This window comes from uncultured Thiohalocapsa sp. (assembly GCF_913062725.1).
Taxonomy (GTDB): Bacteria; Pseudomonadota; Gammaproteobacteria; order Chromatiales; family Chromatiaceae; genus Thiohalocapsa.
In genome coordinates, this window is the sequence record NZ_CAJXWY010000006.1 from 1 (window position 1) to 55818 (window position 55818).

The following is a 55818-nucleotide window of genomic DNA, read 5'->3' on the forward strand; positions in this document are numbered from 1 at the left end:
CCGCTAAGCTCGGCATCAAGAGCAAACGACTCAAGGCCGGTTGGAGTGAATCCTATCTTGAGGACCTGCTCTTTCAAGCGCCTAAGCAACCTGAGGAAAAAGCCGCATCAGAGACCCCGAATATTCGTGAAGCTTGATGCGATTGCCCTGCTGGCCGTGCCGAGATGGCAGGTTGTCGGGTAGGGATAGGTCATTACTGACCTATCCCCCCCTAAGAACCGTGCGTGCGACTTTCACCGCACACGGCTCAAGCCTTATGTAAGCCCTATTCATCATAGAGCCGGCAGTGCTTCGGTTGTTCACTGCCTTCACGATACGCGCCTGTAGCCGCCGACCTCTTTGTGGGCTTTGGCCCAATCAATGTCATGCCAGCCCACTTCAGGGTTAGGTGCTGCACCAGCGACTTGCGTCACCGTCATTTGCTTTGCTCCCATTGGGTGGTTCTACTGGTTATCTCGTGACCTAAGACCAGACGGAAGTGGGCACCCTTTCGGGTCGAGGATATGACCCCTATCCCGACCATTACAGTCGGGCATTTGCTTTCTCCGTCCTCCCATACCCGCATTCCCAACAGCTTCACTTGCGATTCACCTGCACTTGTCGGGCAGGAATACGGGCTTACCATGTTCCGCATAGATGACACGGAGGGGGGAAGATGCCAGCTATTGACCGGAATCCTTTGGTGACTTCGATAGAGGAGGATCGAGCCTCTGCTCTTGGATTCGTTGCCTTTTGGCTATGGCCTATCAGTATCTTTGGCCATTCATTCTTCACGGTCTTTATCGCTGATTCACATGTATTCATCTTTCCCTCCAAGCCTTGCTCCCTACCGCCTTGATACTGGCAGACTTGGCGTTACCTCACGGTTCGGCCTTGTGGATTTATTCACAGGTTGCGTTGTCCCGGCAGCTTCACACGGGTTCGTTACCAATCCCGCATGTGCCGATAGGCTACGGCTGGAAGTACAGCCGGATATGTCTAGCATATCAATCATTTATGCGACCTCATGCCGCACCAGCCTCGTGAACGGTTACGGAGGATCATCGTTCTTGATCCGCCGACAGATTCCAGCAACACTGCACATGTTCAGTGTTTGCGCAACCTGAGAGCTACGGTCAGCACTTGATCCATTCCTCCGGCATGAGTCCCTTGAAACCCCAGGACGTCTTGCCTACTCGCTTCTCGAAACCTGGTGCGATCACAACCTTATCAGGATGCTCTGCCAGCCAAGCCCCCCACCAACTGAAGGTGCTGTTGGCGATGATGAAGTGTTGGCATTGAGTAATGAGCCAGAGATCGGCGTAGGCATTTTCGTCGCCTTGGTTGTGGCGGACGGGGGTGATTCGGTCATCGGGCAGCTGAATGCGGTTGCGGGCGGCTTCAGGGCAGTCAGAAAACAGGAAGTAGTGCGCGTTGCTGACGTAAGCCTCCATGGTCTGGATCGCCCGCTGGTAGAAGTCGCCAGGGGCATTGTTGCCGAGAGCGTGAGAGGCACCGCTGGGCTCATCGAAAAACCGCACATGCACTGCCACTGCGGTACTGCTGCGGATGCGCTCGGCGGTAGCGAGGTTCGGCGCGTCGGTCGGTGGATGAATGCGCAGATCCTGCCGGATCTGCCGCTCCACATCCTTGAAATAACCCTCGCTCTGCCAGTAGCCCTCTAGATAGAGGCGGCCTGATTCAAGGCGGTATTGCAGCAGGCGTTCGTCGAAGTCGATGAACTCATAGGTGAGATAGCGCCGTTGCTCGAACGGCCGTCGCTGATTCCATCGACGCAGAAGGTAGCGGCGTGGACGCGAGAAAGGTTCGAGGCGGTCCTCAGGTGTTGCCTTGCGACAGGGGATGGCGAAGTGGTCAAGCTGGTAGTGGCGCTGGTATTGGGTGTCGTAGCGGAAGCCGCTGATATGGTCGATGACCAACTCCGCGTTGTTGGCCAGTGCGAGTCGGCGGGCTGCGGCGTAGCCGAAGAGTTGGTTGCCAAGGCCGCCGAAGATACGGACGATGACCTTTGGTTGTTGCTGAAGTGGCGGATTCAGGCGCATCATTTCCAGCGTCCTTTAGCGGCCAAGGCCCAGCATGTCGACGGGCGAAAAGTTTGTCCATGACTGCCGGCTAATCCGACCGAAAAAACAGTCATGCTGAGCGGTGTTTCAGAGCAACGAAATTTTGATACTGAAAATTTTCATAGCGCTGCTCATAACCCTCTGCGGCAGCCAATCGATTGGGATGAATCTTGTAAAGACGATAGCCCAACGGGATAAGTAGATCGAAAATGTCTTTCAACAGAATCCGAGCATCAATAAAAGTTCCTCCATATTCAAACTGAATTTTCTCAATCCTTCCCTGATCAAGCATCTGCAGTGCACCCTGCAGAACGCTCAGTTCATGGCCTTCAACATCGATTTTCAGTAAATCGACGCGCTCCAATCCTTGATCTTGGCAATAGAGATCCAAGGTTTCGAGATGCACAGATTCCGATATGGACTGTTGATTGGCGAGTCCCTCGCGCGAATATAATGAATTGTTCCCTGCGCAGTCGTCGAAGAGGTAGAGCGTTTTGGTCTCTTGGGCCGCGCTCAACCCAAACGGATTCAGCTTAACCTGTGCAGAATGGTTGGAAAGATTCTCCTGCAATCGCTCAAAGGACTTTAGGCTTGGTTCGAAGCAATGAACATTAACGGCAGGATTGATCCGCAACGCTAATGATGCCCAGTCACCGATATTTGCGCCTACATCTAAAACCGTAGCACAGCGTGGAAGGACTTCACTTAACCACCGAAATTCTCCGTTGGTTAGGATGTCACTATTATTTTCGCCATTAACATAATTGACATAACGTCGACAGAGACGGTATAAAAAACTGGAGTTCATTTACTATCTACCTGATCTTAAATTTGTAGACATGATGTTTTGACCTGCCCGTCCTCAACGCACGTGGGTTATGTTGAGGACGGACATCCACCGACACAGAGCCACATTGAGGGGGGCAGGTCATGCAAGAGTTTAACGCAGCAACGCATCGGATTGAGACGGCATCGTCGCCGGTGGCGTTATCGGCGGCGAGCGGGACAGGTGCGTCGAAGCCGTACGCGGCCTACATTGGCCTGGACGTGCACAAAGAGACGATTGCGGTGGCGGTGGCGGAGCCCGGGCGCGGGGAGCCGATCTACCGCGGGGAGATAGCCAATACACCGAAGAAGATCGAGAAACTGCTCGCGCAGCTGAGCGAGGCCTACGGTGGCGGGGTGCTGCTGTTCTGCTACGAGGCTGGGCCGTGCGGCTACGGACTCTACCGCCAGCTCATCGGCAGCGGTCACGACTGCCAGGTGGTCGCGCCCTCGCTGATCCCGAAGAAGGCGGGCGAGCGCATCAAGACCGACCGACGTGATGCGCTGAAGCTCGCGCGTCTGCTGCGCAGTGGCGATCTCACCGCGGTGTGGATCCCGGACCAGGAGCAGGAGCGCATGCGCGATCTCAGCCGCGCGCGCGATGATCTGAAGGCGCAAGAGCGCAAGGCACGCCAGCAGCTCAACGCCTTCCTGCTGCGCCACGGCCAGCACTGGCCCAAGGGCAAGAGCCGCTGGACGCCGGCGCATGAGCATTGGCTGGCCGGACTGAAGCTCGATGACCCTTGGCAGCAGGTGGTGCTGCAGACGTACATCGATGCCGAGCGGGCCGCCGGCGAGCGGGTCGCGCAGATTACCGATCAGCTCATGCGCGCGCTGCCCGAGTGGTCGCTGGCGCCGGTGGTTGACTCGCTGGTGGCACTGCGCGGCATCGACAAACTCGCCGCCATCGTGCTGTTGGCCGAACTCGGCGACATCAGTCGTTTCGACTCGCCCAAGCAGCTGATGGCCTTTCTCGGGCTGGTGCCCAGCGAGCACTCCTCGGGCGGGCGCCGACGCCAGGGGGCGATCACGCTCACCGGCAACAGCCATGCCCGGCGCATGCTGGTGGAGTCGGCCTGGAGCTACCGCTTCCCGGCACGCCAGACCAAACATCTCAAGGCCAAGGCGGTCCATGCCTCACCGGAGGCCAAACGCATCGCCTGGAAAGCCCAGGTGCGCCTGTGTGGGCGCTATCGCACCATGACACGGGCCGGCAAGAACACCAAACTGGTGTGCGTGGCCATCGCCCGCGAGCTGGCCGGTTTCCTCTGGGACATCGTGCGCCAGGAGATGCCGCGGCTCACGCCGGCGCAAACGCCAATGACGCGCGCCTGATGGGCGGCCTTGGACAGTTCCTCGCAGCGGTGGTGAAACCCGCTTGATCGGGCGATGAGACAGACCACAGACACATTGACTCAGGGCATCCGCGGCCGGTGTGGAGAACCCTTGTTCGGGCTATACCGGTGGTGCACGGGAGAATCCCTCCATGGGCATTCCATGCGCCGATCCCTGCTTCTAGAGAAAGGCCAGCTCCGCGACGTAGTGAAGTCCGGTGGTACCCAATCCACGTATATCAGCCCGGTTTTTGCTGAGTCTCCCCGCAGGTTGGAAGGGTTCGAAGGGCGGGTTGATAAATAAGAATGATTCGCATTACAATAAGTGCGACCTGATCCACCGGGGCCGGCACCTTCGCGCGTGTCTCCCGCCCCCAGCACGGAGCCTGCCTCATGCCCAGCATCGGTATCTTTTTCGCCTCCGAGACCGGCAACACCGCCGAGATCGCCCGGCTGATCCAACAGCGCCACCTACCCGCGGGCGCGGCCGAGGTGCGTGACCTGGAGGTCACGGACGCAGCCCAGATCGCCGCTTACGACCGCCTGATCTTTGGCACCTCCACCATGGGCTGCGGCGAGTATCCCGCCGCGCTGGAAGCCTTCCTGCCGGAGCTCGACGACATCGATTTTCGCGGCAAGACCGTCGCCTTGTTCGGGCTTGGCGACCAGTACGGTTATCCCGGCGAGTTTTGTGACGCCCTCGGGCTGCTGTACCAGGAGCTGCTTCGGCGCAGCGCCCATCTGGTCGGCTTCTGGCCGACGGCGGGCTACGCGTACGAGGCATCGCAGGCGGATCTCGGCGACGGCTCCTTCTGCGGGCTGGTCCTGGATGAGGACAACCAGCCCGAGCTGACGGGGCAGCGCCTGTCGGCCTGGATCGAAGAGATCCGCGGCGATCTGCTGCCGAACGGCCCGGCCGTGCCACTGCGGCAGCAGGCGCCGGGCCGGGCCGTCGCCGCCGGCAGAACCCGTGCCGCCTGAGGCCCCGAGCCGACACCATGACCCAACCGCGACTCTTCTGCTTCGGCCTGGGCTATACCGGGCTGCGCCTTGCCCGCGCGGCCCAAGCCAAGGGCTGGCGCGTGGCCGGGACCTGCCGCGATGCCTCCAAGGCGATCGCGCTGCGCTGCGAAGGCATTGACACCTATCTGTTCGACGGCCGCAGCCCCCTGAGCGACGCGGCCGAGGCGCTGGCCGGTACCACGCACCTGCTGTGCGCCGTGCCGCCCGATGCCGCGTCGGACCCCGTGCTGCGGCTGCACAGCAAGGACATCGCGGCCTTGAGCGCAACACTCACCTGGCTCGGGCTGTTGTCCACCACCGGCGTCTACGGCGACTGCGGCGGTGCCTGGATCGACGAGGCCCAGCCGCCGCGCCCGGCCACCGACGACAACCGCCGGCGCCTCGCCGCCGAGCGCGACTGGCTCGCGCTCGGTGTGCAGCTCGCGCGGCCCGTGAGCGTGCTGCGACTGCCCGGGATTTACGGGCCGCAGGGCCGCAGCCCCATCGATGCGCTCTTGGCCGGGCGGGCGCGGCGCATCGTCAAGCCGGGGCACGTCTTCAACCGCATTCACGTGGACGATCTGGTCGCGGTGCTGGCGGCGGCCATGGAGCGGGATTGCAGTGGCGACCGCAACGGCCCGCATCTGTACAACGTCTGCGACGACGAGCCCGCCCCGGCGGATGAGGTGTTGGTCTATGCCGCCAATCTCCTCGGCATGCAGCCGCCGCCGGCGGAGCCCTTCGACACCGCCGCACTCAGCGACTTCGCAAGACACTTCTACGCGGAGAGCCGCCGCATCCGCAATGATCGCATCAAGCAGGAGCTCGGAATCATGCTGCGCTACCCGAGCTATCGGGAGGGGCTGCACGCCATCGCCGGCGCAGCGGCAACAGCCCCCCGCGATACAGGACTGCGCGCCGGCGGCTGAGACCCGCAAGAAGGCGGGGGCGAAGGCGGCGATGCCGAAACGCTCGACCTGGCTCACTGCAAGAGCGCGTTGATCAGCGCGGCCCAGACCGGGTGCTCACCGCCGGCTGGCGTCGGCAGCGAGCCGAGCGCGGCGATGGCGCGGCCGTCGTCGTCGTACAAGCGCAGCTCCCGCAGCGCCGCCGGCTCATGGCCGCGCTGGATCACCCAGGCGCCATCCAGCAGCGTCATGTCCAGGCGCACGATCAGGTTGTCACCGCGGAGGTCGAGCCAACCCGTACCTCGGCGCACCGCGAAGGGCGCCGAGTCGACCCGGCGCACGCAAGCGTCGTTACCGGTGATGATCCGAATCGGCACGGCATGATCCGCCAGTGCCTCCAGCACGCAAGGCACCGAGTCCGGATCCACGCCGACGGCGCTGCCGCGCTCGCGCAGACGCCGCGGGTGCAGTGCCGGCAGACCGCTCAGCTCGGCCTGATCCATGAGCCCGACGCCGTCGCCGAGGTGGGCGCCGGGTGGCATGACAGCGGCATGTCCGGCGACAGTTCGGGGCGCGTGTAGTAGCGTCCGCCGCTGAGCCGACCGGGGCGCGCGTAGTAGCGTCCGCCGCTGAGCCGAGGGTCGCTGAAGGGCAGGGCGCAGGCGCCGGCCGCTGACGCCATGGGCGCCCAGCAGCGCGCGCAGCACAAAGCCTGTCGTGTCCTGGTGGGGCGCCAGACGCAGCGCAACCAGTGGGCGCCATTGTGCATCCTCGATCAAGAGCGATTCGCTCGGCGGTGCTGGGCCGGCGGAAAGCGGCCCAGCCGCGCGCAGCGCATCACAACGCTCCAGCAGCAGGCGCAGCGCAAAGCCGTCCCCCTGCACATGGGCGATCGCGTCCTCCACGCGCAGACCCGACAGCGTCTCGCGATGGGACAGGGTAAGCGCCGGCGACTCAGTTTCGATCCAGACCCGGCCCAGGCAGCCCAGATCCGACAGCAGCTCGGGCCAAGTGGTGGTCGCGGGCGCATCACGCGGCGCTGCGACTGACGGCGGGGTCGGCGTGAACGCGGCAGAATGGATGTCGGCGTACATCGAGCGGCTCCCGGAGTTGGTGTCAGTAACACACATATTGTGCGCTATAGGGCCTTGCCGCCTGAGTGACGGTGTCTCAGGACGGAGGGATGAGAACGCCCCGGAGGACGCGCGAGCGCCAGTGCGCAGCGCAGATTAGGCCGCAGCAGCGGCGGGGCACTGTGCTGCCAGGAGCCGCCAGTGCCATGTCAGGCGACAGAGGGCATTGAGCTCCTCGGCGGCGTCGCGCGGGGCTGGGCGCAAGGTCAGGCCCTCGCTCCAGCGCGCCACCTGCTGCGCGAGCCTTGGCGAGCGGTGGTGCAGGTAACGGCGAACCAGTGCTCGGATGCGCTGCTTCAAGGCCTGCGGCTGCTGAAATAATGCGAATGCTTCGCGTTTAGGTTACGGCGATCACCTTGGCCTGTCAAGCCCCGGTTTGGCCCCGAGGCTTGAACCTGGAAACGGTCGTTGAACAGCCCCTAGGGTGCGTCCCCCGGGTGTCCAGCAAGGCACAACGAGGCGGAATCGCCGACCTATTCCAACGAGTTGTAACGTAGCTGGGCGCCGCCCAGGGCGTGCCATGGGGGTCGTAGCGGCCCGCACCCGGGAGGTGACCTTGAAATCGGTACGAATTCTCGGATTGCGCAAGCACTTGTAGCTGCGACGAAGCGGTCAACTGCCGTTGCTGGTCACGCGTGTGGCCCTGTCGCAGGCTGGCGGGGGATTGGTGCCCCCGCCAACGGCGTCTCGAACGGCGGATGCGGGGGCTTCGAATGCCGTCAGGTGCTCATCGGCCCGGGCACGCCGTCCTCGACGATGAAGCTCGCGACGGTTGCGCAGGCCGCGTCGCGCTCGCGCACGCCGGCGACGCCGCGCAGGTCCGCGGTCAGGCGCTCCGGTGTCACCGTGAGCCGCAGGTAGCCGCGGTGCTCGCCGGTGGCGTAGTGGATGTGCGGGTTCTCGCGCAGCGTGGCCTGGATGCGGTCTTCCGCCGGCGGCTGGGAGGTGATGGAGGTGGCGACGAATTCGCTGGCGACGGCCGGCGCGCGCTCGTCTGCGAAGTCCTGCTTGAGGTCCGTGACCCAGAAGGAGTGCACGTCGCCGCCGAGCACCACGGGGTTGGCGCAGATACCTTGGGCGAATAGGTCCAGCAGGCGCTGCCGGGCGGCCGGATAGCCGTCCCAGCCATCGGAGAAGTATCGCGCGCCGTCGCCCTCGCGGCCGTCGGCATGGGCCATCAGGGTCTGCTGGCCGAGCAGGTTCCAGCGGGCGTCCGAGCCGTCCAAGCCGGCCGCGAGCCAACGCTCCTGACGGGCGCCGAGGAGCGTGGCTTCGGGGTTGAGCCGCTCGGCACAGTCGCCGGTGATGAGGTTGGAGCCGGCGCGGCCCGGCTTTGGACAGGGCTGGGGGCTGCGGTACTGGCGGTCGTCCAGCATGTGGACGCGGGCGAGCCGGCCATAATCCAGACGCGTGTGGATGCGCATGTGGGGGCCGAAGGGGACCATGCCCCGCGGCAGCGGCATATGCTCGTAGTAGGCCCGGTAGGCGGCGGCGCGGCGGGCGAGGAACCAGGCCGGCGTGTCCTCGTCCTGGGAGATGCCGTCCGCATAGTCGTTGTCCACTTCGTGGTCGTCCCAGACCACAAGCCAGGGGCAGCTGGCGTGCGCCGCCTGCAAATCCGGGTCCGACTTATACAGCGCATAGTGGCGGCGATAGTCGCCGAGCGTCACCGGCTCCGTCGCGCCCTGTGAGCGCACCGGATTCCTGCCCCAGGCTGACTCGTAGATGTAATCGCCCAGGTGCAGGAAGAGATCCAGCGCGTCCGCCGCCACGTGTCGGTAGGCGCTGTAGAAGCCCTGGGCGTAGTGCTGGCAGGAGCCCACACCGATACGCAGCCGATCCGCCGGCGCATCCTTGGTCGGCGTGGTGCGCGTGCGCCCCACCGGGCTGGTGGCGCCGCCGGCGTGGAAGCGGTACCAGTACTCCTGATCAGGCTCAAGCCCATAGGGCTCGACGTGTACCGAATGCGCCCACTGCGGCGTCGCATAGGCGGTGCCGGCGGCGGCGATGCGCCGAAAGCCTGGATCTTGCGCTAGCTCCCAGCGCACCGGCACGCTCGCGGGCGGCATGCCGCCGGCGGGGGCCAGGGGCTCCGGCGCGAGCCGGGTCCAGAGCACCATGCCGTTCGGCTGCGGATAGCCCGAGGCCACGCCGAGGCTGAAGGGGTCTCGCGGGAAGCTCGGCGCCGCGGTTACGGGTGCAGCGGCGAGGGCCGGGACGGCGCCCGCAACGGGGGCGCCGGCAAAGGGCAGGCTTGCGAGGGTGCGCAGCAGGTCGCGTCGGCTCCAGGCTTGGCTATGGCGCATCTTTCGGTCTCCGAGGCGTGGCGGTCAGGTCGCCCCAAGGTACAGAACCGGTATGTCCGCTTCATGTCGGCGACACTCTGATGGGCTCTGCCGCGAGCGCCGCAGCTGTGACGGGCGAGCTTAGGCCGGCTCAGGGCCGCCGACGCTACCGGAGGCGACCGCCGGGCTCGTGCCCGGGGTTGGTCACGCCCTGCGCAGGCAGGAGAGTCGAGGCGTCACCGCACGGGCGGATTAAGATTACCGTCCCCGTAATTGTCCCCGGTCATTGATGCGGCGTGAAGTTCAGTATCCTCTCCCAAGGTCTAAGTGGTTTGCTGAGCCGCGTCGGCCTGCGCTTGGTCGTCGACGATGACGCGGGCGGCCTGCTCCTGGGCAAGGTAGAGCCGCAGCCCGTCTTCTGTGGTGATGACGATGCGCGGTCCGGCGTCGTCGCAGTTGCTCTGGACGGCGTTGGCCGGCGCAATGTGCTCCAGCACGAGCGTGCTGCCGGTTTCGATGCCCAGGGCCGCCACCTGCGCGCGGGCGGCGTCACCGCCGAGGATGGCGGCGATGACGAAGGGATGGTTGCGGCGCGCGTTGGCGAACTGGATGTGGCGGCCGTCCAGCTCGCCCCACAGCTTGGCGGCGACGCTTTCGGTGAAGTACAGGCGTCGATGCGCATCCAGGCGCGCGGTGTAGCGCATGGGCGGGATCTTGCGTAGGAGCTGGATGCGGTCGTCTGCGTGCAGTCCCAGGGTCGCCAGCGCCTGCTCCAGCCCGGTGCCGCTGGTGAGCCCTTCGATGTGGCCCGCTTCCCCCGGCAGCATCTCGATGACCGGGGTCTTGTGGCCGTCATCGTGGTGCACCACCACCTTGGCGGCCATGCCGGCGGAGAGCGTCGCCTCGCCGGCGGGCCCCCGGACTCGAACCGGCTGCAGCGCGACCTCCTCGTCTTCGCGGCGGAGGAGGCAGCCGCGGTAGAGCCCCATGCGGCTCAGGCGCTGCTGGAGGGGTTGGTGCAACACCGCCGCGAGCCGCAGTGATCCGCCCACCGGTGCCTGATCAAGCGAAATCCGCATCGCGCACCTCCGCGGCGGCCGCCTCGGATTGGCGGTCGCGGGCATTGGGTTGTTGGCCAGCGCTGCGGGCGCTGGTGCTGGTCTGGCACGCGCCGGTGCTCGTTTCGGCGCCGCCGCTGGAACGCCCGCCGCCGGCGATGTCGCTGGGGCCGGATGATCCGGGCGGCTGCGTTGCGTCGGGCGCTGCCGCAGGTCCGCGTGCGGGCCGCGGCCGCCGGCCCCCGCCCAGCGCGGCGTAACCGAGGATACCCACGGTGCTGCCGTTGTGGATGGTGGCCGCCGCCACCGGCGGCAGGAGCCCGCTCACCGCGAGGCCCATGGTCGCGGTGTTGATGCCGAAGGCGGCGACGGCGCTGCGCTTGAGCACCACCTGGGTGCGCCTGGCGGTGGCGAAGGCGGTCACCAGTGCATCCAGTTCCGGGCGCAGCAGCACCACCTGCGCGGCCTCGCGGGCGAGATCCGCACCATTGGGCATACTGATGCCGACATCGGCGCTCACCAGCGCCGGGGCATCGTTGACGCCGTCGCCGAGGAAGGCCACGCGGCCGCCGGCGGCCTTGAGCGCATCGATGGCGCTGGCCTTGTCCTCCGGCTTCAGCTCCCAATGCACCGCGTCGATCATGGGCAGTGCGCGGGCGAGGGCACGGCCGGCGTCGCGGTGATCGCCGGTCAGCACCACGGTGCGGGCGATGCCGAGCGCCTTGACGGCGGCGAGTGCTGCGGGCGCCTCCGGGCGGATGCGGTCCCTGAGGGCGATGAGTCCCACCAGATCGCCGGCGCGGGCGACGAAGAGCACTGACTTGCCGGCGCCGTAGAGGGCACTGGCGATGACGTCCGCGGCGGTGCAGTCGATGCCCTCGTCGTCCTCCAGGAAGTGTCGGCTGCCCACCAGCACGCGGGCGTCGTCCACATAGGCCGAGACGCCGTGGGCGACGATGAAGTCCACCTGGCTGATCGGGGGCAGTGCCAGCGCCCGCGCGCTGGCCTCGGCCACCACGGCGCGCGCCACCGGGTGGTCGTAATGCTCTTCGGCGCCGGCGGCGAGCGCCAGCAGGGCGTCTTCGCAGAGGTCGCCGACGGGGATCAGGTCCGACACCTGCATCTCACCCGTGGTCAGGGTGCCGGTCTTGTCCAGCACCAGGGTGTCCACCCGGTCCAGGTTCTCAAGGGCCTGCGCGCCCTTGAAGAGGACGCCTGCGCGGCTGGCGGCGTAGAGGCTGCTGCGCACCGCGACGGGGCTGGAGAGCTTGATGGCGCAGGAATAATCCACCGTTAGCACGGAGGCGGCCCGGGCCAGATCACGGGTCCATGCAAACACGCCGAGGCCGGTGGCGAAGGTCAGGGGCACCAGCTTGTCGGCGAGCCTGGCGCTGCGGGTCTCGCCGGCGGAGCGGCTGCGCAGGGCCGTTTCCAAAAACCGGTTGATGCGTGCCATGGAGGTTTCCGCGCCCACTTGCTGCGCCTGGATGCGGATGTGCCCCTCGTGGATGACAGAGCCCGAGAGCACCGGGCTGCCGACGCTCACCGGCACCGGCAGCGATTCGCCGGTGAGGCTGGCCTGGTCCACCGCCGCCTCGCCGGCGCTGACACAGCCGTCCACCGGGATCAGCTCTCCCGGCCCGCATACCACGGTGTCGCCCAACTGCACCGCTTGCACAGGGATCTTGGTCTCGACGCCGTCGCGATGGACCCAGACCTGATCGGCCTGAGGGGTGAGCAGGCGCTGCAGCAGCGCGTTGGAGCGCTGCTCCGAGGTGGCCTCCACGTATTCGCCCCAATCCAGCAGGGCGCCGATGGCGTTGGCGGTGAAGAAGTCGCCGCGCAACAGCGACAACAGCTTGGCCGAGCCGTCCAGCACGTCCACCCGCACGCCTTCCTCAACCAGTGTGGCGGCGCCCTTGGCGATGATGGGCAGTGCCAGCGTCCAGCTCACCAACAGCCGCAGCGGCAGCGGCAGCAGCGGCGTCGCCAGGGCGAGGAGGGACGTGGTGACGGCACGGAAAGGGTCCGGGGGCTGCTCGCGCAACAGCCGGGGTTACGGGCCGGGCTGCATGTTGGATACGCGGGGTCAGTCCTCTCGCCGGACTTGGTTGACAAGCGACCATCGGGTACATAATCTACATGAGAAGCGTTCTTATTAATAGTCTGCTGCGGGGTCTCCGGGCTCGCAGCGCTTCCGAGGTCGAACCGCGAGCCGGGACATTCAGCACAGTCCTACTCACCGATGCCCTCAGCCGAACCCGCCGCCGCGCCGCAATCCCATCGGCGCACGCCGCGCCGGTCAGCCAACGGGATCGCCTGATGTCAACCAAGCCTGCGCCTGCGCGCAGAAGGAGATCCGAAATGTCTGACCTGAACACCATCGCGGCGGGTGACGCGTCCCTGTCCGGTATCGGCGGCCCTCACCGCAGGCCCGTTGGCCCCCCCACCATGAGCCCATCCGGCGAGGCGATGCTGGTGGCGCTGGAGACGCCGCCGGTGGATGCGCTGAAGACGCGCATCGCTGACATGGTGCGCAGCTATGTGACGCGGCGCTCGCCGCAGCTCGCGCGCCGCATCGCACACGCAAGCGGCGCGCTGGCGCTGCACCCGGCGCTGCGCAATGAGCCCGACCAGCGTATGGCCTTCTGCCGTTTGCATCGGCATTGGCATCTGCTCGCGGCCCAGTACCCGGCGACCGCCGGTGCCTGAGCCAATCATCCCAAGCCCCGCAAGAGCCGCCGGGGGCGCCCGCTTGGCGCCGCCCGGTCGCAGCCGCGACATCGAGCAGGAGACCAAGTCATGTGCGACACGGCGAGCATCGGGGCGCCGACCCTGAATGAGCGCGACCCGCTCCCGGCGACGGCCCAGCCCTCACCGACCTCGGCTCACCGCACGCCGGCCGCACTGGCGTCGGCGCGCAAGCCCACCGCTGGCCGGCTGCGGCTATGGGATCTGCCGCACAAGTATCACTGCCCGGTCATCGGCACCTGCCTGCACGTGGACGAGCTGCGCCGGCTGGCGAAGAAGTCCGGCTGCATGCCCACGCACGACCTCACCGACTTCGAGGTGCACGTGAGCTTCGTCGCGGCTGCCGAGAGCCGGAATCCTTTGTCTCAGGTCCTGCAGCGCACGCTGGAGCGTCGCTTTGCTGCAACGCTGAAGCGCTTCGCCCGCGTTCGAGCAGTGCCGGAGCTGGAGCGCCTCTGGGCCGACGCATTGGCCAACGGCGAGGTGCAGGGGGCCTTCTGGGCCGTGGTCTCCCATCCCCATGCGACGCCCGAGCTGCGCACCCGCGCCTATGAAGACGTGCACATGCTCTCGCACCAGATCGGCGCCGGGCTGAATGCGGACCTGAAGGCTCTGGCGGAAACCCGTGAGACCCTGGCGCGGCTGCGCCGGGAGAGCGCGGCGGCGGCGGCGCGTGCCGAGCGGGCGTTGGCCGAGCGCACATCGCGCTTGGCCGAGGCCGAGCAGCGGCTTGCGGCCCTGTCGGCCGTGGAGGCGGCGCTGGCGGCGGCCCGGGAGCGGCTCGCGGCGCTGGAGTCGGGGGCCGAGCTGAGCGCCCTACGCCAGCGCGTGGATGCTCAGGCGCAGGCGATCGCCGATTTGCGACGGCATGCGCGCGCGCAGGCGGTGCAGGTGGACAGCCTGGAACGCCAACTGGCGCATGCCGAGCAGCGGCAGGCCAAGACGGCGGCGACGCTCGCCGAGCGGGATGCGTCCCTGCGGGCGCTGGAGGCGCTGCTGCCGGAGGGCGGCGCCGTCGGCGTCTGCGACTGTGACGGCGACTGCGCCAACTGTACCGCGTTACCCGGCGCGGCGCCGAACACCATGGATCTGCGCGGCCGCCGCATCCTTTGCGTGGGCGGCCGCGGTTCCCTCAACGGGCACTACCGGCTGTTGGTGGAGCGCTGCAACGGCGAGCTCATGCGCCACGACGGCGGCCTGGAGGACAATCGCGCACGCCTGGAAGCGCTGCTCGCCAGCGCCGATGCGGTGATCTGCCCCCTGGATTGCGTCAGCCACGATGCGTCTTCGCGCACCAAGCGCTTCTGCAAGCGCCACGCGAAGCCCTGCGTGATGCTCAAGCGCTCAGGCGTCGGCGCCTTCGCGCTGGCACTGTCGCAGCTCACTGCCGCGGAGCACCGCCAGGGGAATACGCCGCGCGGCACACATCAGCTCACGCTTTGACGATCACCGCACACACAGCCGCAAGCGTGCGTGCGGGTTTCAGCGCGGTGTCTCGCCGAGCTGGAATTACAACGTGTCGGGATCGCGCCCGCGGCTGCGCGACGGGGGCGTCTCGATGGCGATGGCGCGCAGCAGCGCCCACCGTCGCCGCCGCGGGCTCAGCTGTTGAGGCGTGCGCAACAGTGCCCGTGCGAGGCCGAGGATCCAGGGAGGACGCTTGCGCCGGGGATCGGGCGCGATGTCGGGGCTCGCCCGATGTCCGGCGTTTCGCCGGTCTGCGCTGCGGTCTGCTCCATTTCGACCGGGATGGTTGGCGTCATTGTGCAGTGCCATGGTCTCTCCGCGCTTGCAGATGATGGTCCGATGGCCAACCGACGGGGTCGGCCACAGTGCAGGATGGTTGAGCCGGCGACGAGCGCTTCGGCTGAGGGCCGCCGGTCGTCGCGGCCGCTGCCGCGTATCGACGCGATCCGGCTTGGGAGTGCAGCCGCGAGCCGGGCCCGGGGGGCGGCGGTTGTCAGCCCAGCGTGGTTCAAACCAGGGCGCCCACCAATGTCCGGGCGGACTGCTCGACGGCTTTCTGCATCACGGCGCCGACCAGGGCCTTGCCGAAGGTCTCGCCGATCTGGCGCACATGTGCATTGTCGCGGCGCACGGGCGCCATGCAGCCGAGCTCTTCGAGCGTGGCGAATAGGGCGGCGCGCGAGAGGCACTCCGGGTCGTACTGCACAATCAGGCTCGCCGCGCGGGGCTTGATCTCGACGCTACGAATGCCGTCCATCGCCAGCAGCCGCGCCTGCGCCGCATCGGCGCGCGCGCCGTAGCACTGAAAGGCCCTGGAGCGGATACGGATGCGACCGGGAACATGGTGGATATACTGGCTCATGAACTGACACCCCGAACGTTGTTTCAAAGCGCGTGGCGAATACGAACAATTCGCATTGTATACCAACCAACTTCGGAAGCAAGCAGCGCGCGGCAGCTCCGTTGTCCCGGCGCGCCGACCGCCGGCCGCGGTCGCCGACCGGGCAACGGGACCACCGGCTCGCCAGCGGGAGAATCAATCATGACTGATCATCAATGGCTCCTCTTCGATCTGCCGGCGCTGCTCGCCAAGATCGAGCCCGGCAGTACGCGTTTTCAGGAAGTCCTGCGCACACCGTCGCTGAGCTGTTCCATCTACCACTTGCCCGTGGGCTCCACGGAGATGCAGAGCGCCCACGAGGAAGATGAGCTCTACCTGGTACTGGAGGGCCGGGCGCGGCTGCGGGTCGGCGACGAAGACCAACTGGTGCAGAAGGGCTCCATCATGTACGTGCACACCGCTTGCGATCATGCCTTCTTCGATATCGAAGAAGATCTCACCGTGCTCGCCTTCTTCGGCGCGCCGGTTCGGCACATGCAGCGCGGCGCCCGCATGCAGGCCGACCCCGACCTGCTCTGACGGTCACACCGGTCGCCGGCGCACCGGGCCTGCGCCCGGTCGTGCCCCGATCGCGGGCAAGCGGCCGCGCCTCGCCGTCGCACCCCAAGACCCGCCGCAGGCGATTGTTCGGCCCGCGTCGGTTGGAGCGCCCGCCGGGAAGTGCGTCGCAGCCGCTCGGTCTGGCGTCACGCCGGCCTCCCTGCTGTCGAGGCCTTCGCCAGCCGCCACCCGGCCCACTAACGCTTTCGCCGGACAATGACGGAGGCCGGGTATCAGTTGGCGGACGCCGAGCTGCGGGCGGCGCAGCCCCGTGGTTGTGCGATGCATGGGCCGCCGTCGGCCTTGTGGCTGGCCCGACGGCTTTGCTCCGCTCCGGCACTTCCCTGGCAAACCAAGTGTTTGCGGTCAGCTGTCCTGTGGCGAATGCCGACAGACGGGGTCGAAAACCCTGTGATTCCTATTATTGAATGCAAACCAGGGCTTCATAACCTTGCCCACGGAACATTAGAATGTTCCGATTCTTTACATTGCAGGCGGTGGCGCACATGCTGGGCTCAGCATGCCCACACCCTGCCATCGCGGGCAGACAGCCGACGCTCGGGGAGCGATCGCCGGCTGCCGCCACCCCGGCGCCGCTGTCAGCCGCGTGGCGTACTGGCCGACACACTGGCCCAAGCGCAGCACAGCACCGCCCGATCGCCCAAACCCACCGCAGCCCGGATGTCGCTATGAAAGACCCAGCCGTACACAAAGATCAAGCCAACGGCCACACGGAGGTCAAAGAGACCACCTGTTATATGTGTGCCTGCCGTTGCGGTATCCGGGTACACCTGCGCGACGGCCAGGTGCGCTACATCGAGGGCAACCCGAACCACCCGCTGAACGAGGGCGTGATCTGCGCCAAGGGCAGCTCCGGCATCATGAAGCAGGTGTCGCCGGCGCGCCTCACCAAGCCCCTGCGGCGCAAGCCCGGCGCCAAGCGTGGCGAGTCCGAGTTCGAGGAGATTTCCTGGGACGAGGCCATGGAGATGCTCGCCGAGCGTCTCGGCCGGCTGCGGGCGGAGGATCCGAAGAAGTTTGCGCTCTTCACCGGCCGCGATCAGATGCAGGCGCTGACCGGCATGTTCGCCAAGCAGTTCGGCACGCCGAACTACGCCGCCCACGGCGGTTTCTGCTCCGTGAATATGGCCACGGGCATGATCTACACCATCGGCGGGTCGTTCTGGGAGTTCGGCGGTCCGGACCTGGAACGGGCCAAGCTGTTCGTGATGATCGGCACCGCCGAGGACCACCACTCCAATCCGCTCAAGATCCAGATCAGCAAGTTCAAGCGCCGTGGCGGGCGCTTCGTCTCTATCAACCCCATCCGCACCGGCTACTCGGCCATCGCCGACGAGTGGGTGCCCATCAAGCCCGGCACCGACGGCGCCCTGTTCCTGGCGCTGATCCACGAGATCCTGAAGCTCGGCCTGTTCGACCGCGAGTTCCTGGTGCAGTACACCAACGCCCCGGAGCTGGTCATCGACGACCCGGGTCGCGACGACCATGGCATGTTCTACCGCGACCCGGATGCGGAGATCGTCGAGGGCTGCACCGACCCGCAGAACAAGCTCTGGTGGGATCGCAACAAAAACGGCCCGGTGCTGACCCACACCGAGGGCGGCGACCCGCGCCTCATGGGCAGTTATGTGCTGCCGGACGGCACGCCGGTGAAGCCGTCCTTCCAACTGCTGAAGGAGCGGGTGGAGCCCTATACGCCGGAGTGGGCCGAGAACATCACCGGCATCCCGGCGGACACCATCCGCCGCCTGGCGCATGAAATGGGTGTGACGGCGCGCGACCATAAGATCGAGCTGCCCATCCGCTGGACCGATTGCTGGGACAAGGAGCACGACACCGTCACCGGTAACCCGGTGGCCTTCCATTCCATGCGCGGGCTGGCGGCGCATTCCAACGGTTTCCAGACCATCCGGTCCTTAAGCATCCTGATGACGGTGCTCGGCACCATCGACCGCCCCGGTGGCTTCCGTCACCGGGCGCCCTTCCCGAAGCCCATCCCGCCCTGCCCGAAGCCGCCGAATCATCCGGACGCGGTGCAGCCCGAGGCGCCGCTGGAGGGCCTGCCGCTGGGCTGGCCGGCGAAGCCCGAGGATCTGTTCGTCGACGACGACGGCAAGCCGGTGCGCATCGACAAGGCCTTCAGCTGGGAGTACCCGCTGGCGGCCCACGGGCTGATGCACAACGTCATCACCAATGCCTGGCGCGGCGATCCCTATCCCATCGACACCCTGTTCCTGTTCATGGCCAACATGGCCTGGAACTCGTCGATGAACACCACCGCGGCACGGCACATGCTCACCGACACCGACGAGCACGGTGAGTACAAGATCCCCTTCCTGGTGGTGTGCGACACCTTTGCCTCCGAGACCGTCGCCTTCGCCGACCTGGTGCTGCCGGACACCACGTATCTGGAGCGCCACGACGTGCTCTCCATGCTGGACCGGCCCATCTCCGAGTTCGACGGGCCGGTGGACGCCGTGCGCCTGCCCGTGCTGCCGCCGAAGGGCGAATGCCGGCCCTTCCAGGACGTGCTCATCGAGCTCGGCGGGCGGCTCAAGCTGCCGGCCTTCACCAAGCAGGACGGCAGCCCGAAGTACCGCAACTACCCGGACTTCATCGTCAACTACGAAACCTCGCCCGGCTCCGGCATCGGCTTCCTCGCCGGCTGGCGTGGCCAGTTCGGCGAGAAATACCTCAAGGGCGAGCCCAATCCGCGGCAATGGGAGCAATACGCCGCCAACGGCTGCGTATTCCATCATGAGCTGCCGCGCAGCTATCAATACATGCGCAACTGGAACAAGGGCTACCTGCACTGGGCCCGGGCGCATGCCCTCACGCGCTGGGCGGAGCCCATTGTGCTGCACATCTACTCCGAGGTGCTGCAGCGCTTTCGCGCCGCGGCCCAGGGCAAGTGGCCCGGCCGCCAGCCGCCGGAGCACCTGCGCGAGCGCATCGAGACCTTCTTCGATCCGCTGCCCTTCCACTACGAGCCCCTGGAGGGGCAGATGGTGGACAAGACGCGCTTCCCGCTCACCGCGCTCACCCAGCGGCCCATGGCCATGTACCACAGCTGGGACAGCCAGAACGCCTGGCTGCGCCAGATCCACAGCCACAACTACCTCTTCGTCAATCCCAAGCTCGCCATCGCCCAGGGCATCGAAGACGGCGACTGGATCTGGGTGGAGTCCCACCTCGGGCGGGTGAAGTGCATGTGCCGCTACTCCGAGGCCGTGGAGCCCGGCACGGTCTGGACCTGGAACGCCATTGGCAAGGCCGCCGGCGCCTGGGCGCTGGACCCGAAGGCGGACGAATCCAAGAAGGGCTTCCTGCTCAACCATCTCATCGGCGAAGAACTCCCCAACGGCGGCGCCGGCAGCCACTTTTCGAACTCCGATCCCATCACCGGCCAAGCCGCCTGGTTCGACCTGCGGGTGCGCATCTACAAGGCCGAAGGCCCGAAGGAGGCGCAGGTCACCGAGCCCCAGTTCGCGCCCATGAAGACCCTGCCCGGCCAGACGGCGCGGCCGCGCACGCGCTGGCAGGCCTATGTGGCGGGTGTGTTTGGCAGGAAGTAGTTACCAGTGCGAAGTGTGCAAGCAGTGCGACGCGCAGGGGTGCCCAAGCGCCGGGTGCCCCGTCGCACGCGCGGCCGCTGCTGTGCGGTGTGATTTGCAGCCAAACGCGCGACGCGTGATGAGTAAAAGCCATAGGAAGCTCCATGACCCAACTCGCCCTAGTCATCGACCTTAACGTCTGCGTCGGCTGCCATGCCTGCGTGACCTCCTGCAAACAGTGGAACACCTCCGGCTGGGCCGGGCCCATGGTGGACGAGAATCCCTATGGCGCCGATCCCACCGGGACCTTCTTCAACCGGGTGCAGACCTTCGAGGTCGGCAGCTATCCCAACACCGAAACGGTGCACTTCCCGAAGTCCTGCCTGCATTGCGAGGAGCCCCCCTGCGTGCCGGTGTGTCCGACGGGCGCCAGCTACAAGCGCGAGGACAACGGCGTCGTGCTGGTTGACTACGACAAGTGCATCGGTTGCAAATACTGCTCCTGGGCCTGCCCCTATGGTGTGCGCGAGCTGGACGAACAGCAGCAGGTGATGAAAAAGTGCACCCTGTGCATCGATCGCATCACCGATCAATCCTTGCCGGAGAAGGAGCGCCAGCCCGCCTGCGTGCTGGCCTGCCCCACGAACGCCCGGCTCTTCGGCGATGTGCACGATCCGGATTCTGAGGTGTCGGTGGCCATCCGCGAGCGCGGCGGTTATGCGCTCATGCCGGAATGGGGCACGAAGCCCGCCAACCATTACCTGCCGCGGCAGAAGACGCGCATGCACATCAGCGAGGACGAGCTGCAGCGCGCCGACAACCCGCTCTCCAAGGAAGACATCACGGTCTACACCGGCGAAGAGACCCTGGACGACGTCACCTGGTAAGAAGCGCGCTTCGAGCCTGGCCACCCGTAACCCGACACGCGATATCCAAGACGATGCATCCCGCCTTCTCAGTCATCTTCCTCACGACGCTCATCGGCGCCGGTCAAGGGCTCTTCCTGGCGCTGTTCACCGGACAGCTGTATGCGAGTGTCCAGCTCATCGAGCCGCAGGGCGCCGACTTCTATACCGTCGGCAGTGTCCTGTCCCTCGCATTGCTCATCGCCGGTCTCGGCGCTTCGTTTTTTCACTTGGGGCGCCCCGAGCGCGCCTGGCGCGCGGCCTCCATGTGGCGCACCTCCTGGCTGTCGCGGGAGGTGATCGTGCTGCCCATGATGATGGGCGTGGTGTTCTTCTACGGGCTCTTCCACTACCTGGGGCTGACCCAGCCATGGTTCGTGGCGGGAGATGGCGCGCTGCCCATCGATGCCACCATGGTGCTCGGTCTGCTCGGCGTCATCGTGGCTTTCGCCCTCTTCGTCTGCACGGGCATGATCTACGCGAGCGTCAAGTTTCTGGAAGAATGGCACTCACCGTACACCATCGGCAACTTCACCTTCCTGGGCATGGCCTCCGGCTTCATGCTGGCGGCGGCTTACTCCGCCTATCTCGGTAATCACCTGGTGGGCTTCTACGGCACCTGGGCGGTGATCTTCACCGTGCTCGGGCTCGGCACGCGCATCGCATCGTTGATTCGCAATGCCACCCTGAAGCACAAGAGCACGTTGCAGACCGCCATCGGCGTGCGCCACCGCAAGATCGTGCAGAAATCCCAGGGCTTCACCGCCAGTTCCTTCAACACCCGGGAGTTCTTCCACCACCAAAGCCCGGATTTTCTGAATCTCGTGCGGCTGGTGTTTCTGGTGATGGTCTTTCCGGTGCCGCTGATGTTGATCGGCGTTTCCTATGTGCTGGAGTCGCCGACGCTGCCCATTGCGGCCTTCGTCATCCAGTACCTGGGTCTAGTGGCCGAGCGCTGGTATTTCTTCGCCGAGGCCAATCACCCGCAGAATCTCTACTATCAGAGTATCGCCTGAGCTGCTGCCGGCGCGTGTCGATGACACGAGCGCCCCAGCCTGCGAGCGCATCTGGCCAGGCAGGTCAACGGGGCGCGACGGCGACGCGAGACGCCATGCGGCGCTCGAAGCGCGGGGTCCGCCAGATGCCCCGGCGCGGCCGTGTCCATACGGCAACGAGCAACTCAAGTGTGAAGGTTGCTTGGATGACAACGATTGGGGCTGACGACTCTCGGGGCTGACGATACCGGACCCGGCACCCTTTGCCATTTGTGTCGTGACCCGCGGATCGCTGACGGCCCTCTCGCATCTTGACGAAGCTCCCCGCGGTCCCCGGGGCGAGGACCGCGGGGACGCTTGGGGTTCGACGCCAGGAGGTTCGACGCTTGGGGGGGCGACGCCAGGGGGGGCAACTCGAGGTCTGGCCCGCAACCGCCCGGTGTTGTCGTGATCCGGGCGGCGACCGGGTCAGTCGAGTCCGCACATGCCGCTGGCGCAGCCGCCGGCGCCACAGGCCGGCGCCGGGTCGAAGCCGCTGCCGAGGTTGCTGCTGCCGATGACGTTGCCGCCGGTGGCGAGGCGTTGCACCGGTGTGTCGGCGGGGGTGTCGCCGCAGTCCAGATGGGCGCGCTCGCAGACCTCGCCCCAGGTCTTGAGCTTCTCGCTCATGCGGTGATTGACCTCGACGATGCGACCGTTGACCTCGCAGCGGTAATCGTAAGTGGGCATAGCTCGCTCCTATATCGATGCTTTCTAATATGGCCACATTATAGCCACGTCGGCCGCCGCCGCAACGTGATCGGCGTGGTCAGGATCGGCGCCGTCGGCCGGGCTGTGCGTCCACCGGCAGGGTCAGTTGCGGCCGGCGGCCCACAGGTGCGCACGCAGGTGGATGCCGGGCGTGTAGCCGACGGCGCCGAAGCGGATATCGCCGTCGGCGTCCAGGACGAAGGTGGCGGGCACTGCCTTCACACCCCAGGCGCTCGCAATATCCCCATGAGGGTCGGGGATGGCGTCGAAGGCGAGATCACGCTCGCGCAGATAGCGGGCGATGCCGTCCCCGTCACCGGATTGCATGGCGACGGTAATGACCTGATAGTCACCGGCGAGGGCATCGATGCTGCCCGCCTCGAGCTTGCAGGTGGGGCACCATGTGGCCCAGAAATGCACCAGCACCGGCTCGCCGCGCAGGGCCGCCAGGCTCACCCGTGCGCCGCCGACGGTCTGGCCAGCGAGCGAGGGCGCCTGCCCCGATGCCAGCGGGCGTGATTGATACCATTGGAGGCCCAGAAAAATGACCAAGAAGATCAGCAGATTGGTGAGCAGGCTGCGCCAGCGCCGGCGTTTTGGCTTGCCCGTCGGCGCGCCGGCGGAGGCTTTGGCGTTAAACATCGGTGTTGCTCCCGTTCGCCGGCGGCCTGCGGCCCGCGCTGGTGGTGGCGCCGGCGGTGGCAGGTACCTGCCGGCGCTGTTGGGGGTGTTGGTCTGCACGGCGCCGGCGCATGCGGCCAACACCGGGGAGGACTTGTTCGATCTGGAAAATCTCAGCACCAAGATCACCGAGCAGCTGCCCTACATCGAGGTGCCCCACGGCGGCGAGACGATAACAGTGCTGCGCTACCAGGATCCAAGTCATCGCATCGAGCCACCCTACGACAAGACCAACCGGCCGTGCCCGCCCTTTTGCGTCCAACCGATGCAGCTCGGGCCGGGTATCGAGACCATCGGCGAGCTGGAAGTGCTGGCGTACATGCAGCGCATCGCCGATGGTGACCAGTCGGTGATGCTCATCGATTCCCGCACGGCGGACGAAGCCACGCGCGGCACCATTCCCGGCGCCGTCAACATTCCCTACGAGCAGTTGGATCCTGCCCTGGCGGCGCCGGCGAGCATCGCGGAGTTGCTGCAGCTGGAATTCGGTGCCGCCAGCGCCGATGGCATCTGGAGCTTCGATGGCGTCAAGACCCTGGTGTTCTTCTGCAATGGCGCCTGGTGCGGCCAGTCGCCGACCAACATCAAGGCCCTGATCGGCGTTGGTTACCCGGCGCACCGCCTGAAATGGTATCGCGGCGGTATGCAGGCCTGGGAGTCCCTTGGCCTCACCACGGTGCCGGCCGCAGACTGAGGTGGTGCGGCCCTGTGCCGGTTGCGGCCGGCACAGGGCTGGCTGTGGCTCAATCGCCGGGCAGCAGCGGCGTGGTCGCACCCTGCTCCCGATCCGGGATGGTGCTGAACCAATCCAGCTTGTCGCGCAGGTTGACCACGTCGCCGACGATGATCAGGGTCGGTGGCTCCGGCGGATCCTCCTCGACACGGGCGAGAATCGTCTTGAGCGTGCCGGGATAGACCTTCTGCATGTGCGTGGTGCCCTGCTGCACCAGCGCAATGGGCATGTCCGGCGGCACGCCGTGCTCGATCAGCTTGTCCACGATGACGGGCAGGCCCACCAGGCCCATGTAGAAGACGATGGTCTGATGCGGCTCCGCCAGCTGGCGCCAGTTGAGGTTGATGGTGCCGTCCTTGAGATGGCCGGTGACGAAAGTGACCGACTGTGCGTAGGAGCGGTGGGTGAGTGGGATGCCGGCGTAGCAGGCGCAGCCGTTGGCGGCGGTGATGCCCGGTACCACCTGGAAGGGCACGCCTTCGGCGGCCAGGGTGTCGATCTCCTCGCCGCCGCGGCCGAAGATGAAGGGGTCGCCGCCCTTGAGCCGGAGCACGCGCTTGCCCTCTTTGGCGAGCGTCGCCAGCAGTTTGTTGATTTCCTCCTGTCGCATGGTGTGCTGGTTGCGCTGCTTACCGACATAGACGTGCTCGGCATCGCGACGCACCATGTCGATGATGGGCTTGGCCACCAGGCGATCGTAGACCACCACGTCGGCTTGCTGCATGAGCCGCAGCGCCCGGAACGTGAGGAGATCCGGGTCGCCGGGCCCGGCACCCACCAGGTACACCTCGCCCATGTCGGTGGGATTGCCGCCGGCGGCGAGCTCCCGCTCCATGTGCGCATCGGCCTCTTTCAAATGCCCGGAGAAGACCCGTTCGGCGACACCGCCTTGCAGCACGCGATCCCAGAAGCGCCGGCGGTCGCGCTGGTGCTCGAAACGTTCCTTCACCCGGTCGCGGTAGCGCGCGCAGAGCTCGGCGAGGCGCCCGTAGCCCGCCGGCACCAGGGATTCAAGCCGGGCGCGGATCATGCGCGCCAGCACCGGCGAGGCGGTGCCGGTGGACACCGCCACCACCACCGGCGAGCGGTCGATGACCGAGGGCATGATGAAGCTGCAGTCATCGGGTTGATCGGCGACATTCACCGGTATCCGCGCGGCCTTGGCCAGGGCGGCGATGCGGCGATTGACGCCGCGGTCGTCGGTGGCGGCGATGGCGAGGCGAATATCCAGCAAATCCTCGTCGTCGAAGCGGCGCTCAAGCCAGGTAATGGCCGCATCTTCGGCCACCTTGGCGGCCAATTCCGGCACCAGCGCCGGGGAGACGAGGCGCACCCGTGCGCCGGCGCGGCGCAGGTTGTGAAGCTTGCGCAGCGCGATGGGGCCGCCGCCCACCACCAGGCAGGGCGCATTGTTGATGTCGAGGAAAATCGGAAGTAGGTCCATGGTCGTCTGGGCGCGGCGCTGCGGCCTGCATTGCTCGAAATTAGGGGTGGGACGTGTTGGATCTCTGCCAGCGGCAAGGGCGCGCCAGGCGCCGGTGTCAAACCGACCCAGTGGCCCGAGCAGGGCCGGAAGCTCCGCCAGGGTCAGCGGCGCGAGCCACCGCGGGCAAGCGCACTCGGACACGATGTCCTGTCTTGACGCCGGCGCTTGTCGGGCGCGCATCGGCCCGATGGCCGGTCCATCGAAAAATCCCTCCGAGTGCCTGACTGCCGCGCGACCGGCGTGCCGGCCCGGGTCGCCGGGAGGGGGGCCGGTGCAACTGCCCCACCCCTGGAAACAGCGCCCGGTCAGACCCATCCCCAGCCTCGGCGGCGAGCGTCGCCAGATGCCGATTGCCGAGTCTGTGAAGATTCTTTAATATACTGAAATACTTGAGCAAGGGGTAGGTGCTTTAGTGGTCAACGAGATCGATTCAGAAACCCTGCAGGCACGGCTCGCCGCGGGAGAGGACGTGCTGTTGGTGGACGTACGCACCCCGGCGGAGGTCGCCCAGGGCGCGATACCCAACGCCAAGCATATCCCCATGCACCTGTTGCCGCTGCGCGCCGGTGAGCTACCGCAAGACAAGGACTTCGTGCTCTACTGCCGCAGCGGGGCCCGTTCTTACCATGCCTGTCAGTTTCTGGCGCAACAAGGCAACGACAAGGCACTCAACCTGCGCGGCGGCATCATCGCCTGGGCGCGGCATGGTTATGCGATCGGCTCCCTCACTGGTAACGGACAGGGCGGCGGGCAGGAGCGCTGAGCGGGGCCCGGCGGTTGCCCTCGGGTCCACCGCCGGCAGTTCCCCACAGCAGTTGCGCTGGCGGTGGTTTCTGCCTAATAATCAGAATCTTTGCGGTTGCTGAAATGCTTATGTTCTGCAACCTTCACTCGACAAGCCTGCGGAGGTAACCCCAGATGGCAGAATTCGATCAGGAACTGGATGCCAGCGGTCTCAATTGTCCGCTGCCCATCCTGCGGGCGAAGAAAACCCTCAACGCCATGGATGCGGGCCAGGTCCTGCATGTGATCGCCACCGATCCCGGGTCCGTGAAGGACTTCGACGCGTTCAGCAAGCAGACTGGCAACGACCTGATGGAGTCCAAGGAGGACGGTGGTAAGTTCCACTTCATGATCAAGAAGGCTTGATCGGCGCCGTCTGCGGCAGACCGTGCACGGCGGATGTCCCGGTCGGCCGGGCGCTGCCGCTCCAGACCGGGCGCTCGGGAGCCCCTGAGCGCCCGCCAGCAAACGATGAGACCGGGCTCCAAGCGGGGTCCGCCCGGAGGACAAGATGGACGAAAAGAAGCTGGCGATCATCGCCACCAAGGGCTCGCTCGACTGGGCCTATCCCCCCTTCATCCTGGCATCGACGGCGTCGGCGCTGGGCTACGAGACGCAGATCTTTTTCACGTTCTACGGCCTGCAGCTGCTGAAGAAGAAGCTGGCCCTGGAAGTGACGCCGCTCGGTAATCCCGGTATGCCCATGCCCATGGGCATGGACAAGTGGTTTCCGGTGCTCGGTCTGGCACTGCCTGGCATGCAGGGCATGATGACCGCCATGATGAAGCAAAAGATGAAAGCCAAGGGCGTCGCCAGCGTCGATGAGCTGCGCGAGCTCTGCCAAGAGGCCGAAGTCAAGCTCATCGCCTGCCAGATGACGGTGGATCTGTTCGACATGGATCAGTCGGAGTTCATCGACGGTATCGAGTACGCCGGCGCAGCGGCCTTCTTCGAATTCGCCGGCGACAGCGACATCTGCCTCTACATCTAGCCCGTCGCCCCGCCCCTGATGCCGGCGGTGTCGGGTCCCTTCCGATGCCGTCGGTCCCGTGTACCGGGCGTGCATCGGTCATGCGCCCGTGAGGTCAGAGCGCGCTTGCGCACCCGGCGCCGGCGCCGTTCAAGCGCAGGCAACTCCATCGGGCTCGGCTCGATGACCGCCCATCCACCCCCGCGACGCGACATCACCTCGGGCTGCTATGCCTTGACGGCTACGATCGTAGGCACGGCGCCCGTCGCCCGGAGCATGCCCCCGACCCAGGTGCCGAGCAAAGAGTGAGCGCGCATCGAGCCCGGTCCCGTCTCCGACGATGGCGGTTGCTCAGGCTTGCATAAAAAAAGAAGGCCACCCCCAAGCGTGGGGCGGCCTCTAAAGTTGCGCGACCTTGTGCCGCGCCTTGGGGGAAGGTGCGCCACCGACGACGCCTGGCTGCGCCGGCGGCCGTTGGCAGCGCCGGCTCAGAAAGCCTCGAAACGCTTGTTGATCCCGACGGCGAGCAAGTGCGCGTGGGAGTCGTACTTGCCGTCGTAGGCGGTTGTGCCGTTGGTCGTGCTCGGCGCCGTGAATGGGTCGTAGGGTCGGGCGCCCTGGTAATTGCGGTTTTGATTCATGACGTACATGTAGCCGGCCTCCAGTTGCCAGCCGTCACCGAGGGCTTGGCCGAGCCCGATGCTGAACAATTGGCGGTCGTTATCGGGGATACGGCCGGTGAAGTAAGCGGTGTCCACCGGCGTTTCGCCATAGGTGTAGCCGAGGCGCAGTTGGGTGCCGGGGCGCAGATCGTAGGTGATGCCGAGGCGATAGGCATTGACGTCCGACCAGTTGTTCCGATCGCTCACCAGCGTGGCGCCGGCGTCCAGCTCGATGGTCAAGGCCTCGAACTCGCTCCAGCCGGTGCGAGTGATGTTCACCTCAGCCGCGAGTGCCTCGGTCATCTCATAACGGGCGCCGATCTGCAGCCGCCAGGGCAGGCTCAGTTCCACGCGCGCGCCTTGGCTCGCAGGCAGCGCGCCTCCCTGGACCAGGGTGGCATTCTGGGCGGTGTAAAAGCCGTCGAGATCCACCGTCGCGGCAGAATGGAAATCCAGGCCCAGGCTCAGCGCATCCTTGACGTACATGGCGCTCAGGCTGAAGCCGAAGCCGGAGCCGTCGCCCTCGACGTTGGTCAGTGTGGATATGAACTGCGCATGCTTGGCCCAGTAGACGTCAACACCCGCGGCGACGGCCAAGTCATCGGTGAGCGCATAGGTGGCGGTCGGCGTGAAGGCGAGGATCTCTGCTTTGCTCTGGGTCGGCTGCGCACTGAGGGGCAGCGTGATCGGTCCGACGGGGGTCGGCCGCGTGACGGTGTCGGTCAAAGCCGGGAAGGTCCCCACGGGCCAGCGCGTCTCCAGTCCAAAGGGTGCGTTGACGCTCATGCCCACCGCCCACTGATCGTCGATGCGGATGGCGGCATTCAGCAGCGGTGCCGGATGCCACTCGGCACCTTCGCTGTCGTGTTTGCCGCTGGCGGTGCGCACGCTGAACGTGGGCCCGATCAGCAGCGCGCCGGCGGACCAGACGCTCTGCTCGTGGAAGGCGATGGCCGCGGGGTTGTAGGGCAGGGCGCCCGGCTCGTCAGGATTCGCCACCAAGGCGTTGGACACACCCACCCCCAGCACCGACGTCTCCGGCACCGAGAAGCCGGACGCAGGCGATTGTTGCACCCAAAGCACGGTCGCCGCCGCACAGCTTGCGGCGATGGTGTGGATGCGTGGATGGAGTGACATTTTATCCTCTTCAGCGTTTGCAGATGTTGTATCTGCTCAACGGCGAGACCCGACGGATGGCGGCGCGTTGCCTGTGGGTGGCAAAGATACGCCACTTTGTTGTGTTTTTCCAGGTCTGTTGTGGATTCGCATACAATGTCGGGCTGATCAGGAGCGGAAGCGGTTCCAATGGAGGCCGTGTTGACCGGGACGGGGTGGTTCTGACGATTGAAAGCTTTTGAATATTGTGGGTATCTTCGCTGATCCGGCGGTCCTGTGCTATAAAGGCAGCTTATCGGCGCAGTCGATTCTGTATGGGTTGGACCTGCCAAATCGTCCTCCGCACCGGGCGGGACAAGGTGTCGCCGACCTCGCGCATGCCGTTTGCGGGGCCGCCGGGCGGCGGCGTCGGCGCTGCGCCCCATGCCCGCCATCCCGACGCGGCTGGCTCGGGTCCGATTCACGCTCGTTCGCGATCGAGGTTCTGCGATGGCCGACCGCAGGTTACAGGTCTTCCACACCGTGGCCCGGATGCTGAGCTTCACCAAGGCCGCCGAATCGTTGCACATGACACAGCCGGCGGTGACCTTCCAGGTTCGCCAACTGGAAGAGTCTTTCAATACGCGACTGTTCGATCGTACCCACAACCGCATCAGTCTCACCGACGCCGGCGCGCGGGTCTTCGAGTACGCCGACCGCATCTTCCAACTCTATGGCGAGATGGAAAACGGCGTGCGCGAGCTCACCGGCGAGATCAGCGGGGCCCTGACCATCGGTGCCAGCACCACCATCGCCGACTACATGCTGCCGACCCTGTTGGGCGACTTCAGCACGCGTTACCCCGAGGTTGCCATCCACCTCAAGGTCTCCAACAGCGACGGCATCGTCTCCATGGTCGAGAACAACACCATCGATCTGGGTGTGGTGGAATCGCCGGTGGCCAACAAGAATCTGGTGGTGGAAACCTGCAAGCAGGATCACTTGGTGGCCATTGTCCCGCCGGGCCACCCACTGGCGGATCGCCAGCAGATCCACTTCAGGGCGCTGCTCGATTATCCGTTCATCTGTCGGGAGGAGGGCTCTGGCACGCGCGACGTCATCAACGGCTATCTCGACGGGCTGCCGGACTGCGCCGCGGGCCTCAAGGTGTCCATGGAGCTCGGCAGCCCCGAGGCGGTGAAGGGGGCCGTCGAGGCGGGCATGGGTGTCTCGGTGGTCTCCCGGGCGGCGGTGCAAAAAGAGCTAAAACTGGGTACCCTGGTGACCCTGGCGCTGGACCCGCCGCTGGTGCGCCCCTTCGCCTTCGTCCACCAGAAACAGAAGTTCAAGCTCCGGGTCATGGAAGAGTTGCTGGACTTCGCGCGCGCCTACTGCAAGGACCATCGGTCTCATGACGTCATCTGAAGCGCAAGTCCCATGCTGCCACCGGTGCTGATGCGGGACCCGTTGCGGGAGCGGGCGCAAGGCAAGCCCGGCGCCGCGACACAGCGGCGTCTGTTGCGGCTCTATCGCTCTCTGGATGCAGGTGCCCAGGACACCCTGTTGGCATTCGCAGAATTTCTGGCCCAGCGCGGCGGCACGGCGGCGCCCGCCAGCGCGCAGGCGGCTATTCCTGAGCCGGCGCCGGAGCCGCGTCCGGCCGACGAAACCGTCATCGGCGCCATCAAGCGTCTGCGGCGGACCTATGCGATGCTGGACAGCGCTACAATGTTGCAAGAGACATCATCGCTGATGGCCGCACACGTGCTGCAAGGTCGTGAGGCCGCGGCTGTCATCGACGAGCTCGAGGCCCTGTTCGCAACACGCTATGACGCCCTCAAGGCGACCGAGCAGGGGGGCGACGGCGGCGGCGGTTGAGTGCGCCTGTCAGGCGAGCTCGCGACGCTGCTGCCGGTGAGCTGACTCGAGCCAACTCATCCGCCCGCGCGCCGAGCCTCGGCTGCGGGACTTCGCGTTTCTGGGTCCACCAAGCTATCTCCAGTGTCCCGCCGAGACCATGCGTCGCGAAAGCCGATCGCTCATCCCATGCAGGTGTTGAGCGACTGGTTCCGTCGTCATTTTTCCGACCCGCAGGTGATGGTGCTGGCGATGTCCGTCGCTGCCATCGTCGCCGTGGTGCTCCTGTTGGGCGAGATGCTGCTGCCGGTGCTGGCCAGTATCGTCATCGCCTATTTGCTGGAGGGCTTCGTGCTCCTGCTGGAGCGCCACGGCTGGCCGCGTCTGCTGGCGGTGATCGTCGTGTTTCTGCTGTTTCTGCTCTTCGTGGGCTCGGTGCTGGTGGGTGTGCTGCCGCTGGTCTACCGCCAGGTGTCGGATCTGGTACAACAGCTGCCGCAGATGCTGGCCCGGGGTCAGCACCTGCTCATGGCGTTGCCGGAGCGTTATCCGGAACTGGTGAGCGCTGGCCAGATCGACGCGGCTATGGACGCCATGCGCCGGGAGGTGGTGGGCTACGGGCAGACCCTGGTGTCGGTGTCCCTGTCTTCGTTGGTGGGCGTCATCACCCTGCTGGTGTACCTGATCCTGATGCCGCTGTTGGTGTTCTTTTTTCTCAAGGACAAGCGCCTGATCCTGCGTTGGTTCGAGCGCTTTTTGCCGCGCCATCGCGGCATCGCCGGCACCGTCTGGCGGGACGTGGACCGCCAGCTCTCCAATTACGTCCGCGGCAAGTTCTGGGAAATCCTGATCTGTTGGGCGGCGAGCTTCGTCACCTTCTCCGCCTTCGGCCTCAACTACACCATGCTGCTCGCCCTGCTGGTGGGGCTGTCCGTGATCATTCCGTATATCGGCGCCTCGGTCGTGACCGTGCCGGTGTTGCTCATCGCCTGGTTTCAGTGGGGGTGGGGGGCGCAGTTCCTGTGGCTGACAGTAGCCTATCTCGTCATCCAGGCGTTGGACGGCAATGTGCTGGTGCCGCTGTTGTTCTCTGAAGTGGTGAATCTGCACCCCGTTGCCATCATCGTTGCGATCCTGGTGTTCGGTGGCATCTGGGGGTTTTGGGGCGTCTTCTTCGCCATCCCGCTCGCCACCGTGGTGAAGGCCATCCTGAGCGCCTGGCCGCAACCGGCGGAGGCGCCCGTCGCAGCGCCAGCCGGCGGCGCCCATCCCGACGCCGTGCATCGGGCCGCCGATGGCGGCTGACTCCGGTGCCCCGGGACGTCAGCAGCCCACAGCCGCCCATGCCCGCCCAGTTTCCCGTGGACGCAACCTAAGGACTTGTCATGCTGCAGTTGATTGTCGGTCTGGTGCTTTTTCTCGGCACCCATTCCATTGCCATCGTGCGCCCTGGCTGGCGCACGCAGCTGGTCGAGCGCTTTGGCGAACTGCCCTGGAAGCTCGGCTACGGCGCCGTTTCCGTGCTCGGGCTGGCGCTCATCGTGCTGGGCTATGGGGCCGCCCGCGCCACTGATCCGGTGCTGCTCTACCAACCGCCGATGTGGCTGCGCCATGTCTCGCTGTTGCTGATGCTGCCGGCGTTCACATTGGTGCTGGCGGCCTACCTGCCGGGGCGCATCCAGCGCGCCGTGCAGCATCCCATGCTGTTGGCGGTGAAGATCTGGGCGACGGCGCACCTGCTGGCCAACGGTACCCTGGCGGATCTGCTGCTCTTCGGCGGCTTCCTCGCCTGGGCCGTCGCCGATCGCATCTCACTCAAGCGCCGCCCGGAGCCGTCGGTGCCGCGCGCCCCGGCGGCGAAGTGGAACGATCTGATCGCCGTGGCGGGCGGGCTCGTGGTCTACGTGGCCTTCATCCTGTTCCTGCACCGCTGGCTGTTTGGCGTGTCGCCCGTGGTCTGAGGTCGCCAGTGGCCCTGCCGGTGCAATTTCGGCGGGGGCGGCAGTGCGCGGCCGGCGATGGTGTGTGCCGCGCGGCCTTGGCCGCCCCGACCGGCGACGCTCAGAAGCGCGCCCGCAGTTTGTCCACGAAGTGCATGAGCCCGAGGAACGGATGGTGCAGCGGCATGCGCGGGCCGGCGTAGCGCATGACTTCCACGATGCGCCCGCGCCGGCTGCTGCTGTAGCAGTGCACGGTGCAGTCGTTGCAGGGCATCTTGGATTCACCGAAGACACAAACGTCGAGACGCTGATTGGCGTAGCGCAACAGCTCGGCGCAGTCTGCGCACTGGGGGTCGGCTGCGCCCGTGTCGGCATCCGTGTCGACAGCGGCGTGAGCACGTGCGTCGGCGCCGTGGTGATGATGGTCGCGGCAGTAGATGGCGATCATCGCCGCGATGGTGCGCCGCTCGCGCTCGATGCGCCGCCCCTGGTTTGCGGGGCGCAGGCCGGCGGCACGTGGTGGTCGGGTTCGCATTTGCATGGCGCCATTATGGGCGCTGACGGGAAACCCGGGTTGATAATTGTCAATAAAAATTGACGTCGGCGATCATTGACACCCGTCGCCGGCGCCGCCCGGGCGCGACCTGCCAAGGCGGCGTTGCATGCGCTGCCGAGTCGTAGCGACTCTGCCCCGGCGCCGATGCATGCCATCGCAGGTGTTGTCCGCCGATCGCGGCGATGACCCGGCAGGGCCGTGACCGGTCACGGCCATGCGCCGTGCCGGACTCTGGTATGCCGTCATGCCCGCTGCGAAGTCGCAGCCGGCTCCGCGGCGTGAGCGGCATGTATCGACAGGAGGCGTCGCCGATGAATCCATCTGCGCTGTTGTGGCTCGCGCCGCTGTTGTTGGTGGCGGGCTGCGCCATGCAGCCCTACCCGCCGCTTCCGGGCGAGGACGTCGCTGAGACGCCCCGCGCCGGAATGCCCGGGTCTGCACCCGTGGATGGGGCCGCCACCGCGTCGGATGCAAAGATCACGGCGGCGGCGCGGCGCGAGGCCGAGCGGTCGCCCGTGTCCCAGGCGGTGCGACCGCCGCCGCCGCGCCCCGCCAGCCTGCCGGCGGCGGATCAGCGATGGCTGAAGATTTTGCTCGGTGCTCGCCGCTTCGAGTATTACGAAGACGAGCGCATGATCTGGTCGGGTAAGATCTCCGCTGGTGTCGAGGCGCATCCGACGCCGCGCGGGGAGTTCCGTGTCACCGCCAAGGACATCGACAAACGCTCGGGCAGTTACACCAACGCTTTCAACCGGCCCACGCCCATGCCCTACGCCCTGCAATTCAATGGGCCCTATTGGGTGCACGAGGGCTACGTGCCGAACGTCAATGCCTCCCACGGTTGCGTACGTCTGCGCCATGATGACGCCAAATTCGTGTATCAGCGCATGCGCATCGGCGACACTGTCACCGTGGTGGACTGAAAGTCCGCGCGGGTGCGTGCGCGGCGCGCTGTTGCGTCATCGGGGCGCAGGGTCCGATCGGGGTTGCTAGAATCCGCAGGCACCCTATCCAGCGTCCGGAGCCCCTTATGCTGATTACCAACATCGTTCTCATCGTCGCCTTCGTGCTGATGATCGCCATTGCGATTGGCCTCTCGCGGGACGGCTCGGGCAAGACCGGCCAGCGCCGCGCGCGCCCGCAGGTGCGCGTGATCGATGCGGATGCCGAAGACGAACGCTAACGCCTGTTCAACCGCACCCATCCCGCGGGCAGCGGCCCTGGTCCGCAGCGCAGATGCGCCGGATGCGTGGCCAACACGGCGCAACCGCGCTGTCCACGGGGGTTCCACTCGCGCTAGAATCGGGCGGTTATGGATCTGAATTTTCTGCCCTTCGAACAGCCCGTCGCCGAGCTCGAGGCCAAGATCGAGGAACTGCGGCACGTCGGCGACGACAATGCGCTCAACATCGCCGAGGAGATCGAGCATCTCCAGGTCAAGAGCCGCGCCCTCACCGAGCAAATCTTCTCGGGCCTCACCCCGTGGCAGATCTCGCAGCTGTCGCGGCATCCGCTGCGGCCCTACTTTCTCGATTACGCCCGGCGCATCTTCGACGACTTCCAGGAGCTCCACGGCGACCGCGCGTTCGCCGACGACCACGCCATCGTGGGCGGCTTGGCACGCCTGGACGGCCGCTCGGTGGTGGTGATGGGCCACCAAAAGGGCCGCGACACCAAGGAGAAGATCCAGCGCAACTTCGGCATGCCCCGGCCCGAGGGCTATCGCAAGGCGCTGCGTCTCATGCAACTGGCCGAGCGCTTCGGTCTGCCGATCTTCACCTTCATCGACACCCCGGGCGCCTATCCCGGTGTCGGTGCCGAGGAGCGCGGTCAGAGCGAGGCCATCGCACGCAACCTCCAGGTCATGGCCGCCCTGCGCGTGCCCATCGTCTGCACCGTCACCGGCGAGGGTGGCTCCGGCGGCGCCCTGGCCATCGGCGTCGGCGATCGGCTCATCATGCTGCAGTTCAGCACCTATTCGGTGATCTCGCCGGAGGGCTGTGCGTCCATTCTCTGGAAGAGTGCCGATAAGGCCCAGCTCGCCGCCGAGGCCATGGCCATCACCTCCGCCCGCCTCTACGATCTCGGCCTGGTGGATGCGGTGGTGCCGGAGCCCCTGGGCGGAGCCCACCGCGATGTCGACGCCATGGCCGGTTCCTTGCGCCACACCCTCATCGAGGCCCTCGGCGAGCTCGAGGCCCTGTCCCAGGAGCAGCTGCTCGCGGCCCGCTATGACCGCGTGCGCGGCTTCGGGCAGCTCAAGGACTGAGGCGATTGCGGCCACAGCGCATCGCCCCCTGCTTGTCCTGTCGCCCGCCCGCGGCTTCGCATCGGCGATCACCGCCTGCGTCGATGCACCCGGCCATGCCGCTTGCGGGCAAGCGCATGTCCTGCGCCATCGGTGGCGTGCTTGGCCGCCGATCGCCTGAGTTCCCGGGCATGCGGCGTTGTCCATCGCCTTTGCCCACCGCTGTCAACTCCCCATGCCGGCTGCCGATCGGTTAGTCACCGCAGCGCTCACCGCGGCGTTGGCGCCCGTCGCAGGCCGACGGTTGTGGATCGCCTACAGCGGCGGGCTCGACTCGCATGTTTTGTTGCATGCCGCCGCCGGACTCCGTCGGGTGCTCGGGCTTGAGCTGTGCGCGGTGCATGTACACCACGGCCTGCAGCCCGCGGCCGACGCGTGGGTCGGGCACTGCGAGCGGATCTGCGCCGAACTGGATGTGCCCTTGTGCACCCGGCGGCTGGCGTTAGCGCCGGCGACGGGTGCGAGCCCCGAGGCCGTCGCCCGGGACGCCCGCTACGGGGCGTTCCGCACCCTGCTGCGCGCGGGCGACGTTCTGGCCACCGCCCAGCACCGTGACGACCAGGCCGAGACCCTGTTGTTGGCGCTGCTGCGCGGTGCCGGTGTGCATGGTCTCGCGGCCATGCCAGCCCGGGCACCCCTCGGGGCAGGACTGCTGCTGCGTCCGCTCTTGGACCTGCCGCAGACGGCGCTGTGTGCCTATGCCGACGTGCATGGGCTGCGCTGGGTAGAGGACCCGAGCAATGCCGACATCGCGCTGGACCGCAACCGGCTGCGCCAGTCGATCATCCCGCAACTGCGCCGGCGCTGGCCGGCGCTCGACAAGACGCTGTCGCGCTCCGCTGGCCACTGCGCCGAGGCGGCGGCGCTGCTGGACGAGCGCGCCGACGAGCTGCTGGCGGTGCTCGATACTGCGCCCGCGGGCCGCACGCAGGTGCCGGTGGCCCTGTCGGTGAGCGGCCTGCGTCGCCTGGCGGGCCCGACGCAGCGTCTGGTGCTGCGGCGGTGGCTTCGGCGGCGGGGCTTCCCACTGCCGAATACACAGCGCTTACATCGCATCATCACGGAGCTGTTGCCCGCCGCCGCCGACCGTCAGCCGCTGGTGGCCTGGCCCGGCTGTGACCTGCGCCGCCACCGTGATGCGCTGTATGCGCTGCCGCCCTTGCCACCGCCGCCCGTCACGCCGCTGCGGCCTGCATCCGGGACCTCTGTGCTGGCGCTGCCGGCGCCGCTGGGCACGCTGAGCTGGGCCTTGACGCCGGCGGCGGCGGAGGCTGTGGTCAGCGTGCAGTTCGCAGCCGTGGGATTGCGCTGCGCCCGCCCGCGGCAGCCGTCGGCGACCCTCAAGGCCCTCTTCCAAGCGGCCGGCATTCCGGCTTGGCTCCGGCCCTATGTGCCGCTGTTGGTGCTGGATGGCAGTCTCGCCGGGGTCGCCGGGGTCCGGCTCTGCGGCGGCGCGGTGGCGTGGCTGCGCTGGCGGGGCCACCCCTGGACAGCGCAGGGTTGGCTCAGGCCGTTGCTGCGGCGAGCGCCCATCGACAGCGGCTGATCCCTATGGCAGGGTATGCCACCCGATAAGCTGTGAGTCGGTTTGGAGTCGTCGATGGCCCGGCAACCTTTCGCATCCATGTCCCCCTGGTATGGCGGTTATGCCTTTCAGGGCGTGGTGGTGCTCGGCACCGCCCCCATCCTGCTGCCGCTCATCGTCGGCGGCGCCGCCGGTCCGGCGGAGGCGGGACTGGTGGTTGCGGCGCTCTACATCGGTCAGTTGACGGCGCCCGTATTTGGTGCCCTCGCAGACGGTAGCGGACGACATCGACTGATCTACGCTGCGGGCTACGTGCTGCTGGCCATTGGTCTTGGCCTCTTCCCGCTGGCGGAGACGGACCTGGAATGGTTCGTGCTCGCGTTGATGCAGGGGCTCGGGGTCGCCGCCACCAATACGGTGGCGTCCATGTTCATCGTGGAATTCCGCCCCAAGGCCGAATGGGACCAACGCATCGGCTGGATGCAGACCTGCTACGGCATCGGTCAGGCGGCGGGGCTGGGGCTGGCCGCCTTGCTGCAGCAGGCGCCGACCTGGGGCATGCTGGCGTCGGCGGCGCTGATGCTGCCGGGGCTGCTCATCGGCCTGCTGGGGACGCCCCGGGGCCGGCGCGCCAAGCCTGAGACGCCGGCGGCGCAGGCCGGGGCGGGCGATAACGCCGCCTCCCGCCGGCACGCGCCGCCGCGGCAGATCCTGCCGCATGGGCACGTCGGCCCTGCCCCCTCTGCCCTGCTGGGGCGCTTTCTCGCGCATCTGCGCAGCCCCTACGCCCTGTTCATGCTCTGCTGGCTGCTGGTGATGCTCGGCACCTGGCTGATTTACAACCTTTACCCGTTGCTCATGAAGGATGTGTACGGTGTCGACGCCGGGGTCTCATCCATCTATTACGCCGTCGGCGCCGGTATCGGTATCTTCGCCTACGCGCCTTCGGGTGTACTCGGACAGCGCATCGGCGACGGCGCCGTGGTGCTCATCGGCAGTCTCATGAGCTTGGCCTCCGTCGGCGCCATGGCGGCGCTGGCGCTCTGGCAGCCGGCGGGGCTCGGGGTGCTCGGGCCGCTCGCCTTCGTGCTGCTGCCGGTGGCCTGGTCGCCGCTCATCGTCGCCGGCACGGGCTGGGCAGCGCAGTTATCCACCATGAATGAGGGCGAGGCCGTGGGCATCCTCAACTCCACCACGGCGCTCGCCAGCGTCGCCGCCGCCTTCGGCGCTGGCGTGCTGGCGAGCCGCTTCGGCTTCGATACGGTGCTCTACGTCGCCACGGCGGCGATGGTGCTGGGCTCGCTGCTGGTGCTGCCGCTGCTGCGGGCCGGCCGCAAGGGCACGGCCTAGCGGGCTGTCGGCTCAGGCCGGCGGGCGGCAAGGCCTGCGCATCGTTGCATGCATCAGCCGGCGGCGAGTGCCACGAACCGCCGGCAGCGCTGCACCAGGTCTTCGCCCGGCTCCAGCGCATGCAGGTCGCCGCCGATGAGCAGCATGCAATCGCGACCGTAAAAATCGCGCAGCTCGCGTACCCGGGCGAGTGTCATGCCACCGGCGGGCACGGGAAAGATAGGCGCAAGCCCCGCCATGGCATCGGCACAGCCGGCGGCGATGTCGCGGCAGTCCGTAGTCGAGAACGCAAAGCGCCCACCCAGATGCGGGAAGATGGCCGCATCGGCGCCGGCGAGGCGGTTCAGGCGGCCATAGAGCATCCCGGGGGCGAGGCCCGTGTCCGGGCTCAGGGCGAGGCCGCCGACGAAGGCCGGATGGCTCAGGATGGGCAGCCCCAGGTTGGCATCGGCGCTGAGCGCCCGCAGGGTATCGAAGCCCGTGAGTCCGGGGCAGATCAGCAGCCCGCCGGCGCCGGCCTCGCGGGCGGTGTGGGCGCGCGCTCGAACCACTGGCGCCGGTGCCGTGACATTCGGCAGATAGAGGCAGCGACGGCCGGTCTCGCGGTTGGCGCGGGCCACGGCTTGCGCACAGCGGGGCACGCGGTCATGAAAGGGTGAGAAGGGCTGATCGGCGAGGCCATGGTCGTCCTTGATGAGGTCGATGCCGCCCAGCGCCAGCCGGTAGGCGAGCTGCGCCAGGGCGCGGGATGACAGCCCCATGGGCTTCAGCGCGGTGCAGAGCAGGGGGCGCTCCGGCACCTGTAGCAGTCGGCGCAGTCCGGCGATGCCGAAGCGGGGGCCGGTCAGGCGCACCACCAGCGGGTCAGGCAGGTCGATGTCCATCAGCCGCACGCCGGGCTGCAGCGCGACATTGCCGAAGAGCACGTTGAGGAACTGCGTCAGCTCGCCGCCGGCGGCCTCGATGGGATAGTGGATGGCCACATCCCAGGCGCCGTCGCCGGCGGCCACCGGCCTGTCCGGGGTGCCGACGATTTGCTGGCGGATCGCCGCGTTGGGGATGAGCGCGTCCGGGAATTCCACGGTCTGCTCCAGGCAGATCTCATGGGCACGGGCGCGGGCCGCCGGCGTGTTATCGGCCCGGATGCGGTAGTGGGCCGTGAAGCGCTCGCCACTCAGGGCGAGGGGCAGCGGGTCGTCGCTGGACATATCCTCATTCCGGCACAGGAAAGACCACCAGATGATCCGCCTGCAAGCGGATGCCGATCTCCTCGCCGACGGCATGGCGGTGGTGACTGGGCACCAGGCAGAGCACTTCGGTGCCGCTGGCGAGCCTCACAGTGTACATGAACTCGGCGCCGCGGAAGGCGCGCTCGACGATCACCGCCTTTCTGGGGCTCGATTCGTCATAGACCATGTCGTCCGGGCGAATGAGCACCTCCGCGGAGGTGCCGGGGGCGAGGCCGTGCGGGCGCTCGCCGGCGACGCGCCCGAGCTCGGTTTTTACCCGCAGCTCGTCGTGCACGGTGGCGGGCAGCAGCACGCCCTGGCCGATGAAGTCCGCGACGAAGCGGTCGGCGGGCTCATGGTAGAGGCTGAAGCCGGTGCCCCACTGGTGCACCCGGCCGCCGCCGATGACGCCGATGAGATCGGCCATGGCAAAGGCTTCCAGCTGGTCATGGGTGACGAGTATGGCCGTCACGCCCTCGCGCTTGAGGACATCGCGGACCTCGCGCGCGATCTGCTCGCGCAGCTCCGCATCCATGCTGGAGAAGGGCTCGTCCAGCAAGAGGATTTGCGGGCGTGGTGCCATGGCTCGCGCCAGGGCCACGCGCTGCTGCATGCCACCGGAGAGCTCGTGGGGATACTTGCGGGCGGCGCCCGTCAGGCCCACCAGCTCCAGCAACTCTCCCACCCGCCGGCGGCGCGCTGCGGGGGGTTGCCCGCGCAGGCCGAAGGCGATGTTGCGGCTGACGCTCAGGTGCGGGAAGAGGGCAAAGTCCTGGAATACCATGCCGATACGCCGCCGCTCCGGGGCGAGCGTGTAGCCGGGCCGGGACACCTGCTCGCCATGCAGGCGGATCTCGCCGCGGCTGACGGGCTCGAAACCCGCGATGGCGCGCAGCAGTGTGGTCTTGCCGCAGCCGGAGGGGCCGAGCAGGCAGCCGATATTGCCGGCCTCCAGCACGAAGGCGATGTCCTGGACCACGGTGGTGTCGCCGTAGGCGACGCTGACGTCGACCACCGACAGTTGGCTCGCGCTGGCGTTGGTCTCTGCAGGGGCGCCGGTGGCGGCGTCCTGAGCGGACGGCGTTGGGAGTCGGGAGCGGCAATCGGGCATGTGGCTCAGGGTCTGCGGCGAGCGGTGAATCAGAAGCGGGCCGGGCGCGCCGGGACGCTGGCGGCCTGTCCGCGGGGTGGCTTGTCGTCACGGCGGCCGTTCGTGCGAATCGGGCATTTGCGCGCTTCGGCGGCGCACCTGCCACGTACAAGTCGCTGCGAGCCTGCGGTCGACAGCATCGTGTCGTGCCCGGCCCCCGTCACCGCGTTGCCGCCATTGGTGTTCGCCGACACGCGATCGCCCGCCGGCGTCTGGTTGCGATCGAGCACGCAGGGCACAGGTCGCCGGCCGTTGGACGCTACATGCTAGGATTATCGACGATTCGGCCCATGGCGCACAGGCCTGCGGTTGCTTTGATGCGTTGGCTTTGGGCATCGATGCTTCGGAATGCCAGCGGTACTGACACCCGCCAACCAGGATTGCGTCGGCGTTCGGCGCCCGCGCAGCCACGGCGCATCCGCACTGGTTGCTTCGTGATGCACTCGAGTGCCCGCCCCAGCGCCGGTTGCTGCAGCCGCCGAGTCGCCGCCGAGCCGTCCACGCGGGCGGCGGGGCAGCGCTCGACGCCGGGCCGCACAGGGGGCTTGAAAGCCGTGCGCCCCGCATTGACTTCCGCTGCGCAGGCAGCGTCCGCGGCCACCGCCCCGCGGCGGCTGAATTCCCTGCGACGAGCGCCTTGAATAAGCGCGAATGCACAATACAATAACCGAGTAATCTACTCAGAAATCGGAGCGAGCCATGAGTGCAACACCCGACGACGTCCTCCCCGGCGACACCAAGACGGCGGCGCAGACCTCCACGAAGGCGGCGCAGGCCGAGGCGGAGTACGGCCATCTGGTCAAGTCCGAGTACGAGCACGGCTTCGTCACCGCAATCGAGTCCGACACCCTGCCGCCCGGCCTGGACGAGTCTGTCATCGCCATCATTTCCCAGCGTAAGGGTGAGCCCCAGTGGATGCTCGACTGGCGCCTGGCGGCCTACCGCAAATGGCTCGACATGCCGACGCCCGAGTGGGCGGCGGTGCACTATCCGCCCATCGACTATCAGACCATCTCCTATTTTTCGGCGCCGAAGAAAAAGGAGCTGAAGAGCCTGGACGAGGTGGACCCGGTGCTGCTCGAGACCTACGAGAAGCTCGGCATCCCCATCGAAGAGCAAAAGGCGCTGGCCGGCGTGGCCGTTGACGCCGTCTTCGACAGTGTCTCGGTGGCCACCACCTTCCGCGACAAGCTCGCCGAGGCCGGTGTGATCTTCTGCTCCATCTCCGAGGCGGTACAGGAATACCCGGAGCTGGTGCGGAAATACCTGGGCAGCGTCGTACCGCCGACGGACAACTTCTACACCGGGCTCAACTCCGCGGTGTTCACCGACGGCACCTTCGTCTATGTGCCCAAGCATACCCGCTGCCCCATGGAGCTCAGCACCTATTTTCGCATCAACGAGGCCAAGACGGGACAGTTCGAGCGCACGCTCATCGTCGCCGACGAGGGCAGCTACGTCAGCTACCTGGAAGGCTGTACCGCCCCGCAGCGTGACGAGAACCAGCTGCACGCCGCGGTGGTGGAGCTGATCGCACTCGACAATGCTGAGATCAAGTACTCCACGGTGCAGAACTGGTACCCGGGCGACGAAGAGGGCCGTGGTGGCATCTACAACTTCGTCACCAAGCGCGGCGACTGCCGCGGCGACAACTCCAAGATCAGCTGGACCCAGGTGGAGACCGGCTCCGCCATCACCTGGAAGTACCCGAGCTGCATCCTGCGCGGCGACAACTCCGTGGGCGAGTTCTACTCGGTGGCCGTCACCAAGGGCAGACAGCAGGCGGACACCGGCACCAAGATGATCCATCTGGGCAAGAACACCCGCTCCACCATCGTCAGCAAGGGGATCTCCGCCCAGCACGGCATCCAGTCCTACCGGGGCCTGGTGCGCATCGCCGGCAAGGCCGAGGGGGCGCGCAACCACACCCAGTGCGATTCATTGCTCATCGGTGACAAGTGCGCCGCCAACACCTTCCCGTACATCGAGGTGAAGAATCCGACGGCGAAGATGGAGCATGAGGCCACCACATCGAAGATCAGCGACGATCAGCTCTTCTACTGCCGCTCCCGCGGCCTCACCGAAGAGGACGCCGTTTCCATGATCGTCAACGGCTTCTGTAAGGAGGTCTTCAACGAGTTGCCGATGGAATTCGCCGTGGAGGCGCAGAAGCTGCTCAGCATCAGTCTCGAGGGCGCCGTCGGCTGACGCGCAGCAGCCGGGCATCGCCCCGGTGCGCGGTGCCCACCGGCGCCGGTGCCACCCGCTCGCCGCAAACGCAGGGCGGCGAGCGACACCGATATGGTCGCGGGGCTTCTTGCTCCGCACTCCAGCCGTTGCGCCATCCGTGGAGGCGTCACGGTGTTAACGTAAAAGCAAGCCGCATCCGATGACAGGCGCACGGATGCCGTCAGCCGATTGGGAGTCGAACATGTTGTCAATACAAGGCCTGAAGGCCGAAGTCGACGAGAAAGAGATCCTCAAGGGACTCGATCTGACTGTGGGCGCCGGCGAGGTGCATGCCATCATGGGCCCGAATGGCTCCGGCAAGAGCACGCTCGCACACGTGCTTTCGGGGCGCGAGGGCTACGCGGTCACCGGCGGCAGCGTCACCTTCGACGATCGGGACCTGCTGGCGCTGGAGCCCGAAGAGCGCGCCTGTCTGGGCCTGTTTCTGGCCTTCCAGTATCCGGTGGAGCTGCCGGGCGTCAACAACACCTACTTCCTCAAGGCGGCGCTGAATGCCAAGCGCAAATACCACGGCGAGGACGAGTTGGATGCCGTCTCCTTCCTGCGCCTGATGAAAGAGAAGCTGAAGGTGCTGCACCTCGACGACTCGCTGCTGAAGCGGCCGGTGAATGTGGGTTTCTCCGGCGGCGAGAAGAAGCGCAACGAGATCTTCCAGATGGCGCTGCTGGAGCCGAAGCTCGCCATTTTGGACGAAACCGATTCCGGTCTCGATATCGACGCGCTGCGCGTGGTGGCCAACGGCGTCAACGCCCTGCGCAGCCCGGAGCGCTCCATGCTGGTGGTCACCCACTACCAGCGCTTGCTCGACTACATCGAGCCCGACTATGTCCATGTACTGGCCAAGGGCCGCATCATCCGTTCCGGCGGCAAGGAACTGGCGCGGGAGCTGGAAGACAAGGGTTATGGCTGGATCGTCGATGAGGCCGCGGCATGAGCGCGCAGGCACTGAAGTCCGATATCACCGCCACGGCGCCGGTACCGGAGGCCAGCCCCTTCGACCGCTGGCTGCCGGCGACGCCGGCCACCGCCGAGCCCGACTGGCTCGCACGCATCCGCGCCGCCGCCCTCGCGCGGGTACGCAGTGAGGGTGCCCCCACGGGCAAGTCCGAGGGCTGGCGCTACACCGGCCTGCGCACCCTGCTGGAGCAAGGCTTCACGGCCGTGGACGAGCCGCTCAGCGCCTTGCTGCCCGAGGACATCGACGAGGTGCTGGTATCCGGGCTGGACGCGCATCGTGTGGTCATTGTCAACGGTCGGTTTACGCCTCAGCTCTCCGACCTGTCCAACCTGCCTGCGGGAGTGCGCATCAGCCCGCTATGCACCGAGCTCGCCGGGGCGCAGACGGCCCTGGCCGATCACCTGAACGCCGTGGCCGGGGAGGGTGCGCATGTCTTTGCGGCCCTGAACAGCGCGGGCTTCGAGGACGGCATGATGCTGCACGCCGAGCGCGGCACCCTGGTGGAGCAGCCCATCGAGCTGCTGCACCTCTCCGTCGGCATGGACGAGCCGCGGATCGCTCAGCCGCGGCATCTGATCAGCCTCGGTGACGGCGCCCAGGTCGCGCTCATCGAGCGCTTCGCGAGCCTTGGGGACGCGCTCTACGGCAATAACGCCCTCATGGAGATCCGGCTCGGGCGTGATGCGGCGCTCAAGCACAGGCGTATCCAGCTGGAGAGTCCGAGCGCCTTCCACATCTCGGGCGTTTATCTCAGCCAGGCCGCCAACAGCCGCTATGATGGCATCAATGTGGGGATCGGCGCGCGTTGGGCGCGCACCGATCTGGTGACCCGCTTCAGCGGCGAGTACGCCGAATGCAATCTCCAGGGCTTGTATCTGGCCGGCGACAAACAGTTGTTGGACTATCACCTGGATGTGCACCACGGGCTGCCGCACTGCGCGAGTCGAGAAAACTTCAAGGGCATCGTCCACGGCAGAGGCAAGGCCGTGTTCGACGGTTTGGTATACGTGGCCAAGGACGCCCAGCACACGGACGCCGAAATGTCCAACCGCAATCTCCTGCTGTCGGAGCATGCGGAAGTGGACACCAAGCCGCAGCTCGAGATCTATGCCGACGATGTCAAGTGCAGCCATGGTACGACCGTGGGTCAGATCGAGCCGGAGATGCTCTTCTATTTGCGCTCCCGCGGTATCCCCCAGGCGCTGGCACGGCGGATGCTCTGCATCGGATTTGCCGGCGAGATCATCGACGCCCTGGGCAATGACGCCCTGGCGGCGTACGTCGCAGAGGCCGTCGGCCACCGATTGGAGGCCGTGCCGCTGTAGGGGGCAACCTGACTCTCCTTCGGGAGGCGAACCGAAACCCATTCCGGGCTCGCATGCTGGGACTCGCGCCCGGAAGCCGTAACGGTGGTGAAGTGATGAATAGACTTGCGCGTTTCGCCGGCTTCGGGGCCGGTCGTCAAGAAGGCGTCGATCGTGATGAGACCGAGGTCGGCACCGCCGCCACGGTGCCGGCGCAGGGTGATGCCGCCACCGCCGCACCCGGCGGCGAGGCCCTGCGGGAGCCCATCATCGCGGCGTTGCGGGAGGTCCATGACCCGGAAATCCCGGTCAACATCTATGATCTCGGTCTCATCTACAAGATCGACATCGGCGAGGACAACCACATCGCCATTGATATGACCCTGACGGCGCCGGCCTGTCCTGTCGCCGGCATGATGCCGGTGATGGTCAAGGACGCCGTGAAGACCGTCGACGGCGTGGGTGAGGTCGACGTCGAGCTGGTGTGGGATCCACCCTGGAGCCCGGATACCATGTCCGACGCCGCCAAGCTGCAGCTCGGTATGCTGTAGCAGGCAGGCGTGTGGTCGGGACCGAATCAGCAGCCCACAGGCAGGGCCGCGGCTTCGCCGCGCCCACGGGCGGCGCCAACACGGCTGCTCCGGCGTCCGAGTTCGCCAGCGGCTCACTCGTAGAAGCCGACCTCGGCGATACAGAGCTCGGCGTGCATCACGCGGCCGATGGCGACGACGCCAAGGCGCTTCAGGCGCGTCGTATCCAGGGCCGGCACGAGGCGGTGGGGGCTGAAGGCGGCGAAGGGGAGGTGGATCTCTCGCCAGGTCGTGTCCGCAATAAAGTCTGCACGATATGACTGCCATGGCATGCTGGTGGCCGTCGTTTTGAGATGCACGTTGTAGGTCTCGCCATTGCCGCGCACCAGCAGCCGGACGCCGGCGAATTGGCTGGCGTCCAGCGGGCCAGACCGGGACAGGTCGAGGTTCACCTGCACGAAGCCGCCGTTGTTGGCCAGGCTGACGTCGCCTTGCAGACACAGCGCCTGGCGGCCGTCCAGCGTGCGGCGCCGCAGCGCCGCGCTCGACACGCCGCCCATCACCTGATCGGTCACGAGTCGCCAGGGCGTGCCGAGACGCGACAGCCCGTCGGCGGCGGCAAAATCATCGATGAGGCCGCCGGCATCGGCGCCGGCGATGGTGGTGAACAGGGTGGTCATGGCCAGGAGTCGGGCAGCCCGTCGCATGGCGACAGTCTGCATCAGCGGTGCGACCCTGTCATCCTGGGAACGCCTGCGACGCAGTCGACTTCGCCTTCGCCGGCGACGCAACGCTGTTCGCAGGTGATACGCTCACCTGCCACGCCCGTTGTCGTGCGCCAACCAGACACCTGCCATGAGGAGTACATCATGTACGGATTTTCTACAACCGTGGATACCGGCTTCGACGAGACCATCACCCGCGTCACCGCAGCGTTGAAGGACGAGGGCTTCGGTGTGCTGAGCGACATCGACGTCGCCGGCACACTGAAAGCCAAGCTCGACGTGGCGCATCGCCCCTACCGCATTCTGGGTGCCTGCAACCCGCAGCTGGCGCACCAGGCGCTGACCGCGGAGCCCGACATCGGCCTGTTGCTGCCCTGCAACGTGGTGGTGCGGGCCGAGCCGGACGGGCGGACATCGGTGCTTTTCATGGACCCGGCGGCGGTGTTGGGGCTGGTGAACAATCCGCAGGTGCCCGCGCTCGCATCCGAGGTTCGCGAGCGCCTCGATCGCGTGGTCACCGCCCTTTCCGGCTGATCAGGCACGCCCCATCGGGGGCGTTGTGGGCGCATGCCGCTATGGCTGCGGGGATGCGCCGCGCTCGGCGCTGACGCGCGCAAGGAGCTCGCGCCAGCTTAGGATCTCTCCGGGCCCGTTCGGCGCCAGGCTTTGGTAATGCGCCAGATTCATGCCCGCACCGATGGGCGGCCAAGCCGGCGGTGGCTGGCACCAGCCACCGCCGGCGGTGCGCATGTGACTGCGGTCGCTCGCGAATTGTGCCCGGTAGGCCGCCGCCGGCACCAGCCGAAACCAGGGCATGAGGTCCGCGGGCAGGCGTTCGATGGAGGGGAATGTCTGGTGCAGCCAGTCGGCGGCGCTGACCGGCAGACCAAGCCGTGTGTCCAGATCCCAGATACGCGCCAACGCATCGAGCACCACCACATGGTAGTCCCACCAGCAGAGCATCCCCGGCGGCACGGCCCGCTGGGCCGCAAGCGGGCACGCGCCGCGCGCGCTCGACACGAACAATACAGCACGCGGGCCGTCGCCCAGCGCGGGCTCGGCGCAGAGCCACCAGGCGTTCTCCTCGCAGAAAAAGGGCTGGTAGCGGAAGCGGTGGCCGTCTGCGGGGGGCTGTGCTGTGGCTGGGCTGTCGGGAATACTCACATCTGTGCTGACCATGGCTGCGACTTCGATTCGGCTGTGGCGCAGGGTGCGCGTTGGCACCGTGGGCTGCGCGCCCGGGTCGACGGCGCAAGGCACCATTGAGCCCGGGCGGTGGCGTGCGCGCGGCGGGTGGGTGTGTCGGTGGTGCTTGCTTCCGCGGGTGCTGCGGTTACACTCTGACCCTTTTATCATCGCGGACAAGGCCGAGGTTTCAACGTGGTCGCACCCAAGCCCAATTTTCGCCGCATCGAGCGGCTGCCGCCCTACGTCTTCAACATCGTCAACGAGTTGAAGGCTGCGGCGCGGGCACGGGGTGAGGATATCATCGACTTCGGCATGGGTAACCCGGATCAGCCCACGCCGCAGCACATCGTCGACAAGCTCACCGAGGCCGCAATCCGCCGCGACACCCATCGCTATTCGGTCTCCCGCGGCATTCCGCGGCTGCGCCGCGCCATCACCGGGTGGTACGCCGAGCGCTACGGCGTGGAGCTGGACCCGGCCACGGAGGCCATCGTCACCATCGGCTCCAAGGAGGGGCTGGCGCATTTGGCGCTGGCCACCATGGGCGCCGGCGACACCGTGCTGGTGCCGAATCCCGCCTATCCGATCCACCCCTACGGCTTCATTATCGCCGGCGCCGATGTGCGCCACGTGCGCCTGACGCCGGATGTGGATTTCTTCGAGGAGCTTCAGGAAGCCATCCAGAGCTCCTGGCCGCGGCCGAAAATGCTGGTGCTGAATTTCCCCGGCAACCCAACCACCACCTGCGTCGAGCTGGACTTCTTCGAGCGCGTGGTGGAGGTGGCCCGCGAGCACGGCATCTGGGTGGTGCACGACCTGGCCTATGCCGACATCGTCTTCGACGGCTATAAGGCGCCTTCCATCCTGCAGGTTCCGGGCGCCAAGGATCTGGCGGTGGAGTTCTTTTCCATGTCCAAGAGCTACAACATGCCCGGCTGGCGCGTCGGTTTCATGTGCGGCAACCCGGACCTGGTCTCGGCGCTGGCCCGCATCAAGAGCTATCTGGACTATGGCACCTTCACGCCCATTCAGGTCGCAGCCATCCATGCGCTGGAGAGCTCCCAGCAATGTGTTGCCGACATTCGTGACATGTACCAGCGCCGGCGCGATTGTCTCTGCGACGGTCTCAACGACGCCGGCTGGTTCGTGCCCAAGCCGCGGGCCACTATGTTCGTCTGGGCGCGGATCCCTGAGCAGTACCGGGACATGGGCTCGCTGGAATTCTCCAAGAAGCTGCTGCGCGATGCCAAGGTTGCCGTGTCGCCGGGCATTGGCTTCGGCGATTTCGGCGACGATCACGTGCGCTTCAGCCTGATCGAGAACGAGCACCGCACCCGCCAGGCGGTGCGGGGCATCAAGCAGATGTTTCGCGAGGACGGCCGCGGTGGCGATGCCGGCGGTGAGTCCGCCGCACCCGGTGTGCAGCACCCGGCGTCGCAGCCCGCCTGAGACGGGCTGCGGTCACCGCCCGGGCGCCCGCTGCGGATACACGAACGACACTGAGGATAAACCATGGAACCCGTGAATATCGGACTCCTGGGGCTCGGCACCGTTGGCGGGGGCACTGTCACGGTGCTCACCCGCAACGCCGTTGAGATCGCCCGCCGCGCCGGCCGCGGCATCCGTATCACCCATGCCGCAGCGCGCAGCTACGACGCCGAGCGCATCGAGGGCCTGGGCGAGATCGCGCGCATCGGCGAGGACGCCTTTGCGGTGGTCGACGACCCGGACGTGGATATCGTCGTGGAGCTCATCGGCGGCTATTCCCCCGCCCGCGAGCTGGTGCTGCGGGCCATCGCCAACGGCAAGCACGTGGTCACCGCCAACAAGGCGCTCATCGCCCTGCACGGCAACGAGATCTTCGCCGCCGCCCAGGCGCGCGGCGTCACCGTCGCCTTCGAGGCCGCGGTGGCCGGGGGCATTCCCATCATCAAGGCCCTGCGTGAGGGGCTCGCGGGTAACCACATCGAGTGGATCGCCGGCATCATCAATGGCACCGGCAATTTCATCCTCACCGAAATGCGCGATCGCGGCCGCGACTTCGCGGACGTGCTCGCCGAAGCGCAGGCGCTGGGCTACGCGGAGGCCGATCCCACGTTCGACGTCGAAGGCATCGACGCGGCCCACAAGCTGACCATCCTGGGCTCCCTCGCCTTCGGCATCCCACTGCAGTTCGACAAGACCTTCACCGAGGGCATCGGCGCCATTCAGGCCCAGGATGTGGCCTACGCCGGCGCGCTGGGCTATCGCATCAAGCATCTGGGGATCGCCCGGCGCGCCGCGGACGGCATCGAGCTGCGGGTGCATCCGACCCTGATCCCCCATCGGCGGCTCATTGCCAATGTGGACGGCGTCATGAATGCCGTGCTGGTGAAGGGCGACGCGGTGGGGCCGACCCTCTACTACGGTGCCGGCGCCGGTGCCCTGCCGACGGCGTCCGCCGTGGTGGCCGATGTGGTGGATGTGGCGCGGGTGCTCACCACCGATCCCACCAACCGGGTGCCGCACCTGGCTTTCCAGCCCACCGAGCTCGTCGACACGCCGGTGCTCGCCATAGAGAACGTGGAGACGGCCTACTACCTGCGGCTCACGGCGCTCGACCGCCCCGGGGTGATGGCGGGCATCGCCGGCATCCTCGGCGAAGAGGGCATCAGCATCGAGGCCATCCAGCAGAAGGAGCCGGCCCCCGGGGAGACCCATGTGCCGCTCATCATGCTGACCCACCGGGTGCGGGAGTCGTGCATGAACCGTGCGCTCGCGCGCATCGAGGCCTCTGGCGCCGTCCAGGGCGAGACGGTACGCATCCGCATGGAGACGCTCGCCGGCTGAGCCGGGCGAACGGGACACCGCCGTCGGCTGCCACGCGCCGGCGGCGACCACCGCGACCTCGTGGCCATCACCAGCGGTGATACCAGGGTCCGGCGGGTGGACCCGGCCGGTACCAGGGTCCGTGCCCCCAACCGTACCAAGGGCCCCAGCCCCAGGGGTCCGCAAGCACCGGCTGCGGCTCAGGCATGGGCCAAAGATGCCAGCCCAACACGTGCACCACGGGGTAACGGTACGGATAGGCGCCGATGTCCCGCGTTTCCACCGCGACGAGTGTGCCGGTCACTGTAAGCGTTCGTCCCTCGGAATACTGCGCGGGGTCCAGGAAGCCCACGAAGCGGGCGATGAAGCGCCCGGCGTCGATGCCCGCTGCGACGGTAGCGGTTTGTGGCTTGGCGGCGCCATCCAGGGGCCTGGCCAGCATGGTGATGTCCGTGGCGTCGGGCGCGTTGTCGACCTCCAGGATACGGCCGCCCCAGCGCACCGTCGATCCCAGGTGTTGGGCCGGCTCCGTGCGCGCCTGCAGTGGCGTCAGCGGTGCCGGCTCCGGTTGCCGAATAGCCGCTGGCATGCGTGCCGCGCAGGCCGTGAGCTGCAGCACCAGCGCGCCCAAGAGCATGCAGGCCATGCGGCGGCCCGGCCCCCACCGCAGCTTCGCCCACGCCCGGGCAGAGGCCCTCACCTGTTGTTGATCCGGCCGTGGCATGACGCTGCGCGGTTCAGTCACGCCGCGCGGCGGGCGGCTGCTGCGCCACCAGTCGCTGCGCCAATGCGTGGTAGAGGGGTTGCGGGCTGAGCAGGAACGATGCCCCATAGCCCACCATGGCGGCCCCCATCAGCGCCAGTAAGGTGTATTGATCGTCGGTCATTTCCATAACGATGACGAAGCCGGTGAGGGGAGATTTCACGGCCCCGGCGAAATAGGCCACCATGCCCAACAATACCATCAGCTCCAGCGATGCGACGGGCAGCAGGCGATACAGATCGGCGCCGATGCCGCCGCCGGTGGAGAGTGCCGGTGCGAAGATGCCGCCGGGAATGCCGCTGAGGTAGGACGCGAGCGAGGCCACGAACTTATAGATCGGATAGAGCGGGTCTGGGGCCTGCGCCTCTATAACCAGGGCCTTGGCGATGTCGTAGCCGGAGCCCATGACCCGATAGTCGGTGAGCACACCCATCAGGACCAGCACCGCACCGCAGACGAAGGCGACGGCGACGCCGTGGCCTGCGACCAGCGGCGCGATGGCGCCGGAGATGCGCAGAATAAGAAACGCGAACAGGCCGCCAGCCAATCCCGCGACCACGCCACACAGCAGCACCGCCAGCCAGTCGCCCAAGGCGTCGGGGCGGCCGGCTGACACGGTGCCAAAGTAGTAGCGTTGGTCCATGAACAGCATGGACACCAAGGCCGACAGCAACACCGTCAGAATGACCAGCCCGGCCAGCCTGGGCGTGAAGCCACGCAACATTTCTTCGAACGCGAACACCACCCCCGCCAGTGGCGTGTTGAAGGCGGCGGAGATGCCGGCCGCGCCGCCCGCCAGCAGCATACCGCGCGCCATGTAATCCGCCGGGAAGCGGGCGACGCGGCGCATGGAATACATGATGGCGGCGGCGACGTGCACCGTCGGCCCCTCGCGTCCGATGGATGCCCCGCAGCTTTGTCCCAGCAGCGTCAGCAGGATCTTGCCGGCGGCGAGCCTGAGGGTCAGGAACTTGGTCTTGGTGCGCAGTTCCAGTGCCGCGACCACTTGATTGATGCCGCTGCCCTCACTGCCGGGGAAGAACCGGCGCGCGAGCCAGGCCACCAGGGCCAGTCCGAAGGGCGTGAGCAGCAGCGGCGCCCAGGGCTCGGCGTCGGCGATGCGGAAGAACAGGCGGTTGGCTTGCTCGCTCAGCACGCCGAAGGCGGAGGAGACCAGGCCCACCAGCACCGCACCCAGCAGAAACGCGAGGCGCACGCGCCAGGCGCGCCGGGAGAGCAGGACGCGGCGAATATAGCGTGAGCGACGGAATTTCACGAACAGACAATCGCCGACTGGGTTCGGTTGGACAGCGGAGATAAAAGCCCGGTCTCGGGTGTGCGCACGAGGATTCAGGGCGGCTGCGCAGAATACAAGCCCGACGAAGGGGCTCAGCGCAGGTGCTGCGGCTGCAAAAAAGCCGGCGCAGGGCCGGCTCCATTGGGCTCGCTACCGGGGCACGCTACTGGGGCTCGCCAGTGGGGCTCGCCAGTGGGGCTCGCCAGTGGGGCACACCCTTGACCTGGCTCAGTAGCCGCCTTTGCGGTGCACCTCGGGCAGGCCGGCGATTTTGGTGCCCTGCTTGGTGGGGGCCAGCGGGAACAGCTTATAGACATCTTTGCTGGAAGGCTTACTACCCCAGATCTTGCCCAGGTCTTTCAGCAGTTGGCGCTCCATGGGTTGATTCTGATTGTTGTTGATGTACTCATCGCGCAGGTAGTTGATGACGTCCCAGTGCTTTTCCGTGAGCTCGATGCCTTCGGCATCCGCCAGGGCTTTGGCCACGTCCTCGTCCCAGGCGGTGTGGTCCGTGAGATAACCGGATTCTGTGGTCTCGATACTTTTACCGTTAACTTCGATCGACATGGGGTCAAGCTCCTCTCGTCGTTGCCGGCCCGGGCCGGAACCGTCGTGGGCCAGCGTGTTTTTCTCGGGTTGTTGCGGCGCACTCGACGCCATGCACGGGCACTGTCATCGAGCGCAGCGGGTGGCCATGGCGGCACCCCATCACGACTTGCTAATATTAGTAAGGTTTCGAGGACAAGTCATCCACTTGACCGCTGTTGGCGGTCACGGGGTCGGCGCCACACGCGCTACGCGGGCTTGTGCACGGCGTCGATGCCTTTGTGCGGGATAAAGAGTCCACAGCCCATGAGCCGGTGTGGGCCGAGCCCTTGCTGCTGCAGTCGCAGTGATGCATCGGGCTTCAGATCGGCCAGCATGAGGCTGCGTGTGATCAGGGGGCCTTGTGGCGTGTCCAGCGGGGTTTGTTTACCGCACAGCGCCTTGCGCACGTGGATATCGAGTCGTTCGCGTAGCGACGCCGCCGCCCAGCGCAGGAAGGCTTCCTCGTCCAAGTCGGCGGGGCTCGCCACGTAGCGCGCGAAGAGCGTCGCCGCCTTGCTCAGCGCTCTTGGCTTGCCGCTGCCGATACTCAGGGCGGCACCGCCGATGTCGAGGGTCTTGCCCTCGAGCGCGGTCTGCAGCGCTGCGACCCGCGCCTCAGGCACGCGAATACTGAGCTTGGTGCGCCGCGACAGTAGCAGATGCTGATCGACACCATGGCTCGGTCGCTCCCAGCCGTTCTGGGAGCCCGCAACATGAATGGTGTGGATGCCTGCGCCGCTGTCGGCGAGCCAAGGCACCGCGGCGTTCACGGCCTGGCCTAAATTATAGGCATGGTCCACGGGAATGGATCGGCAGTGTAGGGTAAACAACACATCCACGACGTCGTCGGGGACGGTGATTGTCAGGGTATCTTCTTCGTCCTGCCAGAACATGATTCGCTGGGAAAGTCGCTGGACTTCGGCCCGCTCGTCAGACGCAGCGGCGCGGGGGCGCGCGCCATTTCGGGTCGCTGAGAGGGGGCGTTTAGTTGGGTAACTTGGCCTGTAACGCCTCGCGATCGAACCACCACGCGTCCTGTACGAGGACATCGACGACATTGCGCAAGCGCACCAAAAACTTTTCGGGCTCACGCAGTTCCAGACGATCGCGCCAGAGGTCGAAGGCCTCTTGGCTGTCGACGTCGCCGTGGCGACGCGCGACACTGGAGAGGATCTGCGAGGCGAAGAACACCAGGTTCTCGCGTTGGGTACCCTCAGCGCGCACATCGGCGAGAAACAGCGCCGTGGTGGCGGCGACGGCGGCGCCGTCGGCATCGTCGGGCGTCTCGTCCACCACATGATTCAGCAGCTCCACGGCGAGCTCGACATCGATGGGGTAGGTGACGGCGAGCCAGATGCCCTGGCCGAGGGCTGCAATGGATTGCGGCTGCTCGGCACGGAACAGCACCTCGCAGCAGTCGGCGGCGGGCTCGAACTGTTCTTCGGTCATGAAGACATCGAAGGCCTCGCGCGCGAGTGGCCAGGCCTGAGCGCCGCGACCGAGCCCCACCAGGGTGCGGGCCATCTTCAGCTTGGCGTCCGCCAGTCGCCGCTGGTCGGCGCCGACACGCTGCAGCGTTTCGTAGTCTTCTTGCAGTGCGAGCAGGTGCGACTCCAGGGCGGCCTCCTCGGCACCCTGGTGGCCGACGGAGTCCGCCGCAGTGTCGGTCAAGCGGGAAGTGATGTCGTAAGCCTTCATGAAGTCTGCCTGCTAGGATTCGCCTGCGAGCGCGTTGCGCTGGAATCGTTTGCTGAGATCCGGTGCTGAGCGCTGGTGGAGGCACCGCACGCAGCGCGGTGTGCGTCCCCGCCACGAGCACCGGCGGGGCGTCACCGCACCAGGCCGCTGAATGCAGCCTCCAGCCGGTCTTCCCAGTCCTCCGGGGTGTCGGGGTATGGCGGCTTGACATCCATCCGGAAGAAGCGCTCACCAGTGCGGGCCGCGTCCTGCACTGCGTCCTGGAGCGTGGCGAAGCTTTCGATGTCTTTGCGGGAGACGAGAATCTCGCTGAGTTTCAACATGCCTGTACTGCCGTGGGCTGAATTGATCTGCTGACCGTTCGCTATGCAGACTGGTAGGCGTTGCGCAGCACGCCCGGCGTGCCGGTGCGTCGCCACCGCGTGGCGCCTGCACTCTGGCCTCCGGCGCTTTCGGGGCATCGAATGCGCGGGTTTCTGCCGATCCGCCTCCCGACCTTCCGCGAGCGCGGAACTTCCGCCGACGGCGTTTGTCGTGGCGACGGCGATGACGGGGTATGTGCTGACGGCGGGGTCCGAATGCAACGCGCGCCACGGTCAAGCCCTCCTTGGCGCTCAGCCGTATCAGTGGGTATTTATATTAGCCTGCATTGACATTCTCCATGGGGGCGGCTAGACTCAGCGGCCTTTTGGGTCACCGGGTCCATGCGGACGTATGACCTTGTGTGGCAACAGGAAAAGCGGTTCAGTCAACTATCCCCAAAGGGATAAGCCTGGGGCATGCCCCCACCCCAAATGTGGAGTGTTTGTGGGCGACTTGCCCCGCTATAGTGCCGCAGCAGGTGTGGCCCACCCGGCAAAGCCCAAGCGCGCCCCCGCTCACGGCGCCGCGG

The 55818-nt window shown here is 66.7% G+C and carries 53 protein-coding genes; 29 read left to right on the forward strand and 24 right to left on the reverse strand.

Annotated elements, in window-relative coordinates:
* Nucleotides 1-1115: 1115 nt before the first annotated feature.
* Nucleotides 1116-2045, reverse strand: a complete 930-nt coding sequence (locus tag QZ588_RS02480) for an alpha-1,2-fucosyltransferase (RefSeq protein ID WP_295539480.1) — start codon at nucleotides 2043-2045, stop codon at nucleotides 1116-1118.
* 88 nt (nucleotides 2046-2133) lie between these two features.
* On the reverse strand, nucleotides 2134-2871 hold the full coding sequence (locus tag QZ588_RS02485; RefSeq protein WP_295539483.1) for an FkbM family methyltransferase: 738 nt from the start codon (nucleotides 2869-2871) through the stop codon (nucleotides 2134-2136).
* A gap of 122 nt (nucleotides 2872-2993) precedes the next feature.
* Here QZ588_RS02485 and QZ588_RS02490 point away from each other — a divergent pair, with 122 nt between their 5' ends.
* From QZ588_RS02490 to QZ588_RS02500, 3 genes are all read left to right on the forward strand, one after another.
* Complete coding sequence (locus QZ588_RS02490) at nucleotides 2994-4223, forward strand: IS110 family transposase (protein WP_295539485.1); 1230 nt, start codon at nucleotides 2994-2996, stop codon at nucleotides 4221-4223.
* A 392-nt stretch (nucleotides 4224-4615) separates the two neighbouring features.
* The gene (locus QZ588_RS02495) at nucleotides 4616-5203 is read left to right on the forward strand and encodes a flavodoxin (RefSeq protein WP_295539486.1); all 588 of its coding nucleotides are present in this window, start codon (nucleotides 4616-4618) and stop codon (nucleotides 5201-5203) included.
* 17 nt (nucleotides 5204-5220) lie between these two features.
* Entirely contained in the window at nucleotides 5221-6153 is a 933-nt protein-coding gene (locus tag QZ588_RS02500) for an SDR family oxidoreductase (protein ID WP_295539488.1), read from the forward strand.
* Between the two features lie 53 nt (nucleotides 6154-6206).
* On the opposite strand, the gene QZ588_RS02505 is transcribed toward QZ588_RS02500, so the two are convergent.
* The 5 genes from QZ588_RS02505 to QZ588_RS02525 all read right to left on the reverse strand — a co-directional run bounded on the left by QZ588_RS02505 (nucleotide 6207) and on the right by QZ588_RS02525 (nucleotide 12655).
* The gene (locus QZ588_RS02505; protein WP_295539491.1) at nucleotides 6207-7226 is read right to left on the reverse strand and encodes a hypothetical protein; all 1020 of its coding nucleotides are present in this window, start codon (nucleotides 7224-7226) and stop codon (nucleotides 6207-6209) included.
* Between the two features lie 135 nt (nucleotides 7227-7361).
* Complete coding sequence (locus tag QZ588_RS02510) at nucleotides 7362-7565, reverse strand: hypothetical protein (RefSeq protein ID WP_295539493.1); 204 nt, start codon at nucleotides 7563-7565, stop codon at nucleotides 7362-7364.
* A gap of 419 nt (nucleotides 7566-7984) precedes the next feature.
* The gene (locus QZ588_RS02515) at nucleotides 7985-9571 is read right to left on the reverse strand and encodes an alkaline phosphatase D family protein (protein WP_295539496.1); all 1587 of its coding nucleotides are present in this window, start codon (nucleotides 9569-9571) and stop codon (nucleotides 7985-7987) included.
* A gap of 302 nt (nucleotides 9572-9873) precedes the next feature.
* A complete protein-coding gene (locus QZ588_RS02520) occupies nucleotides 9874-10629 on the reverse strand; it encodes a FeoA domain-containing protein (RefSeq protein ID WP_295539498.1) in 756 nt (251 codons plus the stop codon).
* Nucleotides 10613-12655, reverse strand: coding sequence for a heavy metal translocating P-type ATPase (locus QZ588_RS02525; protein ID WP_295539501.1), 2043 nt, complete (start codon nucleotides 12653-12655; stop codon nucleotides 10613-10615). The genes QZ588_RS02520 and QZ588_RS02525 overlap by 17 nt, the downstream gene beginning before the upstream one ends.
* Before the next feature lie 317 nt (nucleotides 12656-12972).
* Between QZ588_RS02525 and QZ588_RS02530 the strand changes: the two genes are divergently transcribed.
* Both QZ588_RS02530 and QZ588_RS02535 read left to right on the forward strand, forming a co-directional pair.
* Nucleotides 12973-13320 carry a hypothetical protein gene (locus QZ588_RS02530; protein ID WP_295539504.1) on the forward strand — a complete coding sequence of 116 codons (348 nt, stop codon included), beginning with the start codon at nucleotides 12973-12975 and terminating at the stop codon, nucleotides 13318-13320.
* A gap of 90 nt (nucleotides 13321-13410) precedes the next feature.
* Entirely contained in the window at nucleotides 13411-14802 is a 1392-nt protein-coding gene (locus QZ588_RS02535) for a DUF2325 domain-containing protein (protein ID WP_295539507.1), read from the forward strand.
* A 532-nt stretch (nucleotides 14803-15334) separates the two neighbouring features.
* Here QZ588_RS02535 and QZ588_RS02540 read toward each other — a convergent pair.
* Nucleotides 15335-15688 carry an HMA2 domain-containing protein gene (locus QZ588_RS02540; RefSeq protein ID WP_295539509.1) on the reverse strand — a complete coding sequence of 118 codons (354 nt, stop codon included), beginning with the start codon at nucleotides 15686-15688 and terminating at the stop codon, nucleotides 15335-15337.
* Nucleotides 15689-15868: 180 nt separating this feature from the next.
* Here QZ588_RS02540 and QZ588_RS02545 point away from each other — a divergent pair, with 180 nt between their 5' ends.
* From QZ588_RS02545 to soeC, 4 genes are all read left to right on the forward strand, one after another.
* Nucleotides 15869-16246 carry a cupin domain-containing protein gene (locus QZ588_RS02545; RefSeq protein WP_295539512.1) on the forward strand — a complete coding sequence of 126 codons (378 nt, stop codon included), beginning with the start codon at nucleotides 15869-15871 and terminating at the stop codon, nucleotides 16244-16246.
* A 710-nt stretch (nucleotides 16247-16956) separates the two neighbouring features.
* On the forward strand, nucleotides 16957-19863 hold the full coding sequence (soeA, locus tag QZ588_RS02550) for a sulfite dehydrogenase subunit SoeA (protein WP_295539514.1): 2907 nt from the start codon (nucleotides 16957-16959) through the stop codon (nucleotides 19861-19863).
* A 143-nt stretch (nucleotides 19864-20006) separates the two neighbouring features.
* Nucleotides 20007-20729 carry a sulfite dehydrogenase subunit SoeB gene (soeB, locus tag QZ588_RS02555; protein WP_295539518.1) on the forward strand — a complete coding sequence of 241 codons (723 nt, stop codon included), beginning with the start codon at nucleotides 20007-20009 and terminating at the stop codon, nucleotides 20727-20729.
* A gap of 53 nt (nucleotides 20730-20782) precedes the next feature.
* Complete coding sequence (soeC, locus tag QZ588_RS02560; RefSeq protein WP_295539519.1) at nucleotides 20783-21763, forward strand: sulfite dehydrogenase subunit SoeC; 981 nt, start codon at nucleotides 20783-20785, stop codon at nucleotides 21761-21763.
* 447 nt (nucleotides 21764-22210) lie between these two features.
* Here soeC and QZ588_RS02565 read toward each other — a convergent pair whose 3' ends face one another.
* Nucleotides 22211-22471 (reverse strand): zinc ribbon domain-containing protein, encoded by a 261-nt coding sequence (locus tag QZ588_RS02565; protein WP_295539523.1) that lies wholly within the window; start codon nucleotides 22469-22471, stop codon nucleotides 22211-22213.
* A 123-nt stretch (nucleotides 22472-22594) separates the two neighbouring features.
* Complete coding sequence (locus tag QZ588_RS02570; protein ID WP_295539526.1) at nucleotides 22595-23134, reverse strand: protein disulfide oxidoreductase; 540 nt, start codon at nucleotides 23132-23134, stop codon at nucleotides 22595-22597.
* An 85-nt stretch (nucleotides 23135-23219) separates the two neighbouring features.
* Between QZ588_RS02570 and QZ588_RS02575 the strand changes: the two genes are divergently transcribed.
* On the forward strand, nucleotides 23220-23867 hold the full coding sequence (locus tag QZ588_RS02575; protein WP_295539528.1) for a rhodanese-like domain-containing protein: 648 nt from the start codon (nucleotides 23220-23222) through the stop codon (nucleotides 23865-23867).
* A 49-nt stretch (nucleotides 23868-23916) separates the two neighbouring features.
* Here the strand turns inward: QZ588_RS02575 and cysG are convergent, their stop codons facing one another.
* Nucleotides 23917-25350 (reverse strand): siroheme synthase CysG, encoded by a 1434-nt coding sequence (cysG, locus tag QZ588_RS02580; protein WP_295539531.1) that lies wholly within the window; start codon nucleotides 25348-25350, stop codon nucleotides 23917-23919.
* Nucleotides 25351-25804: 454 nt separating this feature from the next.
* On the opposite strand from cysG, the gene QZ588_RS02585 reads away from it, so the two are divergent.
* From QZ588_RS02585 to QZ588_RS02595, 3 genes are all read left to right on the forward strand, one after another.
* A complete protein-coding gene (locus QZ588_RS02585; RefSeq protein WP_295539533.1) occupies nucleotides 25805-26155 on the forward strand; it encodes a rhodanese-like domain-containing protein in 351 nt (116 codons plus the stop codon).
* A 155-nt stretch (nucleotides 26156-26310) separates the two neighbouring features.
* Nucleotides 26311-26541: a sulfurtransferase TusA family protein gene (locus tag QZ588_RS02590; protein ID WP_295539535.1), complete on the forward strand. Its 231-nt coding sequence runs from the start codon at nucleotides 26311-26313 to the stop codon at nucleotides 26539-26541.
* Nucleotides 26542-26686: 145 nt separating this feature from the next.
* Nucleotides 26687-27166: a DsrE/DsrF/DrsH-like family protein gene (locus QZ588_RS02595; protein ID WP_295539537.1), complete on the forward strand. Its 480-nt coding sequence runs from the start codon at nucleotides 26687-26689 to the stop codon at nucleotides 27164-27166.
* A 467-nt stretch (nucleotides 27167-27633) separates the two neighbouring features.
* On the opposite strand, the gene QZ588_RS02600 is transcribed toward QZ588_RS02595, so the two are convergent.
* On the reverse strand, nucleotides 27634-28944 hold the full coding sequence (locus tag QZ588_RS02600) for a porin (protein WP_295539540.1): 1311 nt from the start codon (nucleotides 28942-28944) through the stop codon (nucleotides 27634-27636).
* 468 nt (nucleotides 28945-29412) lie between these two features.
* On the opposite strand from QZ588_RS02600, the gene QZ588_RS02605 reads away from it, so the two are divergent.
* The 4 genes from QZ588_RS02605 (at nucleotide 29413) to QZ588_RS02620 (ending at nucleotide 32720) form a co-directional block, all read left to right on the forward strand.
* Nucleotides 29413-30327: a LysR family transcriptional regulator gene (locus QZ588_RS02605; protein WP_295539543.1), complete on the forward strand. Its 915-nt coding sequence runs from the start codon at nucleotides 29413-29415 to the stop codon at nucleotides 30325-30327.
* A gap of 12 nt (nucleotides 30328-30339) precedes the next feature.
* Nucleotides 30340-30780 (forward strand): hypothetical protein, encoded by a 441-nt coding sequence (locus QZ588_RS02610; protein WP_295539545.1) that lies wholly within the window; start codon nucleotides 30340-30342, stop codon nucleotides 30778-30780.
* Nucleotides 30781-30948: 168 nt separating this feature from the next.
* A complete protein-coding gene (locus QZ588_RS02615) occupies nucleotides 30949-32064 on the forward strand; it encodes an AI-2E family transporter (protein ID WP_295539548.1) in 1116 nt (371 codons plus the stop codon).
* A gap of 80 nt (nucleotides 32065-32144) precedes the next feature.
* Nucleotides 32145-32720, forward strand: coding sequence for an NnrU family protein (locus QZ588_RS02620; RefSeq protein WP_295539550.1), 576 nt, complete (start codon nucleotides 32145-32147; stop codon nucleotides 32718-32720).
* 100 nt (nucleotides 32721-32820) lie between these two features.
* Here QZ588_RS02620 and QZ588_RS02625 read toward each other — a convergent pair whose 3' ends face one another.
* A complete protein-coding gene (locus tag QZ588_RS02625) occupies nucleotides 32821-33240 on the reverse strand; it encodes a nitrous oxide-stimulated promoter family protein (protein ID WP_295539554.1) in 420 nt (139 codons plus the stop codon).
* A 326-nt stretch (nucleotides 33241-33566) separates the two neighbouring features.
* Between QZ588_RS02625 and QZ588_RS02630 the strand changes: the two genes are divergently transcribed.
* The 5 genes from QZ588_RS02630 (at nucleotide 33567) to QZ588_RS02650 (ending at nucleotide 38438) form a co-directional block, all read left to right on the forward strand.
* On the forward strand, nucleotides 33567-34178 hold the full coding sequence (locus QZ588_RS02630; protein ID WP_295539556.1) for a L,D-transpeptidase: 612 nt from the start codon (nucleotides 33567-33569) through the stop codon (nucleotides 34176-34178).
* Between the two features lie 107 nt (nucleotides 34179-34285).
* Nucleotides 34286-34438 carry a hypothetical protein gene (locus tag QZ588_RS02635; protein WP_295539558.1) on the forward strand — a complete coding sequence of 51 codons (153 nt, stop codon included), beginning with the start codon at nucleotides 34286-34288 and terminating at the stop codon, nucleotides 34436-34438.
* Nucleotides 34439-34567: 129 nt separating this feature from the next.
* A complete protein-coding gene (locus QZ588_RS02640) occupies nucleotides 34568-35524 on the forward strand; it encodes an acetyl-CoA carboxylase carboxyltransferase subunit alpha (protein WP_295539561.1) in 957 nt (318 codons plus the stop codon).
* A gap of 214 nt (nucleotides 35525-35738) precedes the next feature.
* On the forward strand, nucleotides 35739-37109 hold the full coding sequence (gene tilS / locus QZ588_RS02645) for a tRNA lysidine(34) synthetase TilS (protein WP_295539564.1): 1371 nt from the start codon (nucleotides 35739-35741) through the stop codon (nucleotides 37107-37109).
* Nucleotides 37110-37163: 54 nt separating this feature from the next.
* Nucleotides 37164-38438: an MFS transporter gene (locus tag QZ588_RS02650; protein ID WP_295539567.1), complete on the forward strand. Its 1275-nt coding sequence runs from the start codon at nucleotides 37164-37166 to the stop codon at nucleotides 38436-38438.
* Between the two features lie 53 nt (nucleotides 38439-38491).
* Here QZ588_RS02650 and QZ588_RS02655 read toward each other — a convergent pair whose 3' ends face one another.
* The 3 genes from QZ588_RS02655 to QZ588_RS02665 are packed head-to-tail and all read right to left on the reverse strand — an operon-like array spanning nucleotide 38492 to nucleotide 41047.
* Nucleotides 38492-39646 (reverse strand): RuBisCO large subunit C-terminal-like domain-containing protein, encoded by a 1155-nt coding sequence (locus QZ588_RS02655; RefSeq protein WP_295539568.1) that lies wholly within the window; start codon nucleotides 39644-39646, stop codon nucleotides 38492-38494.
* Nucleotides 39647-39650: 4 nt separating this feature from the next.
* Complete coding sequence (locus QZ588_RS02660; protein WP_295539571.1) at nucleotides 39651-40778, reverse strand: ABC transporter ATP-binding protein; 1128 nt, start codon at nucleotides 40776-40778, stop codon at nucleotides 39651-39653.
* 29 nt (nucleotides 40779-40807) lie between these two features.
* Complete coding sequence (locus QZ588_RS02665) at nucleotides 40808-41047, reverse strand: hypothetical protein (RefSeq protein ID WP_295539574.1); 240 nt, start codon at nucleotides 41045-41047, stop codon at nucleotides 40808-40810.
* Between the two features lie 469 nt (nucleotides 41048-41516).
* Here QZ588_RS02665 and sufB point away from each other — a divergent pair, with 469 nt between their 5' ends.
* The 4 genes from sufB (at nucleotide 41517) to QZ588_RS02685 (ending at nucleotide 45880) form a co-directional block, all read left to right on the forward strand.
* Nucleotides 41517-43025 carry a Fe-S cluster assembly protein SufB gene (gene sufB / locus QZ588_RS02670; protein WP_295539577.1) on the forward strand — a complete coding sequence of 503 codons (1509 nt, stop codon included), beginning with the start codon at nucleotides 41517-41519 and terminating at the stop codon, nucleotides 43023-43025.
* Nucleotides 43026-43248: 223 nt separating this feature from the next.
* Nucleotides 43249-44001 carry a Fe-S cluster assembly ATPase SufC gene (gene sufC / locus QZ588_RS02675; RefSeq protein ID WP_295539580.1) on the forward strand — a complete coding sequence of 251 codons (753 nt, stop codon included), beginning with the start codon at nucleotides 43249-43251 and terminating at the stop codon, nucleotides 43999-44001.
* A complete protein-coding gene (sufD, locus tag QZ588_RS02680; RefSeq protein WP_295539582.1) occupies nucleotides 43998-45350 on the forward strand; it encodes a Fe-S cluster assembly protein SufD in 1353 nt (450 codons plus the stop codon). The genes sufC and sufD overlap by 4 nt, the downstream gene beginning before the upstream one ends.
* 95 nt (nucleotides 45351-45445) lie before the next feature.
* Nucleotides 45446-45880, forward strand: a complete 435-nt coding sequence (locus tag QZ588_RS02685) for an SUF system Fe-S cluster assembly protein (protein WP_295539584.1) — start codon at nucleotides 45446-45448, stop codon at nucleotides 45878-45880.
* A gap of 113 nt (nucleotides 45881-45993) precedes the next feature.
* On the opposite strand, the gene QZ588_RS02690 is transcribed toward QZ588_RS02685, so the two are convergent.
* Nucleotides 45994-46566: a CIA30 family protein gene (locus QZ588_RS02690; RefSeq protein ID WP_295539587.1), complete on the reverse strand. Its 573-nt coding sequence runs from the start codon at nucleotides 46564-46566 to the stop codon at nucleotides 45994-45996.
* 162 nt (nucleotides 46567-46728) lie between these two features.
* Between QZ588_RS02690 and QZ588_RS02695 the strand changes: the two genes are divergently transcribed.
* Nucleotides 46729-47118, forward strand: a complete 390-nt coding sequence (locus QZ588_RS02695) for a DUF302 domain-containing protein (RefSeq protein ID WP_295539589.1) — start codon at nucleotides 46729-46731, stop codon at nucleotides 47116-47118.
* Nucleotides 47119-47157: 39 nt separating this feature from the next.
* Here QZ588_RS02695 and QZ588_RS02700 read toward each other — a convergent pair whose 3' ends face one another.
* Nucleotides 47158-47763: a hypothetical protein gene (locus QZ588_RS02700; RefSeq protein WP_295539591.1), complete on the reverse strand. Its 606-nt coding sequence runs from the start codon at nucleotides 47761-47763 to the stop codon at nucleotides 47158-47160.
* A gap of 201 nt (nucleotides 47764-47964) precedes the next feature.
* Here QZ588_RS02700 and alaC point away from each other — a divergent pair, with 201 nt between their 5' ends.
* Both alaC and QZ588_RS02710 read left to right on the forward strand, forming a co-directional pair.
* Nucleotides 47965-49221 (forward strand): alanine transaminase, encoded by a 1257-nt coding sequence (gene alaC, locus QZ588_RS02705; protein ID WP_295539594.1) that lies wholly within the window; start codon nucleotides 47965-47967, stop codon nucleotides 49219-49221.
* Nucleotides 49222-49284: 63 nt separating this feature from the next.
* A complete protein-coding gene (locus QZ588_RS02710) occupies nucleotides 49285-50601 on the forward strand; it encodes a homoserine dehydrogenase (RefSeq protein WP_295539596.1) in 1317 nt (438 codons plus the stop codon).
* A gap of 67 nt (nucleotides 50602-50668) precedes the next feature.
* On the opposite strand, the gene QZ588_RS02715 is transcribed toward QZ588_RS02710, so the two are convergent.
* The 6 genes from QZ588_RS02715 to QZ588_RS02740 form a co-directional block, all read right to left on the reverse strand.
* Entirely contained in the window at nucleotides 50669-51217 is a 549-nt protein-coding gene (locus QZ588_RS02715) for a Slp family lipoprotein (protein WP_295539598.1), read from the reverse strand.
* Between the two features lie 100 nt (nucleotides 51218-51317).
* Nucleotides 51318-52619, reverse strand: coding sequence for a chloride channel protein (locus tag QZ588_RS02720; RefSeq protein WP_295539601.1), 1302 nt, complete (start codon nucleotides 52617-52619; stop codon nucleotides 51318-51320).
* A 249-nt stretch (nucleotides 52620-52868) separates the two neighbouring features.
* Nucleotides 52869-53207, reverse strand: coding sequence for a TusE/DsrC/DsvC family sulfur relay protein (locus QZ588_RS02725; protein WP_295539604.1), 339 nt, complete (start codon nucleotides 53205-53207; stop codon nucleotides 52869-52871).
* A 227-nt stretch (nucleotides 53208-53434) separates the two neighbouring features.
* A complete protein-coding gene (gene cas6 / locus QZ588_RS02730) occupies nucleotides 53435-54121 on the reverse strand; it encodes a type I-MYXAN CRISPR-associated protein Cas6/Cmx6 (protein WP_295539607.1) in 687 nt (228 codons plus the stop codon).
* 91 nt (nucleotides 54122-54212) lie between these two features.
* A complete protein-coding gene (locus tag QZ588_RS02735; protein WP_295539608.1) occupies nucleotides 54213-54926 on the reverse strand; it encodes a hypothetical protein in 714 nt (237 codons plus the stop codon).
* Between the two features lie 131 nt (nucleotides 54927-55057).
* Complete coding sequence (locus tag QZ588_RS02740; RefSeq protein ID WP_295539611.1) at nucleotides 55058-55249, reverse strand: sulfur relay protein DsrC; 192 nt, start codon at nucleotides 55247-55249, stop codon at nucleotides 55058-55060.
* Nucleotides 55250-55818: the final 569 nt, after the last annotated feature.

What these genes read in the sequence shown, in the direction of transcription:
- QZ588_RS02480 (WP_295539480.1), bottom strand. Translation starts at nt 2,045, where the DNA reads ATGATGCGCCTGAATCCGCCACTTCAGCAACAACCAAAGGTCATCGTC.
- QZ588_RS02485 (WP_295539483.1), bottom strand. Translation starts at nt 2,871, where the DNA reads ATGAACTCCAGTTTTTTATACCGTCTCTGTCGACGTTATGTCAATTAT.
- QZ588_RS02490 (WP_295539485.1), top strand. Translation starts at nt 2,994, where the DNA reads ATGCAAGAGTTTAACGCAGCAACGCATCGGATTGAGACGGCATCGTCG.
- QZ588_RS02495 (WP_295539486.1), top strand. Translation starts at nt 4,616, where the DNA reads ATGCCCAGCATCGGTATCTTTTTCGCCTCCGAGACCGGCAACACCGCC.
- QZ588_RS02500 (WP_295539488.1), top strand. Translation starts at nt 5,221, where the DNA reads ATGACCCAACCGCGACTCTTCTGCTTCGGCCTGGGCTATACCGGGCTG.
- QZ588_RS02505 (WP_295539491.1), bottom strand. Translation starts at nt 7,226, where the DNA reads ATGTACGCCGACATCCATTCTGCCGCGTTCACGCCGACCCCGCCGTCA.
- QZ588_RS02515 (WP_295539496.1), bottom strand. Translation starts at nt 9,571, where the DNA reads ATGCGCCATAGCCAAGCCTGGAGCCGACGCGACCTGCTGCGCACCCTC.
- QZ588_RS02520 (WP_295539498.1), bottom strand. Translation starts at nt 10,629, where the DNA reads ATGCGGATTTCGCTTGATCAGGCACCGGTGGGCGGATCACTGCGGCTC.
- QZ588_RS02530 (WP_295539504.1), top strand. Translation starts at nt 12,973, where the DNA reads ATGTCTGACCTGAACACCATCGCGGCGGGTGACGCGTCCCTGTCCGGT.
- QZ588_RS02535 (WP_295539507.1), top strand. Translation starts at nt 13,411, where the DNA reads ATGTGCGACACGGCGAGCATCGGGGCGCCGACCCTGAATGAGCGCGAC.
- QZ588_RS02540 (WP_295539509.1), bottom strand. Translation starts at nt 15,688, where the DNA reads ATGAGCCAGTATATCCACCATGTTCCCGGTCGCATCCGTATCCGCTCC.
- QZ588_RS02545 (WP_295539512.1), top strand. Translation starts at nt 15,869, where the DNA reads ATGACTGATCATCAATGGCTCCTCTTCGATCTGCCGGCGCTGCTCGCC.
- soeA (WP_295539514.1), top strand. Translation starts at nt 16,957, where the DNA reads ATGAAAGACCCAGCCGTACACAAAGATCAAGCCAACGGCCACACGGAG.
- soeB (WP_295539518.1), top strand. Translation starts at nt 20,007, where the DNA reads ATGACCCAACTCGCCCTAGTCATCGACCTTAACGTCTGCGTCGGCTGC.
- soeC (WP_295539519.1), top strand. Translation starts at nt 20,783, where the DNA reads ATGCATCCCGCCTTCTCAGTCATCTTCCTCACGACGCTCATCGGCGCC.
- QZ588_RS02565 (WP_295539523.1), bottom strand. Translation starts at nt 22,471, where the DNA reads ATGCCCACTTACGATTACCGCTGCGAGGTCAACGGTCGCATCGTCGAG.
- QZ588_RS02570 (WP_295539526.1), bottom strand. Translation starts at nt 23,134, where the DNA reads ATGTTTAACGCCAAAGCCTCCGCCGGCGCGCCGACGGGCAAGCCAAAA.
- cysG (WP_295539531.1), bottom strand. Translation starts at nt 25,350, where the DNA reads ATGGACCTACTTCCGATTTTCCTCGACATCAACAATGCGCCCTGCCTG.
- QZ588_RS02590 (WP_295539535.1), top strand. Translation starts at nt 26,311, where the DNA reads ATGGCAGAATTCGATCAGGAACTGGATGCCAGCGGTCTCAATTGTCCG.
- QZ588_RS02595 (WP_295539537.1), top strand. Translation starts at nt 26,687, where the DNA reads ATGGACGAAAAGAAGCTGGCGATCATCGCCACCAAGGGCTCGCTCGAC.
- QZ588_RS02600 (WP_295539540.1), bottom strand. Translation starts at nt 28,944, where the DNA reads ATGTCACTCCATCCACGCATCCACACCATCGCCGCAAGCTGTGCGGCG.
- QZ588_RS02605 (WP_295539543.1), top strand. Translation starts at nt 29,413, where the DNA reads ATGGCCGACCGCAGGTTACAGGTCTTCCACACCGTGGCCCGGATGCTG.
- QZ588_RS02610 (WP_295539545.1), top strand. Translation starts at nt 30,340, where the DNA reads ATGCTGCCACCGGTGCTGATGCGGGACCCGTTGCGGGAGCGGGCGCAA.
- QZ588_RS02615 (WP_295539548.1), top strand. Translation starts at nt 30,949, where the DNA reads ATGCAGGTGTTGAGCGACTGGTTCCGTCGTCATTTTTCCGACCCGCAG.
- QZ588_RS02620 (WP_295539550.1), top strand. Translation starts at nt 32,145, where the DNA reads ATGCTGCAGTTGATTGTCGGTCTGGTGCTTTTTCTCGGCACCCATTCC.
- QZ588_RS02625 (WP_295539554.1), bottom strand. Translation starts at nt 33,240, where the DNA reads ATGCAAATGCGAACCCGACCACCACGTGCCGCCGGCCTGCGCCCCGCA.
- QZ588_RS02630 (WP_295539556.1), top strand. Translation starts at nt 33,567, where the DNA reads ATGAATCCATCTGCGCTGTTGTGGCTCGCGCCGCTGTTGTTGGTGGCG.
- QZ588_RS02635 (WP_295539558.1), top strand. Translation starts at nt 34,286, where the DNA reads ATGCTGATTACCAACATCGTTCTCATCGTCGCCTTCGTGCTGATGATC.
- QZ588_RS02640 (WP_295539561.1), top strand. Translation starts at nt 34,568, where the DNA reads ATGGATCTGAATTTTCTGCCCTTCGAACAGCCCGTCGCCGAGCTCGAG.
- tilS (WP_295539564.1), top strand. Translation starts at nt 35,739, where the DNA reads ATGCCGGCTGCCGATCGGTTAGTCACCGCAGCGCTCACCGCGGCGTTG.
- QZ588_RS02650 (WP_295539567.1), top strand. Translation starts at nt 37,164, where the DNA reads ATGGCCCGGCAACCTTTCGCATCCATGTCCCCCTGGTATGGCGGTTAT.
- QZ588_RS02655 (WP_295539568.1), bottom strand. Translation starts at nt 39,646, where the DNA reads ATGTCCAGCGACGACCCGCTGCCCCTCGCCCTGAGTGGCGAGCGCTTC.
- QZ588_RS02660 (WP_295539571.1), bottom strand. Translation starts at nt 40,778, where the DNA reads ATGCCCGATTGCCGCTCCCGACTCCCAACGCCGTCCGCTCAGGACGCC.
- sufB (WP_295539577.1), top strand. Translation starts at nt 41,517, where the DNA reads ATGAGTGCAACACCCGACGACGTCCTCCCCGGCGACACCAAGACGGCG.
- sufC (WP_295539580.1), top strand. Translation starts at nt 43,249, where the DNA reads ATGTTGTCAATACAAGGCCTGAAGGCCGAAGTCGACGAGAAAGAGATC.
- sufD (WP_295539582.1), top strand. Translation starts at nt 43,998, where the DNA reads ATGAGCGCGCAGGCACTGAAGTCCGATATCACCGCCACGGCGCCGGTA.
- QZ588_RS02685 (WP_295539584.1), top strand. Translation starts at nt 45,446, where the DNA reads ATGAATAGACTTGCGCGTTTCGCCGGCTTCGGGGCCGGTCGTCAAGAA.
- QZ588_RS02690 (WP_295539587.1), bottom strand. Translation starts at nt 46,566, where the DNA reads ATGCGACGGGCTGCCCGACTCCTGGCCATGACCACCCTGTTCACCACC.
- QZ588_RS02695 (WP_295539589.1), top strand. Translation starts at nt 46,729, where the DNA reads ATGTACGGATTTTCTACAACCGTGGATACCGGCTTCGACGAGACCATC.
- QZ588_RS02700 (WP_295539591.1), bottom strand. Translation starts at nt 47,763, where the DNA reads ATGGTCAGCACAGATGTGAGTATTCCCGACAGCCCAGCCACAGCACAG.
- QZ588_RS02710 (WP_295539596.1), top strand. Translation starts at nt 49,285, where the DNA reads ATGGAACCCGTGAATATCGGACTCCTGGGGCTCGGCACCGTTGGCGGG.
- QZ588_RS02715 (WP_295539598.1), bottom strand. Translation starts at nt 51,217, where the DNA reads ATGCTCTTGGGCGCGCTGGTGCTGCAGCTCACGGCCTGCGCGGCACGC.
- QZ588_RS02725 (WP_295539604.1), bottom strand. Translation starts at nt 53,207, where the DNA reads ATGTCGATCGAAGTTAACGGTAAAAGTATCGAGACCACAGAATCCGGT.
- cas6 (WP_295539607.1), bottom strand. Translation starts at nt 54,121, where the DNA reads ATGTTCTGGCAGGACGAAGAAGATACCCTGACAATCACCGTCCCCGAC.
- QZ588_RS02735 (WP_295539608.1), bottom strand. Translation starts at nt 54,926, where the DNA reads ATGAAGGCTTACGACATCACTTCCCGCTTGACCGACACTGCGGCGGAC.
- QZ588_RS02740 (WP_295539611.1), bottom strand. Translation starts at nt 55,249, where the DNA reads ATGTTGAAACTCAGCGAGATTCTCGTCTCCCGCAAAGACATCGAAAGC.